This window comes from Rathayibacter sp. AY1B5 (genome assembly GCF_002932795.1).
In the GTDB taxonomy this organism is placed as follows: Bacteria; Actinomycetota; Actinomycetes; order Actinomycetales; family Microbacteriaceae; genus Rathayibacter.
In genome coordinates, this window is the sequence record NZ_PSWM01000009.1 from 54398 (window position 1) to 109823 (window position 55426).

Sequence of the window (55426 nt, forward strand, 5' to 3'; positions counted from 1 at the left end):
GCGAGGTCCCGGTTCGTGATCCGTGCATCCGACTGCAGGATGTGCAGGATCCGGACGTCGAGTTCGTCGAGTGCCGCTCCTGGGCCGTTCTGCTGGTCGTTCATACGGAGATCCTGCCGCAGGCGATCTCGACTGCCTACTGTTCGTGACGTCACTTCGCACGAACCGAGGAGCAGCATGACCGTCCCCGTCCCCGTCCCCGACGCCGTCGGCTTCCACCCCGACGAGATCGACACCGCCGCGCCCACCCGCTCGGCCCGCCTCAAGTGGGTGGTCGTCGTCGACGAGTCCCTCCCGGCCGGCCGCGCCGTGAACGCCGCGATCTGCGTGGGCGCCGCGACGGCCGCGCACGTCGCGGGACTGCTCGGACCGAGCCCCGCCGACGCCTCCGGATCGCTGCATCCCGGTCTGCCGTGGGCCGGCTGCACGGTCCTCGCCGCCGACGCGGCCGCTCTGCTCGCGATCCGGGCGAAGGCCGAGGCGCACGAGGGGACGTTCGTCGCCGACATGCCCGCCTCGGCGCAGGCCACCCGCGTGTACGACGAGTACAGGGAGGCGGTGGCGGCGAGCGGCTCCGACGAGCTGCAGTACCTCGCGGTCAGCCTGGTGGGGCCGAGGAACCGGATCGACAAGATGGTCGGTCGGCTGCCGCTGCTGGGCTGACCGGACGCTGCTGGGCTGACCGGACGCCGCTGGGCTGACGGACGCCGCTGCAGCGCTGGAGGAGGAGCCGCTCGCCTCGGACGGAGGACCGGTCGCGGGCGAGGGGGAGGAGAGCGAGTGACGGGAATCGAACCCGCGCCATCTGCTTGGGAAGCAGAAGTTCTACCATTGAACTACACTCGCGCGGCGCCGCTCGGGCGCACCAGGACATCGTAGCAAGGCCCGCGACCGGCCCACGCCCCGGGGTCGCGCCACGCTCTAGGATCGCAGCGTGCTCCTCTCCGACCGCGACATCTCGCTCGAACTCGCCTCCGGCCGCGTGGGGCTCGCCCCGCACGATCCGTCGATGCTGCAGCCGTCGTCCGTCGATGTGCGCCTCGACCGCTTCTTCCGGCTGTTCGACAACCACCGCTACCCGTACATCGATCCGGCCGAGGACCAGCCCGAGCTGACCCGCCTGGTCGAGACGCCGCAGGGCGAGCCGTTCATCCTCCACCCGGGAGAGTTCGTGCTCGGCTCGACCTACGAGGAGGTGTCGCTGCCGGACGACATCGCTGCGCGACTCGAGGGCAAGAGCTCGCTCGGGCGGCTCGGGCTGCTGACCCACTCGACCGCCGGGTTCATCGATCCGGGCTTCACCGGCCACGTCACCCTCGAGCTCAGCAACGTCGCGACGCTCCCCATCACGCTCTGGCCGGGGATGAAGATCGGCCAGATGTGCTTCTTCCGCCTCAGCTCGCCCGCCGAGAAGCCCTACGGCTCGGCGGAGTACAGCTCGCGGTACCAGGGCCAGCGCGGCCCGACCGCGTCGCGCTCGGCGCTCAACTTCCACCGCACGGACGTCTACTCGGACTGACGCCCTCCGCGAGATGCCACTTCGGTACGCGACACGCCGGTGAACGCGTACCGAAGTGGCATCTCGCGGGGAGGGATCCGGGCGCGGGGGTCAGCCGAGCAGGCGGGGGAGCTGCAGCACGAGCCAGGGGGAGAACGCCCACGGCGTCGAGCGGACGGCGGCGAGCGTCGCCTCGGCGTCGACCCACTCGTAGTCCATGACCTCGTCGAGGCGCGGATCGAGGGCGTCGCGGCTCGACAGCGTCGCCGTGTAGACGGGGCAGATCTCGTTCTCGACGACGCCGGACGCGTCGACCGCGCGGTAGCGGAAGTCCGGCAGGGCGACCTCCAGCGTGGCCAGTCGGGCGCCGAGCTCGCGCTCGGCCCGGCGGACGACGGCGTCCTCGATCCGCTCGCCCGGGGCGGGATGCCCGCAGAAGGAGTTGGTCCAGACGCCCGGCCAGGTGCGCTTCTCCAGCGCGCGGCGGGTCACGAGCAGCGCGCCGTCCGGGGAGAAGACGTGGCAGGAGAACGCGAGGTGCAGGGGAGTGGCCGTGTCGTGCACGGTCGCCTTGTCGGCGACTCCCACGGCGTTCCCGGCCTCGTCGAGGAGGACCACCTGCTCGATCCGGTCCGTCTGCACAGTGGCGGCTGGCGAAGTCATACCCGCAAGTCAAGCACGCCGCAACACATCAGCCGGCTTATCGTTCGGGTTCTCCCCTTTGTTAGCCTTCCCACGTGGATACGCGCGACCCCGTGGTTCTGTCCCGGTTGAGGCAGGAGCACGTCGATGCCGTCCTGGACAGGTTCTTCTCGTTGGCGAGGTCCCGGGCGGTGCGTCTCGGACCCCGCTACCTGACCCTCTGGCAGACGCTGGAGGCCAACACCCGCGGCGGCAAGCGCTTCCGCCCGCTGATGGTGATCTCGGCGTACGAGGCCCACGGCGGCCAGGATCCGGAGGCCGCCGCCCATCTCGGCGCGGCGTTCGAGCTGCTGCACACCGCGCTGATCGTGCACGACGACGTGATCGACCGCGACTTCGTGCGCCGCGGCGGCCCGAACGTCTCGGGCAGCTACCGCGACGAGGCGACGACCGCAGGCCTCTCCATCCCGATCGCCGAGCACCGCGGCACCTCGGTGGCCGTGATCGCCGGAGACCTCGCGCTCACCGGCGCCCACCGCCTCGTCGAGGGCGTCGGCGCTTCGGACGGCGTGCGCGCCCGCCTGCTCACCCTGCTCGACGAAGCCGTCTTCGCCTCGGCCGCGGGTGAGCTGGCCGATGTGGACTTCTCCCTCATGCCGGGCATGCCCTCGGTCGACGAGGTGCTCGAGATGGAGCGCCTCAAGACGGCCGTCTACTCCTTCGAGGCGCCGCTCCAGGCCGGAGCGATCCTCGCCGGGGCCTCGGACGCCGCGGTGGACGCGCTCGGCGAGTTCGGCCGCTGGATCGGCATCGCCTACCAGATCGTCGACGACCTGCTCGGCGTCTTCGGCTCGGAGGGTCAGACCGGCAAGACCACGCTGGGCGACCTCCGCGAGGGCAAGCGCACCGTCCTCATCGCCCACGCGGCCGGCACGGACTGCTGGCCCGACATCGAGGCGCTGATCGGCGACGAGCACCTCGCGCCGGAGACCGCGGAGAAGGTGCGCGGCATCCTCGAGGAGTGCGGCGCCCGCAGCTACGCCGAGGGGCTCGCGAACCAGTTCGCCGACCGCGCCTGGGCGGCCCTGGAGACCCCCGCGGTGTCGGAGGCGTTCCGCAACGAGGTCCGTCCGCTGGTGGCCAGCGTGGTCGGGCGCACCCGATGAGCGCTGCCCGCCACGCGCGGATGCGCGCGACGATGCGCTCCGCCCGGCCGAGCCCCCGTACGGTGGCACGATGAGCCGCCAGAGCGAACTGTACGACCGCGTCGCGCACGAGTCGTCCGCGCAGGTGATCCGCCGCTACTCCACCTCCTTCGGGCTGGCCACGCGCCTGCTCGCCCCGGGCGTCCGCGAGCGGGTGGAGGACGTCTACGCCCTCGTGCGTGTCGCCGACGAGATCGTCGACGGCGTCGCCGAGGAGGCCCGTCTCGACCGGGCCGCGGTGGAGGAGTCCCTCGACGCCTTCGAGGCCGAGACCGAGCGCGCGCTCGCCTCCGGCTACAGCTCCAACCTCGTGATCCACGCCTTCGCGCGGACCGCGCGGGCGACCGGATTCGGCACCGAGCTCACCCGGCCGTTCTTCGCGTCGATGCGCGCCGACCTCCGCGAGACCGAGCACACCCCCGAGTCCTTCGAGGCCTACGTCTACGGCTCCGCCGAGGTCGTCGGGCTGATGTGCCTGCACGTGTTCCTCGCGGCGCCGGACGCGGGCCTCGTCTCCGAGGCCGCCCGCGCGCGGCTCGTGGCCGGAGCGCGCCGCCTGGGCGCCGCGTTCCAGAAGGTCAACTTCCTCCGCGATCTCGCCGCCGACGTCGACGGCCTCGGCCGCAGCTACTTCCCCGGAATCGACCCGCGCGCGTTCTCCGAGCGCGACAAGGCCTCGCTGCTCGCCGACCTCGACGACGACCTCGCCGAGGCCGCCGCCATCGTGCCCGAGCTCCCGCGCTCGAGCCGGCGCGCGGTCCTGCTCGCCCACTCCCTCTTCGCCGCCCTGGCCGACCGGATCCGCGCGACGCCCGCCGAGGAGCTCCTCCGCGCCCGCGTCAGCGTGCCCACGGCCGCCAAGGCGGCGCTCGCGGCGAAGGCGGCCGTGTCGACGCTGGGCCCGCGCCTGGGCCCCGGCCCCGTCCGCGCGACCCGCTCGAGGACCGGCCCGCACCGCGCCGTCGTCATCGGCGGCGGGATCGGCGGGCTCGCCTCCGCCGCGCTGCTCGCGCGCGACGGCTACGACGTGACCCTCCTGGAGGCGCGCGAGGCCGTCGGCGGCCGCGCCGGCTCGTGGGAGCACGAGGGCTTCCGCTTCGACACCGGTCCCTCCTGGTACCTGATGCCCGAGGTGTTCGACCACTTCTTCCGCCTGATGGGCACCAGCGCCGAGGAGCGCCTCGACCTCGTCACGCTCGACCCCGGCTACCGCGTCTACAGCGAGGGCGTCGACGAGCCGATCGACGTGCTCGCCGACCTCGAGTCCAACCTCGCGCTCTTCGAGAGCATCGAGCCCGGAGCGGGCGAGCGGATGCGCGCGTACCTCGACTCCGCGCGCGACACCTACGAGATGGCCAAGCGCCGCTTCCTCTACACGAGCTTCTCCTCCTTCCTCCCGCTGCTGCGCCGCGACGTGCTCAGCCGGACCGGGAGGCTCGGCCGCCTGCTGCTCACGCCGCTCGACACGTTCGCGGCGACGGCGGTCACCGACAACCGGCTGCGCCAGATCCTCGGCTACCCGGCCGTCTTCCTCGGCTCCTCGCCGTTCGCCGCGCCGAGCATGTACCACCTGATGAGCCACCTCGACCTCGCCGACGGCGTGCTCTACCCGATGGGCGGATTCACGAAGCTGATCGAGGCGGTCGCCGACGTCGCCGAGGAGGCGGGCGTCACCGTCCGCACCTCCTCGCCCGCGACGCGGATCCTCACCGCGCGCTCGCCCCGCGGCGGGCGCCGAGGCGCCGAGGTCGTCGGTGTCGAGTTCACGGGCCCCGACGGCACGGAGCGGATCCCCGCCGACCTGGTCGTCAACGCCTCCGACCTCTTCACCACCGAGCAGTCGCTCCTCCCCGAGGAGCTGCGGACCTACCCGCCGTCCTACTGGGAGAAGCGCGAGCCCGGCCCGAGCGCCGTCCTCGTCCTCCTGGGCGTGCGCGGGGAGCTGCCCGAGCTCGAGCACCACACCCTGCTCTTCACGAAGGACTGGCGCGACAACTTCGACAAGATCTTCGGCGAGCACCCGACCGTCCCCGATCCCGCGTCGATCTACGTCTGCCGCCCGAGCGCGACCGACGCGAGCACGGCTCCGGAGGGGCACGAGAACCTGTTCGTGCTCGTGCCGATCCCGGCCGACACCTCGATCGGCCACGGCGGAGTCGACGGCGCGGGCGACGCGCGCGTCGAGGCCATCGCCGACCAGGCCATCGCGCAGATCGCGTCCTGGACCGGCGCGACCGACCTGGCCGAGCGGATCGTCGTCCGCCGCACCATCGGCCCGGCCGACTTCGAGAGCGACCTCGGCGCCTGGCGCGGCTCGATGCTCGGGCCGGCCCACGTCCTCTCGCAGAGCGCCTTCTTCCGCGCCGGGAACGTCAGCAGGCACGTCGACGGGCTGCTCTTCGCCGGCAGCTCCACGATCCCCGGCATCGGCCTGCCGATGTGCATCATCAGCGCCGAGGTCATGCTCAAGCGCGTGCGCGGCGACGTGTCGACCGAGCCGCTGCCCGTGCGGGAGGCGCCGTCGGCTCCGGTCGCGCCCGTCGCCGTGGGGGAGTAGGCGTGGGGATCCTCTACCTGCTCGCGCTCCTCGTCTCGATCACCGGGATGATCGTGCTCGACCGCCGCTTCCGGCTGTTCTTCTGGGCGGACGCCCGCCGCGCGGCGATCGTGCTGCCCGTGGGAGTCGCGTTCTTCCTGGTCTGGGACCTCGTGGGGATCGGCCTGGGCGTGTTCTTCCGCGGCGAGACCTCCTACATGACCGGTCTGCAGCTCGCTCCGGAGCTCCCGGTCGAGGAGGTCCTCTTCCTCACCCTGCTCTGCTACCTGACGATGGACGTGCACGGCTTCCTCTCGCAGCGGGTCGCCCGGCGGGCGGAGGCGCGCGCGTGACCTACCTCTTCCTCAACGCCGTGTTCCTCGCGGTGGTGCTGGTGCTGCTGCTGCTCGCGCTGCGCCGTCGCGTCCTGCGCCTGCCCGCCGTCCTCGGCACGCTCGCCGTGCTGCTGGTGACGACCGCCGTGTTCGACAACATCATGATCGGAGTGGGCCTGCTGGTCGCCTACGACGACGACCTGATCTCGGGGATCCGGATCGGCGTCGCTCCGATCGAGGACTTCGCCTACGCGATCGCCGCGGCCCTCGCCCTCCCGGCGCTCTGGGTCCTCCTGCCCTCGCGACGTCGGAGCGAGCCGTGAACCGGCTGCGCGCGCTGTTCGTCTCGAGCCGCCCGCTGAGCTGGGTCAACACCGCCTACCCGTTCGCGGCGGCGTATCTGCTGACCACCCGCGAGATCGACCTCGCCTTCGTGCTCGGCACGATCTACTTCCTCATCCCCTACAACCTCGCGATGTACGGGATCAACGACGTCTTCGACTACGAGTCCGACCTGCGGAACCCCCGCAAGGGCGGCGTCGAGGGAGCCGTGCTCGACCGGAGCGAGCACCGCGCGACGCTGATCGCGGCGGTGGCCACGAACGTGCCGTTCCTGGTGGCGCTGGTGCTGCTCGGGTCCCCGGTCTCCTGGCTGGTCCTCGCGATCAGCGTCTTCGCCGTGATCGCCTACAGCGCGCCGGGGCTCCGCTTCAAGGAGCGGCCCTTCGTCGACTCGCTGACCTCGGCCACCCACTTCGTCAGCCCCGCCGTCTACGGGATCGCCCTCGCGGGCACCGTGGTCACCGGACCGCTGGTGGCGCTGCTCGTGGCGTTCTTCCTCTGGGGGATCGCGAGCCACGCCTTCGGAGCGGTGCAGGACATCCTGGCCGACCGGGCGGGCGGCATCGGCTCGATCGCGACCGTGATCGGGGCGAAGGCGACCACGCGCTTCGCCATCGGCGCCTACGTCGCGAGCGGACTGCTCCTGCTCCTGCTGCCCTGGCCGGGGACCCTCGCGGCGATCCTCGCGGTGCCGTACGCGGTGAGCATCTGGCCGTACCGGTCCCTCGAGGACGCCGAGGCGGAGCAGGCGAACGCGGGCTGGAAGCGCTTCCTCGCGCTGAACTTCCTGACCGGCTTCCTCGTCACGCTCCTGCTGATCGTGTTCTGGATCGCCACGGTCTGACCGCGTCCGGCGGCGCGCGCGGAGAGACGTCGACCGCCTCTCCGCGTGCCGGCCTCGTCAGTCCCGGCGAGCGGGCGGAGCGAGCTGCGGCTCCGGCACGACGGGGGCGGTCGCCGGCGGGCGGCGCACCGGCAGGAGCAGCACCAGTCCGACGGCGAGGACGAGGACGAGCCCGAGGATGCCCCAGTACTGCACGTTCGCCTCGCCGCTGCCCGAGACCGCCGCGGCGATCGAGACGGCGGCCGCGAAGGCGGCGGGAGCGAGGAACGAGGCCGCGCGCCCGGTGGTCGCGTAGAGGCCGAAGATCTCGCCCTCGCGTCCCTCCGGGATGAGGCGGGCGAGGTAGCTGCGGCTCGCCGACTGCGCCGGGCCGACGAACAGGCACAGCAGCAGGCCGAAGATCCAGAACACCGTGCTCCCCCCGTCGTGCAGGACGAAGACGGCCGTGCCGCAGACGACCAGGCCGATGAGCGACGCGACGATCACGGCCTTGGGGCCGATGCGGTCGTCGAGCGCGCCGACCGAGATGGTCGCCACTCCGGCGACGACGTTCGCGGCGATCGCGAACAGGATCACCTCGCCGGCGTCGAAGCCGAAGGTGCCCTGCGCCAGCACGCCGCCGAAGGTGAAGACCCCGGTGAGCCCGTCGCGGAACACCGCGCTGGCGATGAGGAAGGCCACCGTGCTCCTGCTCTCGCGCCAGAGGGCGGCGACCTGCGCGAAGAGCGCGCGGTAGGAGGCGATCACGCCGACGCGCTCCGCCCGGCTCGCCCGCGCCGGCGTCTCCGGCACCGCGACCAGCACCGGGAGGGCGAAGACCGCGAACCACACGCCGGCGACCAGGATCGAGACGCGCACGTCGAGGCCGTCGTCCCCCGTCACCCCGAAGAGCCCGACCTCGGGCGAGATGAAGCCGACGTACACGATGAGCAGCAGGACGATGCCGCCGACGTACCCCATGCCCCAGCCGAAGCCGGAGACGCGGCCGATGGTCGCCCGGGTCGAGACCTGGAGGAGCATCGCGTTGTAGTTGACGCTCGCGAACTCGAAGAAGACCGTGCCGACCGCGAGCAGTCCGAGTCCCAGCCAGAGGAGAGCCGGGTCGGGGCGCACGAGGAACATCAGCAGGATGCAGAGGACGACGACGGAGGAGTGGACCCCCAGCCAGAACCGGCGGCGCCCGCCGAGGTCGGCCCGGCGGCCGGTGATCGGCGCGATGACGGCGACGACCACGCCGGCGGCGGCGAGCGACCAGCCGAGCGCGGCCGAGACTCCGCTCGATGTGCCGAAGAGCCCGTCGGTGGTCAGGTAGACGGTGAAGACGAAGGTGGTCACCACCGCGTTGAAGGCCGAGCCGCCCCAGTCCCACAGGCCCCAGGCGAGGACGGGCCAGCGGCCGGTGCGCGTCGTCATGGGCCCACCGTAGGGGGAGGAGGTGAACGGCCGGAAGCCGCGGGACCCGCGAGTCTGAGAGTTGAGCCGATGCGACTCAACTTCTCGCCTCCGGACTTGACGCGAGACGACGGATGCGTAAACTTGAGCGTGCGGGGCTCAACTCCCGCAGAGGATTCCGCACCACCCGTCAACTGACCGGCCGCCGCCCGCGCGACGCCGATCGCGAAGGAGAACAACGCATATGTCCCGTGCCGTAGGCATCGACCTGGGAACCACCAACTCTGTCGTGGCCGTCCTCGAGGGAGGCGAGCCCACCGTCATCGCCAACGCCGAGGGCTTCCGCACCACGCCGTCCGTCGTGGCGTTCACCAAGGACGGGGAGGTGCTCGTCGGCGAGACCGCGAAGCGCCAGGCCGTCACCAACGTCGACCGCACCATCGCGTCGGTCAAGCGCCACATGGGCACCGACTGGACCTTCGGCGTGGAGGACAAGAAGTACACCCCGCAGGAGATCTCGGCCCGCATCCTGGGCAAGCTCAAGCGCGACGCGGAGCAGTACCTCGGCGACAAGGTGACCGACGCGGTCATCACCGTCCCGGCCTACTTCAACGACGCCGAGCGCCAGGCGACCAAGGACGCCGGCGAGATCGCCGGCCTCAACGTCCTGCGCATCATCAACGAGCCCACCGCGGCCGCTCTCGCCTACGGCCTCGACAAGGGCAAGGAGGACGAGCTCATCCTCGTCTTCGACCTCGGCGGCGGAACGTTCGACGTCTCCCTCCTCGAGGTGGGCAAGGACGACGACTTCTCGACCATCCAGGTCCGCGCGACCTCGGGCGACAACCGCCTCGGCGGCGACGACTGGGACCAGCGCGTCGTCGACCACCTGGTCAAGCGCTTCAAGGACTCGACCGGCGTCGACGTCTCGAAGGACAAGATCGCGCGCCAGCGCCTCAAGGAGGCCGCGGAGCAGGCGAAGAAGGAGCTGTCCTCGAGCACCTCGACCAGCATCCAGCTGCCCTACCTCTCGCTCACCGAGAACGGCCCGGCGAACCTCGACGAGACCCTCACCCGCGCCAAGTTCGAGGAGCTCACCAGCGACCTGATCGAGCGCACCCGCAAGCCCTTCACCGACGTCATCGCCGAGGCGGGCGTCAAGGTCGAGGACATCGCGCACGTGGTCCTCGTCGGCGGCTCGACCCGCATGCCGGCCGTGGCCGAGCTCGTCAAGAAGCTCACCGGCGGCAAGGAGCCCAACAAGGGCGTCAACCCGGACGAGGTCGTCGCCGTCGGCGCCGCGCTGCAGGCCGGTGTCCTCAAGGGCGAGCGCAAGGACGTCCTCCTGATCGACGTGACCCCGCTCTCGCTGGGCATCGAGACCAAGGGCGGGATCATGACCAAGCTCATCGAGCGCAACACCGCGATCCCGACCAAGAGGTCCGAGACCTTCACCACGGCCGACGACAACCAGCCGTCCGTCGCGATCCAGGTCTTCCAGGGCGAGCGCGAGTTCACGCGCGACAACAAGAACCTGGGCACGTTCGAGCTGACCGGCATCGCGCCGGCCCCGCGCGGCATCCCGCAGGTCGAGGTCACCTTCGACATCGACGCCAACGGCATCGTCCACGTGTCCGCGAAGGACAAGGGCACCGGCAAGGAGCAGTCGATGACGATCACGGGCGGCTCGTCGCTTCCCAAGGACGACATCGACCGCATGGTCCGCGAGGCCGAGGAGCACGCCGCCGAGGACAAGGCCCGCCGCGAGGCCGCCGAGATCCGCAACAACGCCGAGACCCTGGCGTATTCGATCGACAAGCTGATCAAGGACAACGAGGACAAGCTGCCCGAGGACGTCAAGTCCGAGGTGCAGGGCGACGTCGACGCGCTGAAGACCGCGCTCGCCGGCGACGACGACGCGGCCGTCAAGACCGCGTTCGACGCCCTCAACGCCTCGCAGACCAAGATCGGCCAGGCGATCTACTCCCAGGACCAGGCCGCGCAGAGCGCCCCCGCGGACGCTCCGGCCGACGGTGACAAGAAGGACGACGAGGACATCGTCGACGCCGAGGTCATCGACGAGGACGAGCCGAAGGACACGAAGTAGCCATGGCAGCCGAGAACGAGCCCCAGGACCTCCCCGAGGAGCAGCCGGTCACCGGCGGCGAGGCGGGAGCCGAGGCGGCGAAGGACGCCCAGGACCAGGAGGGCCTCATCGAGGCCGAGGGACCCGACGTCGAGACCAGCCTCTCGGACGCCGACCTCTCGTTCCTCTCGGGCCAGTCCAGCGCCGAGACGCTCGCGGCCGAGCACCTCGCCGACCTCCAGCGGGTGACCGCGGAGTACGCGAACTACCGCAAGCGCACCGAGGCGAACCGCCAGGTCGACAAGGAGCGGGCGATCGGCGACGCGGTGAAGGTCATCCTCCCCGTGCTCGACGACCTCGACCGCGCCGAGAAGCACGGCGACCTCGCCGAGGGCGGGCCCTTCACGGCCATCGCGCAGAAGCTGCGCGGCGGAGTGGAGAAGCTCGGCCTGGTGAAGACCGGCGCCGTGGGCGACCTGTTCGACCCGAACATCCACGAGGCGATCTTCCAGCAGCCCACCCCCGGCGCCGAGACCTCCACGGTCGCGGACGTCGTCGAGGCGGGCTACTACCTCGGAGGCTCGCTGCTGCGGGCCGCCAAGGTGGTCGTGGCAGTCCCCGCCGACTGACCCCGCCACCGGCACCACCACCGCGGAGGACCCCGCCCCGCTCGGCAGCACGCTGCCGGACCGGGGCGGGGTCCCTCGCCGCATTCGACACAGGAAGAGGCACATGGCCAGCCAGGATTGGTTCGACAAGGACTTCTACAAGGTCCTCGGCGTGTCCAAGGACGTCTCCGCCGCGGACCTGAAGAAGACCTACCGCAAGCTCGCCCGCCAGTTCCACCCCGACTCCAACCCGGGGGACGCGAAGGCCGAGGCGCGCTTCAAGGAGATCAGCGAGGCGTACACCGTGCTCTCGGACGCCGAGCAGCGCAAGGAGTACGACCAGATCCGCGCCATGGGCGGCGGAGCGCGCTTCACCGCGGGCGGCCAGCCAGGAGGGTTCGACGACGTCTTCGGCGGCATGTTCGGCCAGGGCGGGCGCACCTCCTACAGCACCCAGCAGGGCCCGCCGCCCGGCTTCGAGGACATCCTCGGCGGCATGTTCGGCGGCGGAGGCAACCGCTTCGGCCAGCCCAGCGGCGGCTACCGCGGCTTCGGCGGCCCGCAGAAGGGCGCCGACGTCACCGCCAGCACCACCATCGACTTCCGCACCGCGACCCGGGGCGACACCGTCCAGCTGCAGACCGGCGACGGGCGCACCCTCTCGGTGCGCATCCCGGCCGGCGTCGCCGACGACCAGAAGATCCGCGTCCGCGGCAAGGGCCGCCCCAGTCCGGACGGCGGCGAGCCCGGCGATCTGGTGCTCACCGTCTCGGTCCGCAAGCACCCCGTGTTCGAGCGCGACGGGCTGAACCTGCGGGTGACGGTCCCCGTCACCTTCGTCGAGGCCGTCTTCGGCGCGACGATCGAGGTGCCGACCCTCGGCGGCGAGCCTGTCAAGCTGCGGGTCGCCGCCGGAACCCCGAGCGGCCGTGTCCTGCGCGTCAAGGGCCGCGGCGTCACGACCCCCAAGGGCACGGGCGATCTGCTCGCCGTCCTGCAGGTCGCCGTCCCGAGCCACCTGTCCGGTGCCGCCCGGGAGGCCCTCGAGGCCTACGCCGCCGCCGAGCCGGACGAGGACCCGCGCGAGGACATCCTGGAGAAGGCCCGCTACTAGCACCGGATCGGCGCGACCGGTCGGAGGAGGAGACATGGACGAGAACACGCCCGTCTTCGCGATCGCCGTCGCCGCCGAGCTGGCGGGGATGCACCCGCAGACCCTGCGGCAGTACGACCGGCTCGGGCTCGTGAGCCCGACCCGCACCGCGGGCAAGTCGCGTCGCTACTCGATGCGCGACGTGGTGCAGCTGCGCGAGGTCGCCCGGCTGTCCTCCGAGGGCGTCTCGCTCGAGGGCATCGCGCGCATCCTGCAGCTCGAGAACCAGGTGCAGTCGCTCTCGCAGCGGGTGCGCGAGCTGGAGTCGGCCCTCGCCGACGAGCTCCTGAACCGGCCGGGCCGCCGTGTGTTCGCCGCCGGCCTCGAGGGCGACGTGGTCACTCTGCGCCACGGGACGCGCGCGCAGCGCCGGACCGAACTGGTCGTCTGGCGCCCCGCGCCACGATCAGGCGCCAGCGACGACGCCACGCCCTGAACGAGGGGTAGCCTGACCAGGCGCCGCCCCATCACCGCGGTGCCCGCTCCTCCGCTCGGGGCGGAGAGCAGGAGGACCGCCGTGGACGACGACAGCAGCACCCCGCGCGACGAGCGCGACGCCCCCCTGGAGCAGACGCCTCCGGAGGCCGCTCAGGAGCAGGCCGCACAGGAGCAGGCGCCGGTCGCCTCGCGCCAGGAGCAGGCCGAGGACGCCGCCCGCGCGTCCCGCAGGACGCCCGTCGTCCCCGACAACGGGTTCACCCGCGAGTCCTACGCGATCCACGCCACCCGCAGCGAGCTCCCCCTCTTCTCGGATGCGCTGAACACCGGTCGCGACGACTCCGGCTGGCTGTCGTCCCTCTCGAGCACCCTCGCCGGCCCCTCCGGGCCGGTCGGCTCCCCGCGCTCGGCCGCCGAGACGGCGCAGGCCGCGCTCGACCGCCGCACCCGTCGCCGGAGCGACGAGTCCGACTCCTGAGACGCGGCCCCGGCTAGTCGCGCAGGCGCGTCGCGGCCATCCGGGCGTCGACCAGGCGGCCGCCGCTGAGGCGGGCGAGGATCACGGAGCCGAACGGAAGAGCGCGCACGAGGGGCAGCCCCTCGACCCGCTCCTCGTCGGTGTAGCCGAGGAGGACGTACATCCCGACCACGGCGATCGCGGCGATCGTCGCGACCCGAGCCGGGATCTGGTCCATCGTGCCGCCTCCGCCGTCGATGGGCTCGGCGAGCGTGACGCACAGGAGGAAGATCGACGCGTAGACCGCCAGGTGCACGTGGGAGCGGCTCCACGGGCGCGCGAGCGCGGCGATCGGCAGGATCCAGAGGGCGTACCAGGGGTGGATGGCGGTCGACGCCGTCACGAACGCGAGCAGCGCGCCGGAGAGGCGGGCGAGCGGATCGATCGAGCGCCGCGACAGCATGAGGCGCGCGGCGATCAGGCCGGCGAGCCCGAGCGCGAGGATCTTGACCACCGCGATCGCCGCGGCGGGGTCGTGACCGGTGAACTCGACGGCGCGGGAGACCGAGACCGTGACGAACGACATCGGCGCGTACCAGTGCAGGATCGAGCCGGGCACGACCATCGCCGCGACCCAGCCGACTCCGACCCCGGCGAGCAGCCCGACGGCGACCACGAGGCCGAGCGCTCCGGCGCCCGTCCAGAGCCAGCCGCGGGCGCGCTCGCGCCACGTCGCGTCGTGGCGCAGCCACAGCAGCGCGAGCACGGGGAGCGCGATCACGGCGATCGGCTTGATCGCGATCGCTCCGGCCATCAGCACGACGGCGGCGATGCGGCGGTCGGTCTGGGCGTAGTAGAGCGACGCGAGGATGAGCGCCAGCATCACGGAGTCGTTGTGGCCGGCGACGACGAAGAGCACGAGGGTCAGCGGGTTGGCGACGATCGTCCAGGCGGTGAGCGGGACAGAGAGGCCGCGCAGGCGCGCCAGGCGGAGCGCGTAGACGGACATCACGGCCACTCCGGCGACCGACACGGCGCGGAGCATCGCGATGGAGAGCTCGGGTGCGCCGTAGCCCGCGAACTGCACGGCGGTGCGCTCGATCAGGAGGTAGAGGGGCCCGTAGGGCGTGGGCGTGTCGGCCCAGAGCGGGTCGACGCCGAGGTCGAACCAGCCGGGGAGCGTCGCGACGCCGTGCGTGTAGGGGTCGATGCCCTGGGTCATCAGGCGCCCCTGCGCCACGTAGGAGAACATGTCGTGGCTGAACAGCGGCACCGTCACCAGCAGCGGAGCGGTCCAGGCGAGGGCCGCCACCACGACGGTGCGGACGGAGCCGGGGCCCGCCGCGAGGGCGACCGTGCGCAGGCGGAGCCACGCGATCAGCAGCAGCATCCCGCCGCCGACGACGAGGGCGCCGCTGGACTCGGTGAGCCAGCCCGTGGCGCGGATCGAGGCGATGAAGGGCCAGTCGCGGATGGGCGAGTCGGCGGGCAGGTAGCCCACGCCGAGCGAGCCGAGGAGGATCGCGATCGAGCCCAGCAGGCCTGTCGCCAGCGGCGCGGCATCCATGAAGCGGAGCCGCGGGCGGCGCGGCCGTCCCGTCGCCCGGGCCGTGTCCGGCCGCTCGATCGTCCCCCGTGAAGCCATCGAACCCACGCTAAAGGATGGGACTCCGAAGTGCATGGACGGGCGGTGAACGGTTGATCAGTCGGCGCTCAGGTTGTACAAGCACCCGGATGCGCGTCGATCAGGGCCGGCGCGGCACCGGAGCCGGCTCCGCGAAGCGCAGCTGGTTGCCGAACGGATCGATCACATCGAGCGCGAAGCCGAACGGCGTGCGGGTGATCCGCGGGTTGAGGTAGGGGTACGCCTTCGCGTCGAGCTCGGCGTGCAGCTCGCGGACTCCGCGGAGGGCGACGTGCACCGCGGCGCCGGGACTGCCGTCGCGGTGGTGCTCGCTGAGGTGCAGGCGCAGCCCCGAGCGCGACACCTGCAGGTAGAGAGGGGCGTCGAGCGCGGCGCGGTGCTCCCAGTCCACCTCGAAGCCGAGGTAGTCGACGTAGAACTCGCCCGCCTTGGCGACCGAGAAGATCCGCAGGATCGGCACGGCCGCCTCCAGCCGCACCGGCTCGAGGCGGTCCGGCTCCTCCGCGCTCGACCGGTCCCGTGCACGCCGTCTCGTCTCCACGCCACGAGGCTAGCCGCCCCGCGGTCGGCCCGGCGCCGGAGGGTCAGTCGACGAGATCGAGACCTCGCAGCAGCCGGAGGGTCTCGACCCCGGCGGGCGGGCAGCGGCCCGCATCGGAGCCGTCGACCCAGTGCAGCGAGTCGATCTCGCCGCTCGGGCGCGCCTCCCGGTCGAGCTCGGCGGCGAAGACGCTCATGTGCACCTCGCGCCCCTCCGGCTCGCCGTGCGCCTGGGTGCGGACGGTGAACAGGGGCTCGAGGCCGAGCGCGACCGCGCCGAGCTCCTCGCGTGCCTCGCGGGCCGCCGCCTCGATCCCGCTCTCGCCCTCGTCGACCTTGCCGCCGGGGAGGTAGAGGACCTCCCGGCCCCGCGCCGTGACCATCAGGACGCGCCGGTCGCGGAGGACCGCGACGGCGGACACGACGATCGGCGGGAGGGTGCTCATCCGCTCATCATGCCCGCCGCGGGCCGACCGGTGCGGCGCCCCCGCGGCTACCATGGGGGCACACCAGAAGGACGCGCGCAGCCGGCGCGCGCCGGGGCCCCGTGCGCCCGAACAGCTGAGGAGCAACCCGTGGCAGAACCCACCACCCTCGACAAAGTCATCACCCTCGCGCAGCACAGGGGATTCGTCTTCCCCTCGGGTGAGATCTACGGGGGCACCCGCTCCGCGTGGGACTACGGGCCGCTCGGCGTGGAGTTCAAGGAGAACATCAAGCGCCAGTGGTGGAAGACCTTCGTGCAGGGCCGGGGCGACGTCGTCGGCCTGGACTCCGCGGTCATCCTGCCCACGGCGATCTGGCACGCCTCGGGACACGTCGGCGTCTTCTCGGACCCGCTGACCGAGTCGCTGATCACCCACAAGCGCTACCGCGCCGACCACCTCTTCGAGAAGTACGAGGAGGTCAACGGCCACCCGCCCGTGAACGGCCTCGCCGACATCCCGGACCCGGAGCACCCCGACAAGGTCGGCCAGTGGACCGAGATCAAGCAGTTCTCGGGCCTGATGAAGACCTACCTCGGCGTCGTCGACGACGAGTCGGGGCTGCACTACCTGCGTCCCGAGACCGCCCAGGGCATCTTCACCAACTTCGCGAACGTGCTGCAGAGCGCCCGCCGCAAGCCGCCCTTCGGCATCGGCCAGATCGGCAAGGCGTTCCGCAACGAGATCACCCCCGGCAACTTCATCTTCCGCACCCGCGAGTTCGAGCAGATGGAGCTCGAGTTCTTCGTCGAGCCCGGCACGGACGAGGAGTGGCAGGAGACCTGGATGCAGCTCGCCTGGGACTGGTTCGTCGGGCTCGGGATGAACCCCGAGAACATCCGGCAGTACGAGCACCCGAAGGACAAGCTCTCCCACTACTCCAAGCGCACCGTCGACATCGAGTACCGCTTCAGCTTCGCCTCGGGCGAGTGGGGCGAGCTGATGGGAGTCGCGAACCGCACCGACTACGACCTCAAGACCCACATCGAGCACTCGGGCAAGGACCTCTCGTTCTTCGACCAGAACAAGAACGAGCGCTACGTGCCGTTCGTGATCGAGCCGTCGTTCGGCCTCACCCGCGCACTCATGGCGTTCCTCGTCGACGCCTACGAGGAGCAGGAGCTGCCGCCGAACGCCAAGGGCAAGGTCGAGACGCGCACCGTGCTGCACCTCGACCCGCGCCTGGCGCCCGTCAAGGTGGCCGTGCTGCCGCTCTCGCGCAACGAGGCCCTCTCTCCGCTCGCGCGCCGCGTCGCCGACCAGCTGCGCCAGCTCTGGAACGTCGACTTCGACGACTCCGGAGCGATCGGCCGCCGCTACCGCCGCCAGGACGAGATCGGCACCCCGTACTGCGTGACCGTCGACTTCGACTCCCTCGAGGACGACGCCGTGACCGTCCGCGACCGCGACACGATGAAGCAGGAGCGCATCCCGCTCGAGCAGCTCGAGTCCTACCTCTTCACCGGGCTCCGCGGGGCCTGACGCTCCTCCCGGGACGCCGCCGACCCGACAGGCCGGCGGCGTCCCGGCGAGCGCGGACGAGCGGGCGCTGCGGTCAGCGCTCGCGGGAGAGCAGGGCGAAGACGAGGGTCGAGGTCCACTCGCCCTTGCAGAACTCGTCCTCCCGGTGGTGCGCCTCGAGGCGCATCCCGAGGCGCTCGCAGAGGCGGGCGGAGGCGGTGTTCCGGGCGTCGAGCCGCGCGATCACGCGGTGCGCGCCGAGGGTGTCGAACGCGAGGTCGAGCAGCGCCCGGGCGGACTCGGTCGCGTAGCCGCGCCCCTGCGCCTCCGGGTGCAGCACCCAGCCGATCTCGACCGCCTCCTGCTCGACGGACGACGCGATGAGCGTGAGGTCGCCGATCATCCGCCCGGCGAGGACGCCCTCGCGGGGGACGATCGCCAGCACGGCCACGTCGCCGTCGGCGGCGAGCCGTGTCGAGGGGAGGCGGCGCTGCAGGTGCGCCCGCGACTCCTCGGGGGTGCGCACCGGCCAGCGGAGGAACCTCACGGCGTCGGCGTCGCCCTGGTAGCGCGCGTGGTCCTCGGCGTCCTCCGGCCCGAGGGGGCGCAGGAGCAGGCGCTCGGTGAGCAGCGGCGCGGAGCGCAGCGGCTCCGCGTCGAAGGGGAGCCGGAGGCTCACGCGGTGGCGGCGTCCGCGTCGGGGCGCGCGACGGCGGGCTCGGCCGGGACCTCGATGCCGAAGAGCGCCTCGAGCCCGGTGAGGTACGCCTCCTGGGCTCCGGCGCGCGCGTAGTCGCGGGCGCGGACGCTCGGGGTGTGCAGCAGGACGCCGGCGAGGTGGCGGAGCGCCTGCTCGGTGCGGCCGTCCTCGTCGCCGCGGGACCGGGCCCGCTCGATCTCGGCGTCGAGCGCGTCGAACACGTGGGCGCGCAGGGCGACGACGGCCGGAGTGAGGCTCTTCTCGTCGGCGACGTCCGAGAACTTCCGGGCCGCCTTGTCGACGAGTGCGCGCGCCTGCTGCGACGCGTCGAGCACGTCGAGAGGCGCGTGCAGGCTGATCGTCTCGAGGTCGAGGAGCTCGACCCCGGCGACCGAGGTGACGTCGGAGGCGACGTTGCGCGGCAGGCCCAGGTCGATCACGAGCTGGCGCTCGCGGGAGAAGCCCTGGAGGCGCCCGGCGGCGAGCAGGGCGGCGTCGAGCACCGGCTCCTGGGTCGTGGTGCAGGTGATGACGATGTCGGCCGAGACCGCCTCGAGCGCGAGATCGGCGGCGGCGATGGGCCGGAGCGAGCGGCGGGCGGCGAAGCCCTCGGCGCGGCCGGAGGGGGAGTGCACCGCGATGTCCACCACTCCGCGGTCGCGCAGGGCCGCGACGGTCGCCCGCGCGTAGCTGCCGGTGCCGACGAGGAGGACGCGGGCCGCCCGCCAGTCGGTGACGCGGCTCGCGGCCAGGTCGAGCGCGAGGCGCACGATCGAGCGGCCGGCGCTGCCGAGGCCGGTGCGGTTCTTGATGCCGCGCGAGGTCTGCGAGGCGCGCTGGAACAGGCGCTCGAGCTCGGAGGAGGTGGTGCCGAGCCGGCGCGCCTCCTCGAGGGAGCGGCGGACCTGGCCCGCGATCTCACCCTCGCCGACCACGACGGACTCGAGCCCGCTGGAGACGGCGAAGAGGTGCTCGGCCACCCGGTCGCCCGAGACGACGTCGACGCTCCCGCGCAGCTCGTCCTGCTCGACGCCGGTCGCGGCGCTGACGGCGGCGGTGGCGGCCTCGACGGCGACGGCCTGCGCGGCGGTCAGCGGCTCCTCGATGTCGAGGTAGGCCTCGAAGCGGTTGCAGGTCGCGACGACGACTGCTCCGGAGACGAAGTCGATCCCCTCGGAGAGGGCCGCGGTCACGGCGGAGGAGTCGACGGAGAGCTTCTCGAGGAGATCGAAGCTGGCGTTCTTGTGCGACGCCGTCAGACACAGAAGCACCACGTCAGTCTACGCGCGCTCTGCGGGGCGGGGTCCCCGGACTGGGGAGGAATGCACGGATGCGCCTGGAATAATGCCGCGGTGACCTCCCCCACCGACGGCCTGCTCGATCCGCTGCACCCCCTCTCCGCCGGCCGCACGGCCGACTCGCTGCTCCTGCGCGCCTACCGCTCCGAGCGGGGCGAGAGGACGCCCGTCTGGTTCATGCGCCAGGCCGGCCGCAGCCTCCCGGAGTACCGGGCCCTGCGAACCGACACGAAGATGCTCGACGCGTGCCTCGACCCGGCGCTGGCGAGCGAGATCACCCTGCAGCCGGTGCGGCGCCACGGAGTGGACGCGGCCATCTTCTTCAGCGACATCGTGATCCCGCTGCGGCTCGCGGGCGTCGGCGTCGACATCGTGCCCGGGCGCGGTCCGGTGCTCGAGAAGCCGGTGCGCACGGCCGCCGACGTCGCCGAGCTCGCGTCGATCGACCCGTCCGTGCTCGACGAGACGCTCGAGCCCATCCGCGAGGGCGTGCGCCGCACCGTCGCGGGCCTCGGCGACACACCGCTCATCGGCTTCGCCGGCGCTCCCTTCACCCTGGCCGCCTATCTGGTGGAGGGCGGCCCGTCCAAGGACCACCTGCGCGCGCGGACGATGATGCACGCCGATCCCGCCGCCTGGGCGCAGCTGATGGAGTGGACCGCCGAGGTCACCGGCCGCTTCCTCCGTGCGCAGGTGCTCGCCGGGGCCAGCGCCGCGCAGCTCTTCGACTCCTGGGCCGGGGCGCTCTCGCTCTCGGACTACACGACCCACGTCGCTCCCGCCTCCGCGCGCGCCCTCGTCCACGTGCGCGACCTCGCGTTCGACCACGGGGAGACGCGCCGCAACGTCCCGATCGTGCACTTCGGCGTCGGCACCGGCGAGCTGCTCGGTGCGATGCACGGCATCGGCGCCGACGTGGTGGGCGTCGACTACCGGATCCCGCTCGACGAGGCCAACCACCGCCTCGGCGGGTTCGTGCCGGTGCAGGGCAACGTCGACCCGGCGCTGCTGACCGCGCCGTGGGAGGTCCTCGAGGCCCACGTCGACGACGTGCTCCGCCGCGGCCTGAGCGCGCCCGCGCACGTGCTCAACCTCGGCCACGGCGTGCCGCCCGAGACCGACCCCGACGTGCTCACGCGCCTCGTCGCGTTCGTGCACGCCTGGCGGCCGTGAGCGAGGAGCGCCCCCGCGACGCCGCGTCGTACGACGTCGCGGTCGTCGGCGGCGGAGTGGCGGGGCTCGCCGCCGCCGCGGAGTGCCTGCGCATCGGCCTGCGCGTCGTGGTGCTCGAGGCGGGGGAGCGGGTCGGCGGCTCCGTCTCCCCGCTCGCGCTGGCCGGAGCCGCGCTCGACGCGGGCGCCGAGAGCTTCGCCACCCGCGGCGGCCACGTCGAGCGGGCGCTCGCCGCGCTGACCCTCGACGGCGTCCCGCTCGCCGAGTCGATCGTCGAGCCGCGGACGCACGGCTCGTGGCTGCACCTCTCGGGCGGCCGCTCCGTGCCGTCGCCCCGGGCCGGCATCCTCGGCATCCCCGGCACGCCGCTCGCCCCCGACGTGGTGCGCGCGATCGGCCGCCGCGGCGCCTGGCGCGCCTGGCTCGACACCCTGATGCCGGTGCTGCGCATCGGCCGCGCCCACTCCCTCGCCGAGCTCGTGCGCACCCGGATGGGCGAGCGCGTGCTCGAGGACCTGGTCGCGCCGGTCGTGTCGGGCGTCTACTCGAGCCGGCCGGACGACATCGACGTCGACCTCGCCGCACCCGGACTGAACGGCGCGCTCACCCGCGCGGGCTCCCTCGCGCGGGCCGTGGCCGCCCTCCGCGCGAACCTCCCGGCCGGAGTCGCGGTCCGCGGGCTCGAGGGCGGGATGCACCGCCTGGTCGCCGCGCTGGTCCAGCGGATCGACTACCTCTCCGGCGAGATCCGCACCGGCGCCTCCGTGCAACGGCTCGACGGCTCCGACGGGGACTTCGTCCTGACCCTCGCCGACGGCTCGCTGAGCGCCCGAGCGGTGATCGTCTCGACGCCGGAGCGCGACGCCCGGGCGCTGCTCGCCGGCCTCGCGCCCGCCGTCGCGGAGCGCGCCGAGGAGGCGCCGCACGACTCCGTCGAGCTGGTGACCCTCGTCCTCGACGACGCCCGCCTGGATGCCGCCCCCCGCGGCTCCGGCGTGCTCGTGGCGCCCACCGCCACCGACGTCACGGCCAAGGCGATCACGCACGCGACGGCGAAGTGGGACTGGCTGGCCGCCTCCCTCCCGCCCGGGCGCCACGTGCTGCGCCTCTCCTACGGGCGCCCGGGCGAGCGCCCGCCGCTCGAGGGGCGCACCGACGCCGAGGCGGCGGCGATCGCCCTGCTCGACGCGTCGACGCTGCTGGGCCTCGCCCTCGATCCGGCGTCGCTCGTCGACTCCGCCCGGGTGCGCTGGGCCAACGTCCGGCCTGCCGCGGCGCTGGGCCGCCGCGCGCACCTGGAGGCGTTCCGCGAGGCGCTCGCTCCGATCGAGGGAGTCGCCGTGACCGGCACCTGGATCGCGGGCACGGGCCTCGCCTCGGTGCTCCCGCACGCCGCCGAGACGGCCGCCCTTATCCGGCGCCGACTGGTGCGTCAAGGAGTCGGGCTGCCGAGCGACGCCCGCGACGCCGACGGCTACTCTTAGGCCCAGGCATCCGTGCGAGCGCGCGGCGTGCCCCGGCACGAGTGGTCACCGACCGCGTGGACGATCGCGAGAGCGACCCAGGACGAGGAGTAGGCGTGAAGGGCAAGATTCTTTTCGTGGCAGGAGCCGCAGCCGGGTACGTGCTGGGAGCACGCGCCGGCCGCAAGCGGTACGAGCAGATCGCCTCGGCGGCCGACCGCTTCTGGCGGACCCAGCCGGTGCAGGACGTCGCGGGCGCCGTCGGCGGCGCCGCGAAGACCCAGCTGAGCAGCGTCTCGGACAAGGCGTACGAGGTCGTGCGCTCGGTGGTCGTCAAGGCCGTCTCGGGTGGCAGGAAGGCCCAGGGAGCGAGCGAGGCGGAGGCATCGGCCGCCGCCCGCAAGGCTGCCTCGAAGGTCGACGAGGCCGCGGCGTCGGCCGGCTCCGGCGGGTCGACGACGTCCACCTCCACCAGCAGGGCCTAGTGCTCATCCCTCCGGCCGTGCCAGGCGCGCGCCGGCCGGCACGTCCCACCCTCGAGGAGCTCCCGTGGTGAACGAACGCAATCCCAAGAACGCCCGATCACTGGGGGAGCTGGTCAGCGACCTGCCCGGCCTCGTGATCGAGCTCGTCAAGGCCGAGGTCGCCTCGCTGAAGAACGAGCTGGCGGGCAAGGCGAAGAGCGCGGGTCTGGCCGTCGGCCTGTTCGCGGTCGCGGCCTTCCTCCTCCTGACCGCGTGGGCGACGCTGGTCGCGTTCGCGATCATCGGCATCGCCTCCTGGCTGCCGGCCTGGCTGTCGGCGCTGATCGTCACCGTCTTCTTCCTCCTGGTGGCCGTGATCCTCGCCCTCGTCGGCGTGCGCACCATCAAGAAGGCCGTGCCGCCGGTGCCCCAGGACTCGATCGACAGCATCAAGAAGGACGTCCAGGCGTTCAAGGGAGTGGGCAGCTATGACAACTGAGCGATCCGTCAGCAGCGCCACGCCCCGCTTCGTCGACCCGGCGCAGCTCGAGCCCGGCCAGCTGAGGGCCGACATCGAGCGCGCCCGCTCCGAGCTCGCCGCGACCCTCGACGCCATCGAGTACAAGGTCAACGTGCCGCGCAAGGTGCGGACGGCCCAGCGGACGATCGAGCGCAAGCTCCAGGTCGTGCGCCGCCGGAACCCCTCCGCGCTGATCGCCGGAGCGGTCGGCGCCGCCGCCGCCGTGGGCCTCGTCGTCTGGGGCGTCGCGAAGCAGATCATCGAGGACTGAGCGCCGGAGGGCCCGGGGCGCTAGCGTCCCGCGCCCTCCGGCGCCAGAGCCCCCGCCGCTTTTGTGCATCGGCACGAGCGGAGGGATGATGGATCAATGACCGATCAGACCGCCGGCACGGCGGGTCCCGTTCAGTCCGCCCCCGACACGAGCGCCGCCGCTCCGGCGCCGCAGCCCCCCGCCGATCAGGATCACTCCGATCAGGCCCTGGGATACACGCTCTGGGCGGTTCTCCGCAGGGATCCCGCACGTCCGTTCACCCTCTCCAGCGACGCCGTGGATCCCGCGGTGAAGCAGTACGAGCACCTCGTCGCCCAGCTCGAGGGCGAGGGCGTGACCGTCCGCGGCACCTACGACGTCTCGGCCCTGCGCGCCGACGCCGACATCATGCTGTGGCTCACCGGCCCGGCGCCCGAGGAGCTGCAGCGGGCCTACCGCGAGTTGCGCCGCACGGAGCTGCTGGTCGGCCTCCTGCCGACGTGGAACGCGATGGGCGTGCACCGCGACGCCGAGTTCAGCTCGAACCACCTCCCCGCCTACATGCGCGGGAAGGCGCCGGCCCGCTGGCTCACGGTCTACCCCTTCGTCCGCTCCTACGAGTGGTACATCCTCCCCGAGGAGGAGCGCCGCGCGATGCTCGCCCAGCACGGGCGCCAGGGCTCGCGGTTCCGCTCCGTCCTGACCAACACGGTCGCCTCGTTCTCGCTCGGCGACTACGAGTGGATCCTCGCCCTCGAGGACGAGGAGCTCGTCAACCTCGTCGACCTCATGCGCGACCTGCGCGCCACCGAGGCCCGCCGCCACGTGCGCGAGGAAGTCCCCTTCTACACAGGACGGCGCATCGACGCCGACCAGATCGCCGAGGTGCTCCGATGAGCGACACGACCAGCGAGCCGATCCTCGTCCGCGGGGCCACCCCCGCGGCGGCGTCCGGACCCGAGCACGTCGAGGTCCCCGTGGCCTACGACGCGATCCTCCTCGCCGGCTTCGGCGGGCCCGAGGGTCAGGACGACGTCATCCCGTTCCTGCGCAACGTCACGCGAGGCCGCGGCATCCCGGAGGAGCGCCTCGAGGAGGTCGCCCACCACTACCGCCACTTCGGCGGCGTCAGCCCGATCAACGCGCAGAACCGCGCGCTGAAGAAGGCGCTCGAGGTCGAGCTCGCGAACCGCGGCATCGACCTCCCCGTGCTCTGGGGCAACCGCAACTGGGCGCCCTACATGAGCGAGGCCGTCGCCGAGGCGAAGGAGCGCGGCTTCACCGACCTGCTCGCCATCGCGACCAGCGCGTACTCCTCGTTCTCGTCCTGCAGGCAGTACCGCGAGGACTACGCGGCGGCGCTCGACGCGACCGGCCTCGAGGGCGAGCTGCGGATCGACAAGGTGCGCCAGTTCTTCGACCACCCCGGCTTCGTCATGCCGTTCGTCAAGGCCGTCCACGACGGGCTCGACGAGCTGCGCGAGCGGATGCCCGACCTCGACGTCACGTCCGAGGTGGAGGTGCTGTTCTCGACGCACTCGATCCCCATGGCCGACGCCGAGCGCAGCGGACCCCACGAGCGCCACGACGACGGCACCGTCGTCGACGTGCACGAGTTCGGCCCCGGCGGCGCCTACGAGGCGCAGCACCTCGCCGTCGCCGAGGTCGTCATGGCCGCGGCCACGGACGAGGACGTGCCCTGGCAGCTCGTCTACCAGTCGCGCTCCGGCCCGCCCACCCAGCCCTGGCTCGAGCCGGACATCAACGACGCCATCGCGGAGCTGCCGGCCCGCGGCCGCCGCGCGCTGCTGATCGTCCCGCTCGGCTTCGTGTCCGACCACATGGAGGTCATGTGGGACCTCGACAACGAGGCCCTGGAGACCTCGGAGGAGCACGGACTCGTCGCGCTCCGCGTCGCGACTCCCGGTACCGACCCGCTCTACGTCTCCGGCCTGGTCGACCTCGTCCTCGAGCGCGTCAACGGCGTGCCGACGGAGGACCGTCCCTCGATGACGGCGCTCGGCCCCTGGTACGACGTCTGCCGCCCCGGCTGCTGCGAGAACGTGCGAGCGGGGTTCAAGCCCGCTCTGGCGGGAGTCGCACCGTGATGAGGAGTCGTCTGTCGTGAGCATCAGAGTCGGCACCCGCGCGAGCGCGCTCGCGGTGGCGCAGACGCGGATGACGGCCGATCTGATGTCGGCCGCCGCCGGGGTGCCCGTGGAGCTGGTGCGCATCGAGTCGGACGGCGACCGCATGCGCGGCTCGCTCGCCTCCCTCGGCGGCACCGGCGTGTTCGTCAGCGCCCTGCGCGACGCGCTGCTCGCCGGGCGCTGCGATGCGATCGTGCACTCGCTGAAGGACCTGCCCACCGCTCCGGTGGAGGGCCTGCTGCTCGGAGCGGTGCCCGAGCGGGAGGACCCGCGCGACGCGCTGTGCGCCCGCGACGGGCTCACCCTCGCGACCCTGCCGGTCGGCGCCCGCGTGGGCACGGGCTCGCCCCGTCGGCGCGCGGCGCTGCTGGCCGCCCGTCCGGACCTCGAGATCGTCGACATCCGCGGCAACATCGATACCCGGCTCCGGCGGGTGCTGCCCGGCAGCGATTCGCCGCTGGACGCGATCGTGCTCGCCCTGTCCGGCCTGCGCCGCCTCGGCCGGGTCGACGCGATCACCGAGGTGCTCGGCTTCGACGTCTCGCCGCACGCCCCCGGTCAGGGAGCGCTGGCCATCGAGGTGCGCGACGAGGAGCCGTCGGAGGAGCTGCGGGCCGCTCTCGCCGCCGTCGAGCACGTCCCCACCCGCGCGGCGATCACGGCCGAGCGCTCGCTCCTCGCCTCCCTCGAGGCCGGGTGCGCCGCTCCGATCGGAGCCTCCGCGGTCGTCGAGGCGGACCGAGTGGTCCTGCACGGCGTGGTCTTCGCCGTCGACGGCGCGGCGTCCCTCTCACGGGAGGTCGCGGAGCCGGTCGATAACGGTTCGGTCGGCGGTGGTCGACACCGGGCGGATCCGCAGTATGGTGGTCGCGAACTGCCCGTCGTCGAAGCCGCGTTCCGTTGCGGCTCTCTGCTCGCTGACGCGCTTCTCGGTGCGGGTGCCGCCGAACTCGCACCCCTGGGAGCCCCTTCGTGATCGTCCCCGCCGCCTACTCCCAGTGGGAGAAGCCGTTGCAGGGGTGGCGCATCCTCGTCCCCCGCGGAGGCCCGTGGGGGGACGGTGTCGCCGCCGCTCTCCGAGCCAAGGGAGCCTCGCCCGTCGTCGCTCCGATGATCAACTTCGCGCCGACCGACGACTTCCCCGCGCTCGAGCAGGCCCTCGCCGACCTCGAGGCCGGCGCGTTCGACTGGATGACCGTCACGAGCGCCACCACCGTCGACGTCCTCTCCCTCCTGCGCACCACCGTGCCCGCGGGCACCAAGGTGGCGGCGGTCGGCGAGACCACGGCGGCCGCGCTCGTCGCCGCCGGCTACTCCGTCGACCTCGTCCCCTCCGAGGACAACTCCGCCCGCGGCCTCCTGGCCGAGTGGGAGGAGGCGACCGGCGGCCGGCACCCCCTGCGCGTGCTGACGCTCCGATCCGAGATCGCCAAGCCGCTGCTCACCGAGGGCCTCACCCGGATCGGGCACGACGTGCGCTCCGTGGTCGCCTACCGCACGGTCGGCGTCCCCGTGGAGGAGCGCGTCGTGGCCGACGTCGCCGGCGGAGCCGTGCACGCGATCCTCGTCACCTCCGGCAGCGTCGCGGAGCAGGTCCAGAAGCAGCTCGGCCCGGTGCCCGAGTCGATCCTCGTCGCCGCGATCGGCCCGCAGACCGCGAAGGACGCCCGCGCCTTCGGCCTGCGCGTCGACGTGGTCGCCGACGAGCGCTCGGCCTCCTCCCTCATCGACGCGGTCGCCGCCGTCGCCACGGAGCGCGCTCCCCGCTGAGCCGCCTCCCCGGCGCACGACGTCGGCCAGGAGTGGTGGGCCTCGCTCCACAGGGCAGGGACCCGCCTCTCGGCTGAGGTCGTGCGCGGTACCGGGGGAGCGACTCACTCGATCCCGTGCCGCCGACGCTGTGCCGCGGTCCACAGGTGCTCCTTCCTGCGGACGAGGGTGAAGAGGGCCTCCTCGGTGCGCGGCCAGTCCTCCATGATCTGGTGGCTGTCGAGCCGGATGCAGAGGTACTCCTGCCGGGCGAGCTCGAGGTCCCGACGCCGGTCCTCGTGGAACTGCTCGATGCCGGAGTGGAAGCGGTGGCCGTCACTCTCGAGCACCAGGCGGTCTCCGATGATCTGATCGACACGGCCGACCCCGGAGACGGGGACCTGAGTCCGGACCCGGACGTTGTGCCGACGAGTGCTCAGACGCGTCCTCGTCTCGAGGCCGGACTGGCTCCGCCCGTCGACGCGGGTGAACAGATCGCGCTTGCCGATCGGAGCGAGGGCTCGCAGGTCGAGGAGGGCGTCCGAGGTGAGCAGGCCCGTGTTCAGGGCCGAATCGATCGTCACGATCGCGTCGTCCTCGGCGACGCAGGTCACGAGATGCAGAACGGCGGCTCCGACGCCGTCCTGCGAGAACGAGCGCCTCCCCTGCCCGGGCCAGCGGCGCCAGTGACCGACCCAGCCGGGCCGGAGGTCGTGGACGGAGGAGTCGCCGAGCGCGACGTGCAGTGCGGGTCGCTCGACGGTCCAGAGCCCGAGGTGGTGCAGAAGCGAGAGGCAGGTCACCACCCCGCCCGCCCGCACGGCGGCGAGCTCGACGGGCGGCGCGGACGGCAGTGCGTACCACCCGCGGCGCACCCGGACGACGTCTCGTGAGGCCAGTGCCCGCTCGACGGCCGCCCGCGGGACCCCGGCGGCTCGAAGTGCTCGTGCCGGTGCGAAGCCGCCGCTCGAGCGGAGAAGGGTGAGGAGCTCGTGCATGTGCGGATTCTGCCTGGGCGGGCCGGCGTCCCCGCCCGCTGGAGGGCGTACCTGGGGAGGGCGCGGACGGAAGGCGAGTGGGGGAGGACTGCACGACGTCGGCCAAGAGAGGTGGGCTTCGCTCCACAGGGCAGTGACCCGCCTCTCGGCTGACGTCCTGCGTCCGGAGCACCTCCACGGGGCGGGGCGTCCGCGCTCCCGGGAGGCGCTCGGCGGGCGGGATTACGCTGGAGGACATGACTGCCATCCGCCCGCGCCGCCTCCGCACGACCCCCGCACTCCGCCGTCTCGTCCAAGAGACGCGCATCCATCCGGCGCAGCTGATCCTGCCCCTCTTCGTGGCCGAGGGGACCACCGAGGCCCGGCCGATCGGGTCGATGCCGGGAGTGCTGCACCACTCGCTGGACAGCGTCCGCGGAGCGGTGACGGAAGCGGCCGAGGCGGGCATCGGCGGCGTGATGCTGTTCGGCGTGCCCACCACCCGCGACGCCGTCGGCTCGGGTGCGACCGACCCCGACGGCGTCCTCAACGCCGCGACGCGGGTCGTCGTGGAGGAGGTCGGCGATGCGCTGGTCGTGCAGACCGACCTGTGCCTGGACGAGTTCACCGATCACGGCCACTGCGGCGTGCTCGACGAGCGCGGGCGCGTCGACAACGACGCCACGCTCCTCCGCTACGAGGAGATGGCGCTCGCGCAGGCCGAGGCCGGCTCCCACCTGCTCGGGCTCTCGGGGATGATGGACGGCCAGGTCGGGGCGATCCGCGCCGCTCTCGACGGCGCCGGGCACCTGGACACCGCGATCCTCGCGTACTCGGCGAAGTACGCCTCCAGCTTCTACGGTCCGTTCCGCGAGGCCGTGCAGTCCACACTCGAGGGCGATCGCCGCACCTACCAGCAGGACCCGGCGAACCGCCGCGAGGGCCTGCGCGAGGCGACCCTCGACCTCGCCGAGGGCGCCGACGTGGTGATGGTGAAGCCGGCCATGAGCTACCTCGACGTGCTCTCGGACGTCGCCTCCGTCTCGGACGTGCCGGTCTGGGCGTACCAGGTGTCGGGGGAGTACGCGATGATCGAGGCCGCCGCTGCGAACGGCTGGATCTCGCGCGAGCCGGCGATCCTCGAGTCGGTCACGGGGATCCTCCGCGCGGGTGCCGACGCCGTGCTCACCTACTGGGCCGTCGAGATCGCCCGCGACCTGCTGAAGTAGCCGCTCCTGGGCCCGGAAGCGAGCCTCGGCATCTCGTCCGAAAGCGCTCCTCCGGCGCCGGGGCGCCGAGCGGCGCGCGTACCCTGGAGGGGTGACCACCTCGGCGAACGACACCCTGTACGAGCGTGCCCGGCACGCGATCCCCGGAGGCGTCAACTCGCCCGTCAGAGCGTTCCGCTCGGTCGGCGGGACCCCGCGCTTCATGGTGTCCGCCGCCGGCCCCTACATCACGGACGCGGACGGGCGCGAGTACGTCGACCTCGTCTGCTCCTGGGGCCCCGCCGTCCTCGGTCACGCGCACCCCGAGGTCGTCGCGGCGGTGCAGGAGGCGGCCGCCCGCGGCCTCTCGTTCGGCGCGTCCACTCCGGCCGAGACGGACCTCGCCGAGCTGGTCGAGGCGCGGATCACGGCCGGGGGAGTCTCGCCGATCGAGAAGCTCCGCCTGGTCTCGACCGGCACCGAGGCGACGATGACGGCGATCCGCCTCGCCCGCGGCGTCACCGGCCGCGACCTGCTGATCAAGTTCTCCGGCCACTACCACGGCCACTCCGACGGGCTGCTGGCCGACGCCGGCTCCGGTCTCGCGACCCTCTCGCTGCCCGCCTCCGCCGGCGTCACGGCCGCGACCGCGGCGCAGACGATCGTCCTGCCGTACAACGACCTCGAGGCGGTGCGCGCGGTCCTGGCGGAGCGCGGCGCCGACATCGCCGCGGTCATCACCGAGGCCGCGGCGGCCAACATGGGCGTCGTCGCTCCGGACCCGGGCTTCAACGCGGCCCTCGCCGAGCTCGTGCACGCGAACGGATCGCTGCTGATCATGGACGAGGTGCTGACCGGGTTCCGCGTGAGCGCCGGCGGCTGGTGGGGGCTCGAGAACCGCGGCGCCGAGGCTCCGTACCGGGCCGACCTCTACACCTTCGGCAAGGTCATCGGCGGAGGGATGCCGGTCGCGGCTCTCGGCGGCCGTGCGGACGTCATGGACCACCTGGCGCCACTAGGGCCGGTGTACCAGGCGGGCACCCTCTCCGGGAACCCGGTCGCGGTGGCCGCGGGCATCCGGACGCTGCAGCTGGCCGACGACGCGGTCTACGCCTCGCTCGACGCCACGGCGCGGACGCTGCAGCGCGAGGTGTCGGCGGCGCTGACCGCCGAGGGCGTCGCGCACACCGTGCAGACGGCCGGGAGCCTCTTCAGCTTCATGTTCACGGACCTGGGCCGACCGGTGCGCGACTACGCCGAGGTCCAGGCGCAGGAGTCGTTCCGCTACCCGGCGTTCTTCCACGCGATGCTCGACGCGGGCGTCTCGCTGCCGCCGTCGGTCTACGAGGCGTGGTTCGTCTCGGCGGCGCACGACGACGCGGCCGTCGGGCGCATCGTGGACGCGCTGCCGGCGGCGGCGAAGGCCGCGGCGGCCGCCCGGGCGTAGGCTCCCGGTTCGCCCGGGATCGGGCGGGACGTCCTCGCCGTACCGGGCGACGGACCGTCCCGTGCGCCCGGCCGCCGGCGTGCGGCGACCGGGCAGGGGCGGGAGTCCTCAGCCCCGGCGCGAGACCGACTTCGGCAGCACGAACACCAGCGCGAAGGCGGCGACCGCCATCAGGGTGCTGAGGAGCATCGCGGGAGCCGCGGCGTCGAGGAAGCCCGAGGCGACCGTGTCCGGACCCGTGATGACGAGGCTCCCGAACAGCACGCTGCCGATGACCGCGATGCCGACGGCCGAGCCGATGCGCTGGATCGCCGAGATCACGCCACTGGCCGCGCCCGCGTCCTGCGGGTCGACGGTCGAGACGATGAACTGCACGTTCGGGGCGATGAAGAAGCCGTTGCCCAGGCCCGCGATCAGCAGCGGCGGCAGGAGCTGCCAGTTGCTGATCGAGTCCGGCGTCGCGGTCAGCAGCACCAGCCAGACCCATCCGAGCCCGATGGCGAGCAGGCCGCTGCCCATCACCAGCACGTTGCGGCCCAGGCGCGCGGTCATCCGGTTGCTCTGCGAGGAGCTGATGATGCTGCCGATCGCGAAGGGGATCGACACCAGTCCCGACTCGAGAGCGGTGTGGCCGAGGCCCGACTGCCAGAGCAGCGAGATGGTGAAGAAGATGCTCGTGAAGGCGGCGAAGTAGACCAGCGCGAGGATCACGCCCCCCGTGAAGGCCGGGTGGCGGAACAGCGACGGCGGCACCAGCGGAGCGCGGCCGCGGCGGACGTGGAGGACCTCCCAGGCGCCGAACGCGGCGAGGAGCAGCACTCCGCCGGCGATCGAGAGGAAGGTCCACAGCGGCCAGCCCTCGTCCTCGCCCTGGATGAGCGGGACGAGCAGAGCGACCAGGCCGCCGGAGACGAGCACGAGGCCGAGCCAGTCGACGCCTCCGCTCGGGGCGCGATCGCCTGCCTCGAGGTCGCGGCGGGCGGGGAGGAGGACGGCGGCGGCGATCAGGGTCGCGACGCCGATGGGCAGGTTCACCCAGAAGACCAGGCGCCAGCCGTTCTCGTCGCCGAAGGCCTGGATGATCAGGCCGCCGATGATCGGGCCGAGCGCCGACGAGACGCCGAGGACCGCGCCCATCACCGCGAAGGCCTTGCCCCGCGAGGGACCGCGGAAGAGGAGCTGGATGTAGGCGTTGACCGCCGGGACGAAGACGCCGCCCGCCAGGCCCTGCACGATGCGGGCGATGACGAGCTGGGTGTCGTCCGCGGCCAGTCCGCACGCGAAGCTGGCGACAGTGAACAGGGCGATGCCGCTGACGAAGACCCACTTGTGCCCGAAGCGGTCGCCGAGGCGGCCGGCGGGGATCAGGGCGAGGCCGAACGCGAGGGCGTAGCCGGAGATGATCCAGGAGAGCGTCGACTCGGAGGCGTCGAGCGTGGTGCGGATGGTGGGCAGCGCCACGTTCACGATGGTCGTGTCGAGCAGGGCGATGAACATGCCCGCGAGCAGGACGATCAGCGAGCGCCAGGCGCGCTTGTCGGGGGCGGGAGGGGCGCCGGTCGATCGGGCGGTCGACGTCTCGGTCATCGCAGGAGTGCCTTTCGAGCAGGGGGGGGGAGGGGTGGTCCGTCAGACCTGTTCGAGGGACGCGACCGGATGTGAATGCTCGCAGGAGAAACCGGGTTTCCGCACGCCGGGATCTGTGGGGGCCTTCAGGCGGAGGGCCCGGAGGCGGGGTCTCCCCCCGCCGTCAGCGGAGGCGCGACTCCGCCCGCCGGGCGCAGTCGATGCAGAGCTCGGCCGTGGGCCGGGCTGCGAGGCGTGCGGCTCCGATCGGGCGGCCGCAGGAGGCGCACTCTCCGTAGCCGCCGGTGCCGAGGCGGGCGCGAGCGGCGTCGAGGTCGCGCGCCGTGCGGGCGAGAGCGTCGCGGACTCCGGCCATCCGCGACCACTCGGCCGAGAGCGGCGTGCCCTCCGGGTCGTGCTCGTCGTCGGCGGTGCCGTCGGCGCGGTCGCGCAGGAGCTCGGCCAGCGAGGCCTCGAGCCGGGCCGCCTCGTCGCGCGTCTCGGCCTGCCGCTCGGCCAGCAGCGCGTCGAGGAGGCGCGCCTCGTCCGGATCCATCGGCATCCGACCATGCTGCCACCCACGCGAGCGCCGGGGCATCGTTGTGCGATCCGGCGCTGACCCGGCGGCGGGCGGCGGGGCAGACTAGGGGCATGCCCGTCGTGACCGTGCTCCCCGACCGCCTCGAACTCCGCCTCACCGCGGCCGAGCGACTGCTCGCGTTCCACCGCAGCGACGTCGTCGTCGACCGGTCGAGCATCCGCTCGGCGACGGTCACCGAGGACCCCTGGATCTGGGTGCGGGGCATCCGCGCGCCCGGTACCGCGGTCCCGCTCACGCTCGCGGCCGGGACGTGGAAGTTCCACGGCGGCAAGGACTTCCTGCTGATCAAGCGCACCGCCTCGGCCGTCGTGATCGACCTGGTCGACGAGGACTACTCCCGCCTGATCGTGAGCACCAAGCACGCGCCCGAGCTGATCGCGGCCCTCCAGCTGGGGACGACGACCGCGGCGATCCCCGTGATCGAGACCGACGACCTCGTGATCGTCCCCGAGGTCGCGGAGCAGGCGGAGCGGGCCCAGGCGGCGGCGGCGGAGAAGCGCGCGAAGAAGAAGGCGAAGGCGGCGGAGGCCGCGGCCGTGGCCGCGGAGGCGGCGGGTCCGGCGACGGTGGTCGAGGGCCGGGAGGCGGCGAGCGGCGGGAGCGCGGCGAGTGCGCCGGTCGCGGCTCCGGAGGCGGCCGCCGCCGTGGAGGACGTCGCGGCGCCGACGGAGTCAGCAGCGGGGGCCGCTCCGAAGAACTCGCGGGCTACGCCGAAGGCCGCCCCGAAGACGAGTGCTCGGACGGTGGCGACGACGACGGCCGAGTCCCGGGGATCCGCGCCCGCGGAGGCCGCAGCCTCCGTGCCGACCGGCTCCGCGGTCCCGGCGGAGTCCGCCGGATCGACGACCGCGGAATCGGAGCCCGCCGGGTCGACGCCGACCGGGTCGAAGCCCGTCGAGCCGACCCCCGCGAAGCCTGCTGCGGCCGCGAAGCCAGCGCCGAGGCCCAGGACGTCGGCGAAGCCGCGCGCCGCGCGCCCCGACTCCTCCGTCGGACACGCGTCGGCCGAGCCGAGCGGCGCCACCGAGGCCGCGGAGTAGCGCACCGCCCCACGGGCCGCCGCCGCACAGCCCTCTGCCGCTCAGCCCGCTGCCGCACAGCCCGCTGCTGCGCTGCAGCGCCGCGGAGGCGTCTCCGCCTCCGCGCTCGTGTCGGGGAGGCGCTCGCCTCCGAGGCCGAGCCGTCAGGCGCGGACGTCCACCAGAGTCCGACCGTGCGAGCGGCCGGCGAGCACGTCCTCGGCCGCGTCGATCGCCCCGCCGAGCGGCACCGTCGTCGTCAGCTCGTCGAGCAGCTCCAGGTCGAGGTCGTGGGCGAGGCGGCGCCAGGCCTCCTCGCGGAGCTTGCGCGGCGCCTCCACCGAGTTGATCCCGGCCAGCGTCACTCCGCGCAGGATGAACGGCATCACGCTCACCGGCAGGTCCGGCCCCTGCGCGAGACCGCACGCCGCCACGGTGCCGCCCCACCGCGTCTGCGCGAGAGCGTTCGCGAGCGTGTGCGAGCCCGCGGAGTCCACCGCTCCCGCCCAGCGCTCGGACTGCAGCGGCTTCCCGCCCTCCTTCAGCTCGGCGCGGTCGATGACGTCGGAGGCGCCGAGGCGCTGGAGCAGAGCGCCGTGCTCGCCGAGCCGGCCGGTCGAGGCGACGACCTCGTGGCCCAGGCGCGCCAGGAGCGCGACGGCCAGCGACCCCACGCCTCCCGAGGCTCCCGTCACCAGGACCGGACCGCTGCCCGGCCGCACGCCGTGCCGTTCGAGGGCCAGCACCGCCAGCATCGCCGTGAAGCCCGCGGTGCCGATCGCTCCCGCGCGCGCCGACGAGATCGCCCCGGGCAGCCGCAGCAGCGACGCGGAGTCGACCCGGGCGCGCTCGGCGAGCCCTCCGTCGTGGCGCTCGCCGAGGCCGGCGCCGTTCAGCACGACGCGGTCGCCGGAGTCGAAGCGCTCGCCCGCCTCGCCGTCCGCGTACTCCACGGTGCCGACCAGGTCGATGCCGGCGACGAGCGGGGTGCGGCGCACGATGCCGGGTCTCCCCGCCAGCGCCAGGGCGTCCTTGTAGTTGACGCTCGAGTACTCGACGGCGATCGACACGTCGCCGTGCGAGCGGTCGGGGTCGTCGCGCTCGAGGAGGCGGGCTCGGTCGGGGGTGTCGGTGTCGGAGTCGGAGTGCCGCTCGACGACGATGGCTCGGTACATGGGCCCACGCTACGCCCGCGGGCCCGCGGCCGGGCGGTCAGTTCAGGGGCCGGGTGCCCTCGGGGAGGGATCCGCCGGAGTAGAGGGCGGAGGCCGCGTCCTGGAGCGCCGTCAGGGCGACGCGCTGCGTCCACGGGCCGTAGGAGACGCGGGCCAGCCCGAGCTCCTCGAAGCGGGCGGGGGACTGCGATCCGGGGACGCCGATGACGCTGACGCGCTGCCGCCCGAGGGCGGCGACGAGGGACTCCAGCTCGGCGTCCTGCAGCAGCCCGGGGACGAAGAAGCAGGCGGCGCCGGCGTCGAGGTAGGCGCGGCCGCGCTCGATCGCGTCGGCCAGGACCTCGCGGCGGTCGCGGTCGCCGGCGCGGAGGAACACGTCCGTGCGGGCGTTGAGCGCGAAGGGCACCGCCTCCTCCTCGGCCGCGGCGACGGCCTTCTCGACCGCCCGCAGCGCCTCCGGGAGCGGCTTCGCCTGGTCCTCGAGGTTCGCGCCCACGACGCCGACCTCGATCGCGCGCCGGACGGTCTCGCCCGCGTCTCCGTAGCCCGCCTCGAGGTCCGCCGAGACCGGGACCTCGACGGCGGCGACGATGCGCTCGATCATGCCCAGGTGCAGCTCCAGCGGGATCCGCTCGCCGTCCTCGTAGCCGAACGCCGCCGCGATGGAGTGGCTGGCGGTCGCGAGCGCCCGGGTCTCCGGGAGCGCGGCGATCGTGGTCGCGCTGATCACGTCCCAGACGTTCACCACCTGCAGCAGCTCGGGGGCGGTGTGGAGGTCGACGAGGGTGCGCCCGCGCGCTTCGATGCTCATGGCACGAGCGTAGGGCCCGCGTGCGCGGCGCAGGCCGCCGCATCGCAGTCCGTGCACACCACGAGCTGGGCTCGGCAGGAGAGGTCGGTGCAGTTGCGCATCCGGCTGGTCGGAGCGGCGCACGAGGTGCAGCGGCCGAGCACCTCGGCGTCGGGGGAGAAGGACACGGAGCCGCGGCCGTCGAAGACGTACAGCGCGCCCTTCCACAGCCCGCGGTCGCGCCGCGCCTCGGCGTAGCGGACGACGCCTCCGTCGAGCTGGTACACCTCGCCGAAGCCGCGCGCCGTCATCAGGCTCGACAGCACCTCGCAGCGGATGCCGCCGGTGCAGTAGGTGACGACGGGCCGGCCCTTGAGGTGGTCGTAGACGCCGGCGTCGAGCTGCTCGACGAATTCGCGGGTGCTGCTGACTCCGGGCACGATCGCCCCGTCGAACCGGCCGATCTCGGCCTCGAAAGCGTTGCGGCCGTCGAACAGCACCACGTCGTCGCGCTCGGCCACCAGAGCGTCCAGCTGGTCCGGGTCGAGGCGCGGCGCCGTCCCGACGACCCCGTCGGCGTCCACCCGCAGCTCGTCGGGCGCACCGAACGAGACGATCTCGTCGCGCACCTTCACCGAGAGCCCGGGGAAGTCGAGGCTGCGGCCGTCGTCGTCGAGGCCGGAGCCGTCGCTCCACTTCACCTCGAGGCCTCGGAAGGCGGAGTGCTCGCGGGTGCGGCGGACGTAGCGCTTCAGGGCGTCCATCCCGCCGCCCAGAGTGCCGTTCACCCCGTGCTCCGAGATCAGCAGGCGCCCTCGCAGGCCCAGCGACCCGCACAGCTCGCGCTGCCACAGCCGCACGGATTCGGGGTCGGCCAGCGGCACGAAGCGGTAGAACAGCAGGATCTTCGGCAGCACCGGCACATCCTACGAGGACGTCCGGATCCGGGCGCGGCGTGTGGCAGCATCGTCGGGTGCCCGACGCCTCCGCCCCCGTGCCGCACTCCCGCCTCGAGGACGTCTTCGGCCTCGTCACCGGCGCGTTCGTCGTGTCGCTCGGCCTCTACCTGCTGCGCGCGAGCCAGGCGGTCACGGGCGGCACCGCGGGTCTCGCGCTGCTGCTGGGGTATCCGCTCGACATCCCGTTCGGCGTGATCCTCGTCACGGTCAACGTGCCGTTCCTCGCCCTCTCGCTGTGGAAGAAGGGCTGGCGGTTCACGCTGCGGACCATGTTCTCGATCGTGCTGGTCTCGGTCCTGGCGGGGCTGCACCCGCTGGCGTTCGGCGAGCTGCGGATCGAGCCCGTCTACGGGGTCCTCACGGGCGACGTGCTCGCGGGGATCGGCCTCCTCATCCTCTTCCGGCACGGGTCGAGCCTGGGCGGATTCAGCATCGTCGCCCTGATCGCGCAGGAGCGGCTCGGCTGGCGGGCGGGCTACGTGATGATGGCGCTCGACGCGTGCGTGGTCGCGGCCGCGCTGCTGGTGGTGCCTCCGCTGAACGTGCTGATCTCGGCGGCGGGAGTGGTGGTGCTCAACCTGGTCCTGGCGTTCAACCACCGGCCCGGGCGCTATCTCGGGTCCTGACCCCGTCCGCAAGCCCTTCGGCGTGCGGCGCCGGGTTCCTAGGCTGAGGGCGCGGGCCACCGCCCGCCCTTCCCGAACGGAGAACCGGATGTCCGACTGGACCTACGACCCCTACGCCCGCCTCGGCGAGGTGCCGACCTTCGCGCTCGAGAGCGACGACATCGCCGACGGTGCGCCCCTGTCCGCCCGCCACTACGGCGAGGGCTCCGGCGGCGAGGACGTCTCGCCGCACCTGCGCTGGTCGGGAGCCCCCGCCGAGACGAAGAGCTTCGCCGTGACGGTGTTCGACCCCGACGCGCCCACCGGCTCCGGCTTCTGGCACTGGGCCGTCTACAACCTCCCGGCCGACACCACCGAGCTGCCCACGGGAGCCGGAGCCGCCGGCTTCGAGCTGCTCCCGGCGGGCGCGCAGACGCTGCCCAACGAGATGCGGCTGCGCCAGTTCGTCGGAGCGGCGCCGCCGGACCGCGAGCACCGCTACTTCTTCGTGGTGCACGCCCTCGATGTCGACTCGCTCGACCTCGACCCGGAGTCGACGTCGGCGATCCTCGGCTTCAACGCCCACTTCCACACTCTCGCGCGGGCGCAGATCGTCGCCACAGCGACCCCGGACGGCGCGAAGGGCTGACGGCCGCGCGCCGGAACGCGGGCTGCGGGTCCGGCGCGCTGGTCGGTGCGGTGTGCAGGCTCCGGTTCGATCTGCAGGCTCCGGTGCGATGTGCAGGAGCAATCTGCAGGTCTGGGTGCGGTGTGCAGGTGCGATCTGCAGGCCCGGGTGCGGTGTGCAGGTGCGATCTGCAGGCCCGGGTGCGGTGTGCAGGCCTGGGTGCGGTGTGCAGGTGCGGTCTGCAGGCCTGGGTGCGGTGTGCAGGCCTGGGTGCGGTGTGCAGGCCTGGGTGCGGTGTGCAGGTGCGATCTGCAGGAGATCCTGCATCCGACCGACGAGTCACGCGGAGGAGAACGCTCTCACCGGCCGGAGTCCTGCAGATCGCGCAGGTGCCTGCAGATCGCGCAGGTGCCTGCAGATCGCGCAGGTGCCTGCAGATCGCGCAGGTGCCTGCAGATCGCGCAGGTGCCTGCAGATCGGACAGACCACGGACAGCCCCCGCCCGGGCGGCTACCCGAAGAGGGTGCGCGCCTCCTCGTAGCGGGCGTCGGGCACCGTCTTGAGGGTGCCGAGCGCCTCGGCGAAGCCCACGTGGTAGATGTCGGTGCCGCGCAGGGCGACCATGCGGCCCCAGTGCTCGGCGACGACGGAGTCGATGGCGGCCATGCCCAGGCGGGTCGCGAGGACGCGGTCGAACGCGGTGGGCGTTCCTCCGCGCTGGATGTGGCCGAGCGTCGTGGCGCGGGTCTCGATCCCGGTGCGCTCCTCGATGAGCGGGGCCAGCAGCTCGCCGATGCCGCCGAGGCGGGGCCGGCCGAAGGCGTCGAGGCCGCGCTCGGAGTGGGCGTCGTCCATCGTGTCGAGCGAGAAGCCCTCGGCGACCACGACGAGCGGTGCGCGCCCGCGGTCCTGCGCGCTCTGCACCCACTCGACGATCTGGTCGAGGGAGGTGCGCTTCTCCGGGATGAGGATCACGTGGGCGCCCGCGGCCATGCCGGAGTGCAGGGCGATCCAGCCGACGTGGCGGCCCATGACCTCGGCGACCATGCAGCGGCCGTGCGAGTCGCCGGTGGTGCGGAGGCGGTCCATCGCGTCGGTCGCGATGCCGACGGCGGTGTCGAAGCCGAAGGTGTAGTCGGTGGCGCCGAGGTCGTTGTCGATGGTCTTCGGGACGCCGACGATCTTGAGGCCCGCGTCCGTGAGGCGCTTGGCCGCTGCCAGGGTGCCCTCGCCGCCGATCGCGATGATCGAGTCGATGCCGTTGCGGTCCATCATCTCGGCGATCTTCTCGGGTCCGCCGTTCTCGCCCTCGAAGGGGTTCGTCCGGCTGGTGCCGATGATCGTGCCGCCCTGCTTGGCGATGCCCTGGATCTCGGGGCGGCCCAGCGGCAGGAGGTCGCCGTCGACCACTCCCCGCCAGCCGTTCCGGAAGCCCACGAACTCCTGGTCGTAGACCTTGATGCCCTTGTAGACGGCACCGCGGATGACGGCGTTGAGGCCGGGGCAGTCGCCGCCGGAGGTCAGGATCCCGATCTTCACCCGCTCAGGTTAGAGGACCCGGTGAGCGGATGTGCACGCAGACGTCGACGGGCCCCTCCTCGCCGCCTCGAGGAAGGGCCCGTCGTCGTGCTCGGTGCTGGTGGGACTAGGTCGTGACGAGCTCGCCGTTGACGCCGCGGGGGAAGAATCCGCCGGTGCGCGTTCCGGCCGCGGGGTTCAGGTACACGATGTTGAGGACCTGGCCCGGGGTGCGGCTGAACGCGATCGAGCTGCCGTCGGTCGGGACGATGTTCGCCTGGCCGTTGACCTTGACGCCCTGGTCGAGGTCGGTCTTGCCGTCGAGGCTGTCGCGAGCGTCGGAGAGCTTGTTCGCCGAGTCGGACAGGTCGGCGGCGTAGATCGCCGAGCGGATCGCGCCCGCGTGGTACGCCTCCACCGCGAGGATGCCGGCGGCCGCGTCGAGGTAGGTCTTCGACTGGATGAGGGGGGCGGCGCCCTTGTAGGCGGTCACTCCCACGTCCTCGAAGACGAAGGCGCCGAGCAGGAAGTTCGACTCGCTCGCGAACGGGTCGAACGACTGACCGGCCTTGATCAGCCCCGCCGCGACAGCGGCGGAGTTGAAGCTGTCCTTGAGGTTGATCGCCGGGCGGGCCACCTTCGCGGTGCCCAGCGCGGCCCGCAGGAACTGCACGTGGGCCTTCTCGTCGTTCGCGACCTCGGTGGCGAAGCTCTTGAGCCACGGGGTCTTGAAGTCGACGGGGCGGCCGCCGATGACGCCGCCGGGCGTGCCCTTGCCGGTCACGTCCGAGCCGCCGAGGCCGGTGCCGTAGACGGCGCGGAGGTAGAACTCGGCCTCGAGGTACTCGAGGTTGAGGGCGAAGTTGAGGATCGAGGCGTCGCTGGGGCCGCTGGCAGCGACCTCCTCGGCGGAGGCGGTGGGCGCGGCGAGGGCCGCGGCTCCGATGCCGAGGCCGGCGACGCCGGTGGCCTCGAAGAAGCGGCGACGGTCGAGAGCGGTCTCAGAGCTCTTGACGATCGCGTTGCGGATGAAGGTCGTGTCGAACATGTGCGCATCTCCAGTGATTGGCGGGTGCCGGGCGGCTGGAGCGCCGCCGCGACAGCGCGAAGCTACGCCCGGGAGCGACCTGCTGACCAGTGGAAACGGAGGATCGGATCCGCGCATGTGTTCACGCGGTCTGGACCAATCCGCCGGGCGTGTCGCTCCGAACACGTCGTGGATGGGGGTTCTGCGGGGAAGGGTCCGCTCCGGTGTCGGAGCCGCCGGTTAGCATCGCTGCGTGTCGATCCCCGCCCCCGCTCCCGAGCCCTCCTGGGCGACGGTCTACGCGCCGTCGGAGCCGGTGAGCCTCGCGCTCACCCTCCGCACGCTGCTGCGCGGCTCGGGCGACCCGACCATGCTCCTCGACGCGTCCGGCTTCTGGCGGGCGTTCCGCACCCCGCTCGGCCCGGGCACCCTGCACCTGCGGCAGGCGGCGGACGGCGCGGTGCACGCGCGCGCCTGGGGCGGGGGAGCGGAGTGGCTGATCGACGCGGTCCCCGAGCTCCTCGGCCACGGCGACGACTGGAGCGGGCTCGACCTGACTGCCCACGCTCCGCTCGCCGAGGTGCTCCGCCGCTCGTCGGGCCTGCGCCTCACGCGCGCGAACCTGGTGTTCGAGATGCTCGCGCCGTCGGTCCTCGAGCAGAAGGTCACCAGCACGGAGGCGTGGCGCGCCTACCGGGTGCTGGTGCGCCTCCACGGGGAGCCCGCCCCGGGGCCGGCCGCCCTGCACGTGGCACCGAGCGCGGAGCAGTGGCGGCGCGTGCCGTCGTGGGACTGGCACCGCGCGGGAGTGGATCCGCGGCGCTCGCGGACCGTCCTCACCGCCGCGCTCGTCGCCTCCGGCCTCGAGCGGACCCTCGCGCTCGGGCGGGGCGGCGCCGAGGTCGCCCGCCGGCTGCAGTCGGTGCCGGGGATCGGGCCGTGGACGGCCTCCGAGGTGATGATGCGCGCCCACGGCGATCCGGACGCGGTCAGCGTGGGCGACTACCACCTCGCCGCGGCCGTCGGCTTCGCTCTCACGGGCCGGCTCGGGGTCGACGACGACGGGATGCTCGAGCTCCTCGAGCCGTGGCGCGGGCACCGGCAGCGGGTCATCCGGCTGATCGGCTGCAGCGGAGCGAAGAAGCCGCGGCACGGCCCGCGGATGACCATCCAGGACCATCGCCGGCACTGATCCCCTCCTCCACAGGGGCGGCTCGCCGGCGAGTCGGCGCGACCACCGCGTCACGCCGCGTCCGGGCGGCGGGTCGGGCTTAGCCTCGGAGGATGCAGCAGTCGACGACCCCAGGTGTGCCCGGCAGCGACCCGGAGCGAGAGCCCGACGACGCGGCCGTGCGGAGCGGGGTCGACGCGACCGTCGAGGGTCGGACGCCGGGAGACGCGGCGGAGGGCGGCGCGGAGCCGGACGACGAGGTCGAGGCCGATGGCTCCGGGAGCGGGGCCGAGGTCGAGCCGGCGCCGGAGTCCGCGTCCGTGGACGTGGACGAGGACGAGGACGTGTCTCAGGCCGCGCAGGAGCCCGACGCTGAGGACGAGCCCGACGCTGAGGACGAGGCCGACGCTGAGGACGAGGCCGTGCGCGAGCCCGACGCCGCGTCGGAGCCGGAGCTCGCGGCATCCGCCGCCGCCGAGCCCGAGGTCGACGACCGCCCGATGATCGAGCGCGTCGAGTCCCTGGTCCGCCGCTGGATCGCGCGCAGCGGCGAGTTCCCGGTCGAGCCCGCCGCCCAGCGGCTCGCGGGCGTGCTCCAGGATCCGAACGGCCTCGATTTCACCGTCGGGTTCGTCGACGGCGTCGCCCGGCCCGAGGACCTCTCGGTCGCGGCCGAGAACCTCGCGGCGCTCACCGCGAAGACGCCCGCCTTCCTCCCCTCCTACCTGCGCGCCGCGATCAGCACCGGCGGCGCCGTCGGCCCCGTGCTGCCCTGGGTGGTCGTGCCCGCGGCCCGCCGGGTCCTCCGCCGCCTCGTCGGGCACCTCGTGGTCGACGCCTCGGAGGCCCGTCTCGGCGCGGCCGTCGCCGCGCTGCGCGAGGGCGGCGACCGGCTCAACCTCAATCTCCTCGGCGAGGCCGTGCTCGGCGAGCGCGAGGCCCGGCGGCGCCTCGAGGGGACCCTCCGCCTCCTCGAGCGGCCGGACGTCGACTACGTCAGCGTCAAGGTCTCGAGCGTCGTCAGCCAGCTGTCGATGTGGGCCTTCGACGAGGAGGTCGACCGCGTCGTGGAGCGTCTCACCCCGCTCTACCAGGCGGCCGCGTCCGGCGCCGACCCCACCTTCATCAACCTCGACATGGAGGAGTACCGCGACCTGGACCTGACGGTCGCCGTGTTCCGGCGCCTCCTCGAGCAGCCGGGCATGCTCGACCTCGAGGCGGGCATCGTCCTGCAGGCGTACCTGCCCGACTCCGTCCGCGTGCTCGACGAGCTGACCGAGTGGGCGCAGGAGCGCCGGGCTCGCGGCGGAGCGCCGATCAAGGTGCGCGTCGTGAAGGGCGCCAACCTCGCGATGGAGCGGGTCGACGCGGCCCTGCACGACTGGCCGCTGGCGACCGTCGGCAGCAAGGCGGAGGCCGACACGAACTACAAGCGCCTGCTCGACCGGGCGCTGCGGCCGGAGCGCGTCGACGCGGTGCGCGTGGGCGTCGCCGGGCACAACCTCTTCGACCTCGCCTGGGCGTGGCTCACGGCGACCGAGCGCGGGGTGACCGGCGCGGTCGAGATCGAGATGCTGCTCGGGATGGCGACCGGGCAGGCGCGCGCCGTCCGCGAGGACGTCGGACGCCTCCTCCTCTACACGCCCGTCGTGCACCCGCACGAGTTCGACGTGGCGATCTCGTACCTCATCCGTCGGCTCGAGGAGAACAGGAGCCCCGAGAACTTCCTCTCGGCCGCGTTCCGCCTCGACGACGAGGAGGTGCTGCAGCGCGAGCTGGGACGCTTCCGCGCCTCGCTCGAGCCCCTCGACGACTCCGTCCCGCCGCCGAACCGCACGCAGGACCGCCTGCGGGAGTGGTCCTCCGGCTCCGGCCGCCGCCTCGTGCAGGAGCACGCCCGCGCCGGCGAGCGGGCGCAGGACCCGGCCGCCGCGGGCCTGACGCAGGCCGTCCTCGGCCTCAGCCGCGGCTCCGGCGCCGCCGCCGCGACCGCGGGCTTCCACAACGAGCCCGACACCGATCCCGCCCTCCCCGGCAACCGCCGCTGGGCGCGCCTGATCACCGAGCGCATCGCCGGCTCGACCATCGGAGCGGGCACGGCCGACGCCGCGCGCGTGAGCACCGAGGCGGAGCTCCAGGAGGTGCTGCGCGCGGTGTCCCGCCGCGCCGAGCGCTGGGGCGAGCGCCTGGGCTACGACCGCGCCGCCGTGCTCGACCGCGCCGGCCTCGTGCTCGCCGCGAACCGCGACCGCCTGATCGAGGTGATGGCCTCCGAAACCGGCAAGACGATCGCCGAGGCCGACCCCGAGGTCTCCGAGGCCATCGACTTCGCCCACTACTACGCCACCCGCGCCCGCGAGCTCGACGCCGTCACCGGGGCCACCTTCGTCCCCGCGCGGGTCACCGTCGTCGCTCCGCCGTGGAACTTCCCGGTCGCCATCCCGGCCGGATCGATCCTCGCGGCGCTCGCCGCCGGCTCCGGAGTCGTGGTGAAGCCGGCTCCCCAGGCGCGCCGCTCGGCGGCCGTGCTCGTCGAGGCGCTCTGGGACGCGGGCGTCCCGCAGGAGCTCCTCGCCCTGGTCGACCTCGACGAGGAGGAGCTGGGACGGGCGCTGATCACCGACCCCCTCGTGGACCGCGTGCTGCTCACCGGCTCCTACGAGACCGCCCGCCTCTTCCGCTCCTGGCGGCCCGGCCTCGCACTGCAGGCCGAGACCAGCGGCAAGAACGCGATCATCGTCACCCCCCACGCCGATTACGACCTCGCCGTCGCCGACATCGTCCGCAGCGCCTTCGGGCACGCCGGCCAGAAGTGCTCCGCCGCCTCCCTGGTGATCCTGGTCGGCTCGGTCGCCCGCTCCAAGCGCTTCCGCGCCCAGCTGGTCGACGCCGTCACGTCACTCCGCGTCGGCCGGCCCGACGACCCGTCGGCGGTGATGGGGCCGCTCATCGAGGAGCCCACCGGCAAGCTCCTGCACGCGCTCACCACGCTGGGAGGGGGCGAGTCGTGGCTCGTCGAGCCCCAGCGCCTCGACGAGAGCGGCACGCTGTGGTCGCCCGGGATCCGCGAGGGCGTCACCGAGGACAGCTACGTCCACCTCACCGAGTTCTTCGGCCCCGTGCTCGGGATCATGCACGCGGCGACCCTCGAAGACGCTGTCCGGATGCAGAACGGCACCGAGTACGGGCTCACGGCCGGGCTCCACTCCCTGCACGCCGACGAGCTCGCCCTCTGGATCGACTCGGTCGAGGCGGGCAACCTCTACGTCAACCGGGGCATCACCGGAGCCATCGTCCGGCGCCAGCCCTTCGGCGGCTGGAAGCGCTCGTCCGTCGGCGGCGGCGCGAAGGCCGGCGGACCGAACCACCTCATCGGCCTCGGCTCCTGGAAGCCCTCGCCCGCGCGCTCCTCCTCGACGCTGCACCTGCGCGGCCTCGACGACCGCGCGCGCCAGTTCATCGAGGCGGCCCAGTCCTCGCTCCGGTTCGAGCAGTTCGACCTGCTCCGCCGCTCCGCCCTCTCCGACCAGCTCGCCTGGGCGACGGAGTTCGGGGTGGTGACCGACATCTCGAAGGTCGGCGTCGAGCGCAACCTGTTCCGCTACCTCCGCGTGCCGATCGCGCTGCGTCTGGCCGACGGCGGCGACCTCGGAGAGCTCCTCCGCGTCATCGCCGCGGGCCTGCTGACCCGCTCCCGGATGGACATCTCCACGTCCGTCCCGCTCCCCCCGCGGGTCCAGGAGATGCTCGGCGGCGACGAGCTCGCCGAGATGGCGGGGCTCGTCCCGCGCATCGTCGTCGAGACCGACGCCCAATGGCTCGAGCGCGCCGCGGCCGGCCGCATCACGGCCCCGCGCATCCGCATCATCGGCGACATCGTCTCCGACCGCGTCGACGGCTACGCGGGCCCGCAGGCCCCCGGCAGCCCGTCGCACGGACAGCAGGCCGTCGTCCGCCGATCGTCCGACTCGACCGGCTCCTTCACCGACGTCGTCGCCGGCATGACCCGCGGCAGCACGGGCACGCCGGTCCCGCTCACCCGCGCTGACGGATCCCGCGTCCCCCTCGCGACCGCTCTCGCCGACGCCCTCGGAGGCGCCCTCGACACCGCCGTCTACGCAGACCCGGTCACCCCCGCCGGCCGCGTCGAACTGCTGCCCTTCCTCCGCGAGCAGGCGATCTCGATCACGAACCACCGCTTCGGCAACCCGATCGATCTGAGCGACGACGTGCTGTAGTCCGTTCCACGCCGGTCCTTGCCCGGCGTGGCGCGGTCGGCTTCGCGACGGGGTGCGTTCTGCGGAGCGGGGTGCGTTCGGCTACGGCGATCCGCTGGGACGCGGATCGGCGGTTCGCCTCGCGGGTGGTGCTCGCGGGGGCGGTGTGGACGGGCGTGGCGCGGTCGGCTTCGCGACGGGGTGCGTTCTGCAGAGCGGGGTGCGGACGGCTACGGCGATCCGCTGGGACGCGGATCGGCGGTTCGCCTTGAGGGTGGTGCTCGCGGGGGCGGTGTGGACGGGCGTGGCGCGGTCGGCTTCGCGACGGGGTGCGTTCTGCGGAGCGGGGTGCGTTCGGCTACGGCGATCCGCTGGGACGCGGATCGGCGGTTCGCCTCGGAGATGGCTGCTGCTGCGGCGGCGGCGGCGCTGATCGGATGCACGTCGCCGCCGGGTGGCGCGGGGGAGAGGGACTTACTTGTCGCGGCAAGTAGTGGGTAGTGTGGGGGGATGAGTGCGCCCGAGACACGCTGGCTGACGCCCGATCAGCTCGACGCCTGGCTGCGTTTCATCGCGGTCGTGGAACTGCTGCCGGGCGCCCTCGACACGCAGCTGCAGCGCGACGCCGGGCTCACGCACTTCGAGTACCTGACGCTGGCGATGCTGTCCGAGGCACCCGACCGCGCCCTCCGGATGACCACGCTCGCCGCCCGCACCAACGCGACGCTGCCCCGGCTCTCGCACGTGGTGACCCGCCTCGTCGCCCGCGGCTACCTCGAGCGCCGCCCCTGCGCCTCCGACGGCCGCGCGACGAACGCGGTGCTCACCGACGCCGGCCTCCAGAAGATCGTCGACACGGCGCCCGGCCACGTCGCGACCGTGCTGGCCGACGTCATCGACCCGCTCGACGCCGAGCAGATCCCGCAGCTGGCCGACATCATGTCGCGCATGCTCGCCCGGCTCGACCCCGAGGGCAGGATGACGGTCGACGCCGTGCGCTCCTCGCTCGGAGACCCCGACACCCGCTCCTGCTGAGCGCGCCGAACCCTCACTCCTGGGGCGGACCGGCCTCGGCCGCAGCAGGATCCATGTACAGGAACTCCCAGACGTGCCCGTCCGGGTCCTCGAGGTCGCGCGCGTACATGAAGCCGAGGTCCTGCACCGGGACCGGCTCGGCGCCACCGGAGGCCAGCCCGTTCTCGAGCACCTCGTCGACCTCCTCCCGGCTGCCGACGCTCACCGCGAAGAGGCCCTGCACCTGGGAGCGCGCGTCGATGATCTCCTTCGCCGTGAAGGTCGAGAAGAAGGGGTGCAGGAGGAGCATCGCGTAGACGTGCTCGGAGGCGACGAAGCAGGCGGCGTCGTCGTTGCTGAACAGAGGATTCAGGGTCCAGCCGAGCGCCGTGTAGAACGCCTTCGAGCGCTCCAGATCCGTGACGGGGAGGTTCACGAAGATCGAGTCGACGGCCATGGGCGTCAGTATGGCGATCAGCCGCGCGACACGCGAGAGTCCGTGCCATCATCGCCTCGTGCAGTTCACCACGACGCTCTTCCAGACCGGCAACAACACCGGCATCGAGGTGCCGCCCGAGGTCCTCGAGGCCCTCGGTGGCGGCAAGCGGCCGGCCGTCGCGGTGACGGTGAACGGCTACCGCTTCACCAGCACGGTCGGAGCGATGGGAGGCCGCGCGCTCGTCCCGTTCTCGGCGGAGAAGCGCCGCGAGACCCGGCTCGCCGGCGGCGACGCGATCGACGTCGTGATCGAGCTCGACACCGCGCCGCGCGAGGTCGTCGTGCCGGAGGACCTGGCGGCCGCGCTGGCCGAGGCGGGCGCTGCTGAGCGCTTCGCAGCGCTCTCGCCCAGCGCGCGGAAGGCCCACGTCACGTCGGTCGAGGGCGCGAAGGCCGCCGAGACGAGGGTGCGCCGCGTCGCCTCGATCGTCTCGGCGCTCGCCGGCTGACGGGCGCGCCACGGTCCGGGACGCGACCTCGTCGCCGGATAGGCTGCCTCCGGCGCCCCACGGCGGAGCGCCCTGGAAGCGGAGTCGGGGGACGTGATGGGTGCGGTTCGGAGTTGGGTGTTCCCGATCGTGTGGATGGTCATCATCGGAGCAGCGAGCATCGCCCTCGTGAAGATCGCGTTCTTCCCGGACGGTGCGGCCGAGGCCGATCCGACGCAGCCGACCGGTGAGATCACCGAGCCGACCGTCGCGGTCGCCCGCGGCACGGTCACCAACGACCTCACCCTCCAGGGCACCGTCGCCGCCGACCCCGCCGTGCCGCTGAAGGCGACGGCGGCCGGAACCGTCGACGACGTCTACGTGCAGCAGGGCGCGGCCGTCGCGTCGGGCGATCTGATCTACGACATCCGCGTCGAGACTCCGCGCGACCCGGTCGAGACGACCGGCCCGGACGGCGCCGTCACCCTCACCCATCAGGAGCCCTCCGTGCGCTTCGAGCGGGTCTACGCCGCAACCGGCGGCACCCTCAGCGCGCTCGGCGTCATCCACGACCAGGCCGTCACGGTCGGCGAGGTGACCGGCCAGGTCGCGCCGCCGAGCTACGCCGTCACCGGCACGATCGACGCGCAGCAGCTCTACCGCATCCAGAACCGGCCGACGGAGGCGCAGGTCGCGATCACCGGCGGGCCCGCGGGCTTCACCTGCACCGACCTCACCATCAGCACCCCTCTCGCCGGAGCCGGCGAGGGCGGCACGACCGGCGGAGCGACGGACGGCGGCGGCGGGACCTCGACCGGCGGCTCCGGCACGAGCTTCACCTGTCAGGTGCCGACGGAGGTCACCGTGTTCCCCGGGCTCGCCGCCTCGGTGACGCTCGCGGGAGGCAGGGCCGAGGACGTCCTCGTCGTGCCGACCACCGCGGTCGAGGGCACGGCGGAGTCCGGCGTCGTCTTCCGCCGAGCGGACGACGGCAGCACCGAGGAGGTCCCGGTGACGCTGGGACTCACCGACGGCAGCTCCGTCGAGATCACCGGCGGAGTGGAGGAGGGCGCCGAGCTCCTGCAGTTCGTGCCGGGCGCGGAGGAGGCGGCTCCCGACGTCCAGCTGGGCGGCGACTGCATCGCGCAGCCCGACGGCTCGGTCTTCTGCTCGTGACGATCCTCCGGCTCGAGGGGATCCGCAAGGTCGTGCCCCTGCCCGACGCGCCGCCGCTGACGATCCTGGACGGCGTCGATCTCGAGGTGGGCGAGGGCGACCACGTCTCGGTCGTGGGGCGCAGCGGGTCCGGCAAGTCGACGCTGCTCAACATCCTCGGGCTCATCGACGAGCCCACCGAGGGGCGGATGCTGCTCGAGGGCGCTCCCACCGAGACCCTGTCCTCGCGGGCCCGCGCGCGCATCCGCGGCGGCAGCATCGGCTTCATCTTCCAGCAGTTCAACCTGCTCGAGGGGCGGACCGCTCGCGAGAACGTGATGACGCCGCTGCTCTACGCGACCGGGTCGGAGTTCTGGCGACGCCGCGACCTCGCGGCCGAGATGCTGGAGCGGGTCGGCCTCGGGCACCGCGTGGACTCGATGCCCGGGCGCATGTCCGGCGGCGAGCAGCAGCGGATCGCGATCGCCCGCGCTCTGGTGCGCCGACCGCGACTGATCCTCGCCGACGAGCCGACGGGTGCCCTCGACACCGACACCGGCGAGAGCGTGATGGGCCTGCTCGACGAGATCGCGCGCGAGTCCGGCTCGGCGCTGGTCACCATCACCCACGACCCGGCCATCGCGGCGCGGGCCGAGCGCCACTACCGGCTCGACCACGGCCGCCTGGGCGCGACCGCGGATGCGGGCACCGTCGCCGAGGCGGTGGTCCTCTGATGCGCGCGCTCGTCGGGATCGCCGGGGCGATCGTGGAGGCGTGGACCGAGCTGCGGATCCACCGCGGCCGCGTGCTGCTCTCGCTGATCGGCGTCGCGGTGGCCGTCGCCGCCCTGACCGCGGTCGTGGCCGCCGGCGGCATCGCCCGCCAGGCCAGCATCGAGCAGGCCGAGCGATCCAGCGGGCGGCCGGCGAGCCTCTTCCTCTCCGCCTACGCCTCCGGCACCGGCAGCGCCGAGCTCGACGCCGACGCCCTCCAGGCCGCCTGGACCGGCGCGCTCGAGCGCTACTCCATCACCTACGCGAGCCGCTCGACCTACGGCAGCGCGCGCGTCCAGTTCGCCGACGGCGCCGTCGACGTCGCGGTGCAGGCGGTCGACCAGCCCTTCGCCGAGATGCACCGGCTGAAGATCGTGGACGGCACCTGGTTCACGGCCCGCGACTCCCAGCGCCTCGCTCCCGCCCTCGTCGTCAACGAGCGCTTCTGGGAGCGGATCGGGAGCCCGGATCTGCGCACCCACCCGGTGGTCACCCTGCTCGGCTCCGAGCGCGACGTCACGGGCGTGGTGGTCGGCGTGACCCCCTCCTCGCAGTTCGAGACGGATCCGTCGATGATGATGCTCGCGGACGCCTACCCGGCGGTCGCCCGCGACGTCGATCCGCAGTACGGCGGGCAGGGCGTGCCGAACTACGAGATGTGGGTGCCGCTCGAGGTGGCCGAGCCCCTCGCCGCGGCGGTGGAGCGCGACGTGGCCGGTGCCCTGGGACCCGACGTCGAGGTGTCGGTCGACCGGCAGGACTACCTGGTCTACGACTCCGACCCGTTCGGCGTGCTGACCTGGGTGATCGGCGGCGTGGCGGGCCTGGTGCTGGCGCTCGGCGCGCTCGGACTGCTCAACATCGCCCTGGTCACCGTCCGGCAGCGGATCCGCGAGATCGGCATCCGGCGCAGCTTCGGCGCCTCCTCCGGCCGCATCTTCTTCTCGATCATGATGGAGAGCGTCGTGGCGACCGTGGTCGCCGGAGTCGTCGGCGTGACGATCGCGGTCATCCTCGTCACGAACCCGTGGACCGTGGCCTTCGTGCAGGACAACGGGATCACCGACATCCCGCCGTTCCCGGCCGAGGCGGCGCTGCTCGGGCTCGGGGCGGCCACCCTCGTCGGCGCGCTCGCCGGCCTCGTGCCGGCGATCGTCGCCGTGCGGGTGAAGGTGATCGACGCGATCCGCTACTGAGGCCCGCCGAGGGTGACGACGAGCTCGTCGCCCTCGAGCGCGGCGTGCGCGTCGGAGTAGTGCGCGATCCGGGGCAGCCCCCGGGTGCTCGCGCTCTCGTGGCTCCCGACGACGATCACGCGCATGCCGGCGTCCAGACCCGCCCGGATGCCGGCCTCGGCGTCCTCGAACACCAGCGCGTCCTCGGGGGAGACGCCGAGCAGGGCCGCGGCGGCGAGGTAGCAGTCGGGAGCGGGCTTGCCGTTCGCGACGTCGTGCGCGGTGACGACGGTGTCGGGGGAGGGGACGCCCGCCGCGGCCAGACGGGCGGCGGCCAGTGCCGGGCTCGCGGACGTGACCAGGGCGACGCGCTCGCGGGGGAGCGAGGCGAGGAACGCCGTCGCACCGGGGATCTCGACGGTGCCCTCGGTGTGCTCGAGCTCGTACGCGTCGAGCTCCGCGACGATCGCGTCGACGTCGCTGCCGGCCGGAGCGAAGCGGCGGACGCTGTCGGCGGCGCGGACTCCGTGCACGGCGCCGAGCACCGCGTCGTGGTCGAGAGCGAAGCGCTCGGCGAAGGCACCCCAGATGGTCTCGACGACGGCCGTCGAGTCGACGAGCGTCCCGTCCATGTCGAAGAGGGCGGCACGGGCTCGGAGGAGGTGGGGCATGCGACCATCCTGGCGGTCGCAGCGCCCCGGCGCCTGCCGGTGCGGACAGCGCTCGGACAGCGCGCGATCAGCCCGCCCTCAGGCCACGCATCGCATCGCGGCGCTACGGTGGTCCGAGATCGCGGGCAGACGCCCGGAGGGGAGTGGAGGACGCCATGACGGACGACAACGGAACCGGCACGGACCAGGGCGCGAGCACGGGCGGGGAGGCCTCCGGACCCCGCGCCGGGTGGTACCCGGACCCGGCGGGCTCGTCCCGTCAGCGCTGGTGGGACGGATCCGGCTGGACGGAGTCGCTCCGCGACGCGCCCGCGGCCACTCCGACCGCCCCGGCCGAGAGCGGGTCGGCGCTGGCCGCCGCGACTCCCGTTCCGCCGACCGCGCCGACTCCGCCCGCCGCCCCCGCGGAGCGTCCCGCCTACGGGGAGACGTCGAGCGGAGCCGCGACGAGCTACGGGCAGTCGGCCTCGGGTCAGTACCCGCAGCAGCCGTCGTCCGCCGACCCGCAGCAGGGCTACGGCCGGCAGCCCGAGGGGCAGCAGCAGCCGCAGCAGGGCTACGGCCAGCAGGCTCCCCAGCAGTACGGCCAGCAGGGCTACGGCCAGCAGGCTCCTCAGCAGTACGGCCAGCAGGGCTACGGCCAGCAGGCTCCCCAGCAGTACGGCCAGCAGGCGCAGCAGCCCTCCGGCCAGCAGCAGCCGCAGTACCCTGCCTACGCCGCGGCTCCCGGAGCACCCGTGCAGCAGCGCGACACGAGCATCGTCACCGCCACGCCGTGGATCTGGGTCGTCGTCCTCCTGCCGCTGCTCTCGGCGCTCTCGATCTTCCTGCTCCCGCCGAGCGCCATCGTCGAGTCCTCGATGGCCTCGACCTACGGTCCGAGCTCGTCGATGGGCATGTCGCCCGCGTACTTCCTCGGTCTCGGCGTGCTCCAGGTCGTCGGCTTCCTGCTCTACGCCGCGGAGGTCGTCTTCGCCTTCCTCGACTGGCGCCAGCTGAAGCGGGCCGGCGTGCAGCGTCCCTTCCACTGGGCGTGGGCCTTCCTCGTCCCGCCCTACGTGTACGTGATCGGCCGCAGCGTGGTCGTGAAGCGCGTGACCGGCGGCGGACTCCTCCCGCTCTGGATCTTCCTCGGTGTCGTGGTCGTGTCCTTCCTGATCGCGATCGGCTGGACGGTGTCGCTGTTCTCGCAGTTGACTGCGGCCTTCTCTCCCGGGGGCTTCTGACCCCGTGCGCGCCGCTGATCTCGTCCTGACCGGCGGCGCCGTCTTCACTGCCGACGCCGTGCGCTCCCGAGCGCACGGCGTCGCTGTCGTCGGAGGACGGATCGTCGCGGTGGGCGCCGACGTCTCCGAGTGGATCGGGCCGCGCAGCGAGGTCGTCGACCTCGACGGGCGGATGCTCGTCCCCGGCTTCCAGGACGCCCACGTGCATCCGGTCTGGGGCGGCGCCGCGCGGCTGCGCTGCTGGCTCGGAGAGGGCGGATCGCCCGCCGAGCACCTCGCGACGATCGCGGCCTACGCGGCACGGGAGAGCGGAGCGGAGTGGATCCTCGGCGGCGGCTGGAAGCTGCCCGACTTCCCCGCAGGCACCCCGACCGCGCGCGAGCTCGACACGGTCGTCCCGGACCGGCCCGCCTTCCTCACCAACGCCGACGGGCACGGAGCCTGGGTCAACTCCGCCGCGCTGCGCCTCGCGGGGATCGACCGCACGACGCCGGACCCCGCCGACGGACGGATCGAGCGGCTGGCCGACGGCAGCCCGTCCGGCACTCTGCACGAGGGTGCCATGGACGCGGTCCGCCGCCACCTCCCGCCCGCGAGCGCCGATGAGCTCCACCGCGCCCTGCTCCTCGGACAGCAGACCCTGCACTCGTTCGGGGTGACGGCGTGGCAGGACGCGATCATCGGCTCCTACGGCGACGTGGGCGACCCCGGACCGGCGTACCGCCGCGCGGCGCTCAGCGGCGAGCTGACCGGGCGGGTCCGCGGCGCGCTGTGGTGGGACCGCGGCCGCGGCATCGAGCAGATCCCGGAGCTGATCGCGCGGCGCGCGGCGCTCGCCACCGACCGCTTCGCCCCGACGACCGTCAAGATCATGCAGGACGGGATCGCCGAGAACTTCACGGCGGCGATGCTCGAGCCCTACCTGGACGGGCACGGTGGACACGGTCACGGCGACGGACTCTCGATGGTCGACCCGCGCCTCCTGAGCGAGGCCGTGCCGCTCCTGGACGCGGCCGGGTTCCAGGTGCACTTCCACGCGATCGGTGACCGCGCCGTGCGCGAGTGCCTGGACGCGGTCGAGCGGGCGATCGAGGCGAACGGGCGCCGCGGCAACCGTCATCACCTCGCTCATCTGCAGGTCGTGCATCCGGACGACCTGCCGCGCTTCCGGGCGCTCGACGTCGCGGCGACTCTGCAGATGCTGTGGGCCTCGCTGGAGCCGCAGATGGTGGAGCTGACGCTGCCGTTCCTCGGTGAGCGGCGCGGCTCGTGGCAGTACCCCTTCGGCGATCTGCTCCGCTCGGGCGCGGTGCTCGCCGCGGGGAGCGACTGGCCGGTGTCCACGCCCGACCCGCTCGCCGCGATCCACGTCGCGGTGAACCGTCTCTCGGCGCCGTCCGAGCGCGAGCCGGGGTGGAGCGAGGAGGTGTTCCTCCCGGAGCAGCGCCTCGATCTCGGCGCCGCACTCTCCGCCTCCACGGCGGGCTCGGCGTGGGTGAACGGCCTGGAGGCCGAGTCGGGCTCGATCGCCGTGGGACTCGCGGCGGACTTCGCCCTGCTCGACCGGGACCCCTTCGACGGCGACCCCCGCGCGATCGGGGACACCCGGGTGCTGGGCACCTGGATCGGCGGCGAGCGCGTCCACACCGCAGCGGACGCGCCCGCCTGATCCGGGTCGTTCAGCAGGCGGCGCTCAGCAGGTGATCGCCCCGCCGATGATCCCCGCGAGCAGCCCGCCGGTCGCGGAGGCGATCGCGCCGGGACCGGAGATCGCGCCGATCACCTCGCCGGTCGCGGCACCGCTGACGCCGCTCCCGGCGACGCAGTGATCCCACTCGGGCGAGCTCCAGTCGCTGTTCAGGTGCAGGCCTCCTGCCGCTGAGCGCGACGCCGAGTCCGCGGCGAAGTGGAAGGTGAGCGTGTCGGAGTCGTCGATCGACCAGTGGCCCGACACGGTGCGGCCGCGCCCGACGTCGATCCTCTCCGGGAGCGCGTCCGACGTCTGGGCGCCGTCCGTGAAGCCGACCCCGCCGCCCGCCGACTCGACGATCCGCGTGCCGTCGGTGACGTCGAAGGTCACCGTCGACGCCGATCCGCCCCGTGCCTCGAGGTGCACCCGGCCGCTCGTCTCCTGCCTCGCCGGC

General features: G+C 73.1%; 55 protein-coding genes and 1 tRNA gene (2 of these 56 cut by a window edge). 36 read left to right on the top strand and 20 right to left on the bottom strand.

What is annotated here, in order from left to right:
* Positions 1 to 104 carry the 5' portion of an Lrp/AsnC family transcriptional regulator gene (locus tag C5D44_RS07935; RefSeq protein WP_104276246.1) on the bottom strand. The gene continues 406 nt to the left of window position 1, outside the view, so 104 of the gene's 510 nt are visible here — the first part of the coding sequence; the start codon lies at positions 102 to 104; its stop codon lies beyond the left edge, outside the window.
* Between the two features lie 73 nt (positions 105 to 177).
* Here C5D44_RS07935 and C5D44_RS07940 point away from each other — a divergent pair, with 73 nt between their 5' ends.
* Positions 178 to 663, top strand: a complete 486-nt coding sequence (locus C5D44_RS07940) for a DUF2000 domain-containing protein (RefSeq protein WP_104281343.1) — start codon at positions 178 to 180, stop codon at positions 661 to 663.
* A 112-nt stretch (positions 664 to 775) separates the two neighbouring features.
* On the opposite strand, the gene C5D44_RS07945 is transcribed toward C5D44_RS07940, so the two are convergent.
* A tRNA-Gly gene (locus tag C5D44_RS07945) sits at positions 776 to 846 on the bottom strand.
* A gap of 88 nt (positions 847 to 934) precedes the next feature.
* Between C5D44_RS07945 and dcd the strand changes: the two genes are divergently transcribed.
* Positions 935 to 1519, top strand: a complete 585-nt coding sequence (dcd, locus tag C5D44_RS07950; protein WP_104276244.1) for a dCTP deaminase — start codon at positions 935 to 937, stop codon at positions 1517 to 1519.
* Between the two features lie 90 nt (positions 1520 to 1609).
* Here dcd and idi read toward each other — a convergent pair whose 3' ends face one another.
* Complete coding sequence (gene idi, locus C5D44_RS07955) at positions 1610 to 2161, bottom strand: isopentenyl-diphosphate Delta-isomerase (RefSeq protein ID WP_104222897.1); 552 nt, start codon at positions 2159 to 2161, stop codon at positions 1610 to 1612.
* A 170-nt stretch (positions 2162 to 2331) separates the two neighbouring features.
* Here idi and C5D44_RS07960 point away from each other — a divergent pair, with 170 nt between their 5' ends.
* The 5 genes from C5D44_RS07960 to C5D44_RS07980 all read left to right on the top strand — a co-directional run bounded on the left by C5D44_RS07960 (position 2332) and on the right by C5D44_RS07980 (position 7402).
* A complete protein-coding gene (locus C5D44_RS07960; RefSeq protein ID WP_244229492.1) occupies positions 2332 to 3306 on the top strand; it encodes a polyprenyl synthetase family protein in 975 nt (324 codons plus the stop codon).
* Between the two features lie 70 nt (positions 3307 to 3376).
* Positions 3377 to 5902, top strand: a complete 2526-nt coding sequence (gene crtI, locus C5D44_RS07965; RefSeq protein WP_104281344.1) for a phytoene desaturase family protein — start codon at positions 3377 to 3379, stop codon at positions 5900 to 5902.
* 2 nt (positions 5903 to 5904) lie between these two features.
* Positions 5905 to 6234: a lycopene cyclase domain-containing protein gene (locus tag C5D44_RS07970; RefSeq protein WP_104276241.1), complete on the top strand. Its 330-nt coding sequence runs from the start codon at positions 5905 to 5907 to the stop codon at positions 6232 to 6234.
* Entirely contained in the window at positions 6231 to 6539 is a 309-nt protein-coding gene (locus tag C5D44_RS07975; RefSeq protein ID WP_104281345.1) for a lycopene cyclase domain-containing protein, read from the top strand. The genes C5D44_RS07970 and C5D44_RS07975 overlap by 4 nt, the downstream gene beginning before the upstream one ends.
* Complete coding sequence (locus C5D44_RS07980) at positions 6536 to 7402, top strand: prenyltransferase (protein ID WP_104276239.1); 867 nt, start codon at positions 6536 to 6538, stop codon at positions 7400 to 7402. The genes C5D44_RS07975 and C5D44_RS07980 overlap by 4 nt, the downstream gene beginning before the upstream one ends.
* Positions 7403 to 7459: 57 nt before the next feature.
* On the opposite strand, the gene C5D44_RS07985 is transcribed toward C5D44_RS07980, so the two are convergent.
* Positions 7460 to 8815 carry an MFS transporter gene (locus C5D44_RS07985; RefSeq protein WP_104276238.1) on the bottom strand — a complete coding sequence of 452 codons (1356 nt, stop codon included), beginning with the start codon at positions 8813 to 8815 and terminating at the stop codon, positions 7460 to 7462.
* Positions 8816 to 9038: 223 nt separating this feature from the next.
* On the opposite strand from C5D44_RS07985, the gene dnaK reads away from it, so the two are divergent.
* From dnaK to C5D44_RS08010, 5 genes are all read left to right on the top strand, one after another.
* Positions 9039 to 10901: a molecular chaperone DnaK gene (dnaK, locus tag C5D44_RS07990; protein WP_104222890.1), complete on the top strand. Its 1863-nt coding sequence runs from the start codon at positions 9039 to 9041 to the stop codon at positions 10899 to 10901.
* 2 nt (positions 10902 to 10903) lie between these two features.
* Positions 10904 to 11509, top strand: a complete 606-nt coding sequence (locus C5D44_RS07995) for a nucleotide exchange factor GrpE (RefSeq protein ID WP_104276237.1) — start codon at positions 10904 to 10906, stop codon at positions 11507 to 11509.
* A gap of 103 nt (positions 11510 to 11612) precedes the next feature.
* Positions 11613 to 12602 carry a DnaJ C-terminal domain-containing protein gene (locus tag C5D44_RS08000; RefSeq protein WP_104281346.1) on the top strand — a complete coding sequence of 330 codons (990 nt, stop codon included), beginning with the start codon at positions 11613 to 11615 and terminating at the stop codon, positions 12600 to 12602.
* A 34-nt stretch (positions 12603 to 12636) separates the two neighbouring features.
* Positions 12637 to 13077 (top strand): heat shock protein transcriptional repressor HspR, encoded by a 441-nt coding sequence (locus tag C5D44_RS08005; protein WP_104276235.1) that lies wholly within the window; start codon positions 12637 to 12639, stop codon positions 13075 to 13077.
* Positions 13078 to 13158: 81 nt separating this feature from the next.
* Positions 13159 to 13557: a hypothetical protein gene (locus tag C5D44_RS08010; protein WP_104281347.1), complete on the top strand. Its 399-nt coding sequence runs from the start codon at positions 13159 to 13161 to the stop codon at positions 13555 to 13557.
* Between the two features lie 13 nt (positions 13558 to 13570).
* Here the strand turns inward: C5D44_RS08010 and mptB are convergent, their stop codons facing one another.
* From mptB to C5D44_RS08025, 3 genes are all read right to left on the bottom strand, one after another.
* Entirely contained in the window at positions 13571 to 15181 is a 1611-nt protein-coding gene (gene mptB / locus C5D44_RS08015; protein WP_146088004.1) for a polyprenol phosphomannose-dependent alpha 1,6 mannosyltransferase MptB, read from the bottom strand.
* Between the two features lie 100 nt (positions 15182 to 15281).
* Complete coding sequence (locus C5D44_RS08020) at positions 15282 to 15722, bottom strand: glyoxalase superfamily protein (protein ID WP_219815332.1); 441 nt, start codon at positions 15720 to 15722, stop codon at positions 15282 to 15284.
* Positions 15723 to 15765: 43 nt separating this feature from the next.
* Positions 15766 to 16167, bottom strand: coding sequence for an NUDIX domain-containing protein (locus C5D44_RS08025; protein ID WP_104281350.1), 402 nt, complete (start codon positions 16165 to 16167; stop codon positions 15766 to 15768).
* A gap of 129 nt (positions 16168 to 16296) precedes the next feature.
* Between C5D44_RS08025 and C5D44_RS08030 the strand changes: the two genes are divergently transcribed.
* The gene (locus tag C5D44_RS08030; protein ID WP_104226140.1) at positions 16297 to 17688 is read left to right on the top strand and encodes a glycine--tRNA ligase; all 1392 of its coding nucleotides are present in this window, start codon (positions 16297 to 16299) and stop codon (positions 17686 to 17688) included.
* A 73-nt stretch (positions 17689 to 17761) separates the two neighbouring features.
* Here C5D44_RS08030 and C5D44_RS08035 read toward each other — a convergent pair whose 3' ends face one another.
* Positions 17762 to 18346: a GNAT family N-acetyltransferase gene (locus C5D44_RS08035; RefSeq protein WP_219812844.1), complete on the bottom strand. Its 585-nt coding sequence runs from the start codon at positions 18344 to 18346 to the stop codon at positions 17762 to 17764.
* Positions 18343 to 19638, bottom strand: a complete 1296-nt coding sequence (locus C5D44_RS08040) for a glutamyl-tRNA reductase (RefSeq protein WP_104276314.1) — start codon at positions 19636 to 19638, stop codon at positions 18343 to 18345. Before C5D44_RS08040 ends, C5D44_RS08035 begins: the two co-directional genes overlap by 4 nt.
* A 51-nt stretch (positions 19639 to 19689) precedes the next feature.
* Between C5D44_RS08040 and hemE the strand changes: the two genes are divergently transcribed.
* From hemE to C5D44_RS08085, 9 genes are all read left to right on the top strand, one after another.
* The gene (gene hemE / locus C5D44_RS08045; protein ID WP_104255341.1) at positions 19690 to 20838 is read left to right on the top strand and encodes a uroporphyrinogen decarboxylase; all 1149 of its coding nucleotides are present in this window, start codon (positions 19690 to 19692) and stop codon (positions 20836 to 20838) included.
* On the top strand, positions 20835 to 22322 hold the full coding sequence (locus tag C5D44_RS08050) for an NAD(P)/FAD-dependent oxidoreductase (protein WP_258065077.1): 1488 nt from the start codon (positions 20835 to 20837) through the stop codon (positions 22320 to 22322). The genes hemE and C5D44_RS08050 overlap by 4 nt, the downstream gene beginning before the upstream one ends.
* A gap of 95 nt (positions 22323 to 22417) precedes the next feature.
* Positions 22418 to 22786, top strand: a complete 369-nt coding sequence (locus tag C5D44_RS18465) for a hypothetical protein (RefSeq protein WP_146088005.1) — start codon at positions 22418 to 22420, stop codon at positions 22784 to 22786.
* 67 nt (positions 22787 to 22853) lie between these two features.
* Positions 22854 to 23264 (top strand): phage holin family protein, encoded by a 411-nt coding sequence (locus C5D44_RS08060; protein WP_244229489.1) that lies wholly within the window; start codon positions 22854 to 22856, stop codon positions 23262 to 23264.
* On the top strand, positions 23254 to 23556 hold the full coding sequence (locus C5D44_RS08065) for a DUF3618 domain-containing protein (protein WP_104281352.1): 303 nt from the start codon (positions 23254 to 23256) through the stop codon (positions 23554 to 23556). The genes C5D44_RS08060 and C5D44_RS08065 overlap by 11 nt, the downstream gene beginning before the upstream one ends.
* Positions 23557 to 23652: 96 nt before the next feature.
* A complete protein-coding gene (hemQ, locus tag C5D44_RS08070; RefSeq protein WP_104233087.1) occupies positions 23653 to 24432 on the top strand; it encodes a hydrogen peroxide-dependent heme synthase in 780 nt (259 codons plus the stop codon).
* Positions 24429 to 25643 (top strand): ferrochelatase, encoded by a 1215-nt coding sequence (locus C5D44_RS08075; protein WP_104276228.1) that lies wholly within the window; start codon positions 24429 to 24431, stop codon positions 25641 to 25643. The genes hemQ and C5D44_RS08075 overlap by 4 nt, the downstream gene beginning before the upstream one ends.
* 16 nt (positions 25644 to 25659) lie before the next feature.
* Entirely contained in the window at positions 25660 to 26661 is a 1002-nt protein-coding gene (gene hemC, locus C5D44_RS08080) for a hydroxymethylbilane synthase (protein ID WP_104276227.1), read from the top strand.
* Positions 26661 to 27455, top strand: coding sequence for a uroporphyrinogen-III synthase (locus C5D44_RS08085; RefSeq protein ID WP_104276312.1), 795 nt, complete (start codon positions 26661 to 26663; stop codon positions 27453 to 27455). The genes hemC and C5D44_RS08085 overlap by 1 nt, the downstream gene beginning before the upstream one ends.
* Positions 27456 to 27559: 104 nt before the next feature.
* Here the strand turns inward: C5D44_RS08085 and C5D44_RS08090 are convergent, their stop codons facing one another.
* Complete coding sequence (locus C5D44_RS08090; RefSeq protein ID WP_146088006.1) at positions 27560 to 28432, bottom strand: type IV toxin-antitoxin system AbiEi family antitoxin domain-containing protein; 873 nt, start codon at positions 28430 to 28432, stop codon at positions 27560 to 27562.
* 236 nt (positions 28433 to 28668) lie between these two features.
* Between C5D44_RS08090 and hemB the strand changes: the two genes are divergently transcribed.
* Positions 28669 to 29640, top strand: a complete 972-nt coding sequence (gene hemB, locus C5D44_RS08095) for a porphobilinogen synthase (RefSeq protein ID WP_104281354.1) — start codon at positions 28669 to 28671, stop codon at positions 29638 to 29640.
* A gap of 91 nt (positions 29641 to 29731) precedes the next feature.
* Positions 29732 to 31066, top strand: a complete 1335-nt coding sequence (gene hemL / locus C5D44_RS08100; RefSeq protein ID WP_104276224.1) for a glutamate-1-semialdehyde 2,1-aminomutase — start codon at positions 29732 to 29734, stop codon at positions 31064 to 31066.
* A 108-nt stretch (positions 31067 to 31174) separates the two neighbouring features.
* Here hemL and C5D44_RS08105 read toward each other — a convergent pair whose 3' ends face one another.
* Positions 31175 to 32653 carry an MFS transporter gene (locus C5D44_RS08105; protein ID WP_104233092.1) on the bottom strand — a complete coding sequence of 493 codons (1479 nt, stop codon included), beginning with the start codon at positions 32651 to 32653 and terminating at the stop codon, positions 31175 to 31177.
* Positions 32654 to 32816: 163 nt separating this feature from the next.
* Positions 32817 to 33194: a TraR/DksA family transcriptional regulator gene (locus tag C5D44_RS08110; RefSeq protein ID WP_258065263.1), complete on the bottom strand. Its 378-nt coding sequence runs from the start codon at positions 33192 to 33194 to the stop codon at positions 32817 to 32819.
* Between the two features lie 89 nt (positions 33195 to 33283).
* On the opposite strand from C5D44_RS08110, the gene C5D44_RS18470 reads away from it, so the two are divergent.
* On the top strand, positions 33284 to 34273 hold the full coding sequence (locus tag C5D44_RS18470; RefSeq protein WP_258067914.1) for a hypothetical protein: 990 nt from the start codon (positions 33284 to 33286) through the stop codon (positions 34271 to 34273).
* Positions 34274 to 34416: 143 nt separating this feature from the next.
* Here the strand turns inward: C5D44_RS18470 and C5D44_RS08120 are convergent, their stop codons facing one another.
* The 3 genes from C5D44_RS08120 to C5D44_RS08130 are packed head-to-tail and all read right to left on the bottom strand — an operon-like array spanning position 34417 to position 37134.
* Positions 34417 to 35427, bottom strand: a complete 1011-nt coding sequence (locus C5D44_RS08120; protein WP_104281355.1) for an MDR family oxidoreductase — start codon at positions 35425 to 35427, stop codon at positions 34417 to 34419.
* A 37-nt stretch (positions 35428 to 35464) separates the two neighbouring features.
* On the bottom strand, positions 35465 to 36238 hold the full coding sequence (locus C5D44_RS08125) for an isocitrate lyase/phosphoenolpyruvate mutase family protein (RefSeq protein WP_104276221.1): 774 nt from the start codon (positions 36236 to 36238) through the stop codon (positions 35465 to 35467).
* Positions 36235 to 37134, bottom strand: coding sequence for a rhodanese-related sulfurtransferase (locus C5D44_RS08130; RefSeq protein WP_104276220.1), 900 nt, complete (start codon positions 37132 to 37134; stop codon positions 36235 to 36237). Before C5D44_RS08130 ends, C5D44_RS08125 begins: the two co-directional genes overlap by 4 nt.
* A 56-nt stretch (positions 37135 to 37190) precedes the next feature.
* On the opposite strand from C5D44_RS08130, the gene C5D44_RS08135 reads away from it, so the two are divergent.
* Together C5D44_RS08135 and C5D44_RS08140 are read left to right on the top strand one after the other, a co-directional pair.
* Complete coding sequence (locus C5D44_RS08135) at positions 37191 to 37802, top strand: YitT family protein (protein WP_244230588.1); 612 nt, start codon at positions 37191 to 37193, stop codon at positions 37800 to 37802.
* 88 nt (positions 37803 to 37890) lie between these two features.
* A complete protein-coding gene (locus C5D44_RS08140; protein WP_104281356.1) occupies positions 37891 to 38430 on the top strand; it encodes a YbhB/YbcL family Raf kinase inhibitor-like protein in 540 nt (179 codons plus the stop codon).
* A gap of 489 nt (positions 38431 to 38919) precedes the next feature.
* Here C5D44_RS08140 and C5D44_RS08145 read toward each other — a convergent pair whose 3' ends face one another.
* Positions 38920 to 39948: a 6-phosphofructokinase gene (locus C5D44_RS08145; protein WP_104276218.1), complete on the bottom strand. Its 1029-nt coding sequence runs from the start codon at positions 39946 to 39948 to the stop codon at positions 38920 to 38922.
* A gap of 106 nt (positions 39949 to 40054) precedes the next feature.
* Positions 40055 to 40975 (bottom strand): ferritin-like domain-containing protein, encoded by a 921-nt coding sequence (locus C5D44_RS08150; protein ID WP_104222865.1) that lies wholly within the window; start codon positions 40973 to 40975, stop codon positions 40055 to 40057.
* A gap of 232 nt (positions 40976 to 41207) precedes the next feature.
* On the opposite strand from C5D44_RS08150, the gene C5D44_RS08155 reads away from it, so the two are divergent.
* From C5D44_RS08155 to C5D44_RS08165, 3 genes are all read left to right on the top strand, one after another.
* The gene (locus C5D44_RS08155) at positions 41208 to 42146 is read left to right on the top strand and encodes a DNA-3-methyladenine glycosylase (RefSeq protein WP_258067915.1); all 939 of its coding nucleotides are present in this window, start codon (positions 41208 to 41210) and stop codon (positions 42144 to 42146) included.
* A 479-nt stretch (positions 42147 to 42625) separates the two neighbouring features.
* A complete protein-coding gene (locus tag C5D44_RS08160; RefSeq protein ID WP_104281372.1) occupies positions 42626 to 46363 on the top strand; it encodes a proline dehydrogenase family protein in 3738 nt (1245 codons plus the stop codon).
* A gap of 489 nt (positions 46364 to 46852) precedes the next feature.
* A complete protein-coding gene (locus tag C5D44_RS08165) occupies positions 46853 to 47377 on the top strand; it encodes a MarR family winged helix-turn-helix transcriptional regulator (protein ID WP_104233099.1) in 525 nt (174 codons plus the stop codon).
* A gap of 13 nt (positions 47378 to 47390) precedes the next feature.
* Here C5D44_RS08165 and C5D44_RS08170 read toward each other — a convergent pair whose 3' ends face one another.
* Complete coding sequence (locus C5D44_RS08170) at positions 47391 to 47813, bottom strand: VOC family protein (RefSeq protein WP_104276217.1); 423 nt, start codon at positions 47811 to 47813, stop codon at positions 47391 to 47393.
* Between the two features lie 58 nt (positions 47814 to 47871).
* On the opposite strand from C5D44_RS08170, the gene C5D44_RS08175 reads away from it, so the two are divergent.
* The 4 genes from C5D44_RS08175 to C5D44_RS08190 all read left to right on the top strand — a co-directional run bounded on the left by C5D44_RS08175 (position 47872) and on the right by C5D44_RS08190 (position 51406).
* The gene (locus C5D44_RS08175; RefSeq protein ID WP_104281357.1) at positions 47872 to 48303 is read left to right on the top strand and encodes a YdeI/OmpD-associated family protein; all 432 of its coding nucleotides are present in this window, start codon (positions 47872 to 47874) and stop codon (positions 48301 to 48303) included.
* 117 nt (positions 48304 to 48420) lie between these two features.
* Positions 48421 to 49458: an efflux RND transporter periplasmic adaptor subunit gene (locus C5D44_RS08180; protein WP_104281358.1), complete on the top strand. Its 1038-nt coding sequence runs from the start codon at positions 48421 to 48423 to the stop codon at positions 49456 to 49458.
* On the top strand, positions 49455 to 50171 hold the full coding sequence (locus C5D44_RS08185) for an ABC transporter ATP-binding protein (protein WP_104276214.1): 717 nt from the start codon (positions 49455 to 49457) through the stop codon (positions 50169 to 50171). The genes C5D44_RS08180 and C5D44_RS08185 overlap by 4 nt, the downstream gene beginning before the upstream one ends.
* The gene (locus C5D44_RS08190; protein WP_104281359.1) at positions 50171 to 51406 is read left to right on the top strand and encodes an ABC transporter permease; all 1236 of its coding nucleotides are present in this window, start codon (positions 50171 to 50173) and stop codon (positions 51404 to 51406) included. Before C5D44_RS08185 ends, C5D44_RS08190 begins: the two co-directional genes overlap by 1 nt.
* Here the strand turns inward: C5D44_RS08190 and C5D44_RS08195 are convergent.
* Positions 51400 to 52056: an HAD-IA family hydrolase gene (locus tag C5D44_RS08195; protein WP_104276212.1), complete on the bottom strand. Its 657-nt coding sequence runs from the start codon at positions 52054 to 52056 to the stop codon at positions 51400 to 51402. The genes C5D44_RS08190 and C5D44_RS08195 overlap by 7 nt on opposite strands.
* Positions 52057 to 52211: 155 nt before the next feature.
* On the opposite strand from C5D44_RS08195, the gene C5D44_RS18475 reads away from it, so the two are divergent.
* Positions 52212 to 53282, top strand: coding sequence for a DUF2510 domain-containing protein (locus C5D44_RS18475; RefSeq protein WP_258067916.1), 1071 nt, complete (start codon positions 52212 to 52214; stop codon positions 53280 to 53282).
* Positions 53283 to 53286: 4 nt separating this feature from the next.
* Complete coding sequence (locus tag C5D44_RS08205; RefSeq protein WP_104281360.1) at positions 53287 to 54951, top strand: amidohydrolase; 1665 nt, start codon at positions 53287 to 53289, stop codon at positions 54949 to 54951.
* A 24-nt stretch (positions 54952 to 54975) separates the two neighbouring features.
* On the opposite strand, the gene C5D44_RS08210 is transcribed toward C5D44_RS08205, so the two are convergent.
* Positions 54976 to 55426 carry the 3' portion of a hypothetical protein gene (locus C5D44_RS08210; protein ID WP_146088007.1) on the bottom strand. 92 nt of this gene lie beyond the right edge of the window, so 451 of the gene's 543 nt are visible here — the last part of the coding sequence; its start codon lies beyond the right edge, outside the window; the stop codon is at positions 54976 to 54978.

What these genes read in the sequence shown, in the direction of transcription:
- C5D44_RS07940 (WP_104281343.1), top strand. Translation starts at nt 178, where the DNA reads ATGACCGTCCCCGTCCCCGTCCCCGACGCCGTCGGCTTCCACCCCGAC.
- idi (WP_104222897.1), bottom strand. Translation starts at nt 2,161, where the DNA reads ATGACTTCGCCAGCCGCCACTGTGCAGACGGACCGGATCGAGCAGGTG.
- crtI (WP_104281344.1), top strand. Translation starts at nt 3,377, where the DNA reads ATGAGCCGCCAGAGCGAACTGTACGACCGCGTCGCGCACGAGTCGTCC.
- C5D44_RS07985 (WP_104276238.1), bottom strand. Translation starts at nt 8,815, where the DNA reads ATGACGACGCGCACCGGCCGCTGGCCCGTCCTCGCCTGGGGCCTGTGG.
- dnaK (WP_104222890.1), top strand. Translation starts at nt 9,039, where the DNA reads ATGTCCCGTGCCGTAGGCATCGACCTGGGAACCACCAACTCTGTCGTG.
- C5D44_RS07995 (WP_104276237.1), top strand. Translation starts at nt 10,904, where the DNA reads ATGGCAGCCGAGAACGAGCCCCAGGACCTCCCCGAGGAGCAGCCGGTC.
- C5D44_RS08000 (WP_104281346.1), top strand. Translation starts at nt 11,613, where the DNA reads ATGGCCAGCCAGGATTGGTTCGACAAGGACTTCTACAAGGTCCTCGGC.
- C5D44_RS08005 (WP_104276235.1), top strand. Translation starts at nt 12,637, where the DNA reads ATGGACGAGAACACGCCCGTCTTCGCGATCGCCGTCGCCGCCGAGCTG.
- mptB (WP_146088004.1), bottom strand. Translation starts at nt 15,181, where the DNA reads ATGGCTTCACGGGGGACGATCGAGCGGCCGGACACGGCCCGGGCGACG.
- C5D44_RS08025 (WP_104281350.1), bottom strand. Translation starts at nt 16,167, where the DNA reads ATGAGCACCCTCCCGCCGATCGTCGTGTCCGCCGTCGCGGTCCTCCGC.
- hemE (WP_104255341.1), top strand. Translation starts at nt 19,690, where the DNA reads ATGCACGGATGCGCCTGGAATAATGCCGCGGTGACCTCCCCCACCGAC.
- C5D44_RS08065 (WP_104281352.1), top strand. Translation starts at nt 23,254, where the DNA reads ATGACAACTGAGCGATCCGTCAGCAGCGCCACGCCCCGCTTCGTCGAC.
- hemQ (WP_104233087.1), top strand. Translation starts at nt 23,653, where the DNA reads ATGACCGATCAGACCGCCGGCACGGCGGGTCCCGTTCAGTCCGCCCCC.
- C5D44_RS08075 (WP_104276228.1), top strand. Translation starts at nt 24,429, where the DNA reads ATGAGCGACACGACCAGCGAGCCGATCCTCGTCCGCGGGGCCACCCCC.
- C5D44_RS08090 (WP_146088006.1), bottom strand. Translation starts at nt 28,432, where the DNA reads ATGCACGAGCTCCTCACCCTTCTCCGCTCGAGCGGCGGCTTCGCACCG.
- hemB (WP_104281354.1), top strand. Translation starts at nt 28,669, where the DNA reads ATGACTGCCATCCGCCCGCGCCGCCTCCGCACGACCCCCGCACTCCGC.
- C5D44_RS08105 (WP_104233092.1), bottom strand. Translation starts at nt 32,653, where the DNA reads ATGACCGAGACGTCGACCGCCCGATCGACCGGCGCCCCTCCCGCCCCC.
- C5D44_RS08110 (WP_258065263.1), bottom strand. Translation starts at nt 33,194, where the DNA reads ATGCCGATGGATCCGGACGAGGCGCGCCTCCTCGACGCGCTGCTGGCC.
- C5D44_RS18470 (WP_258067914.1), top strand. Translation starts at nt 33,284, where the DNA reads ATGCCCGTCGTGACCGTGCTCCCCGACCGCCTCGAACTCCGCCTCACC.
- C5D44_RS08120 (WP_104281355.1), bottom strand. Translation starts at nt 35,427, where the DNA reads ATGTACCGAGCCATCGTCGTCGAGCGGCACTCCGACTCCGACACCGAC.
- C5D44_RS08125 (WP_104276221.1), bottom strand. Translation starts at nt 36,238, where the DNA reads ATGAGCATCGAAGCGCGCGGGCGCACCCTCGTCGACCTCCACACCGCC.
- C5D44_RS08140 (WP_104281356.1), top strand. Translation starts at nt 37,891, where the DNA reads ATGTCCGACTGGACCTACGACCCCTACGCCCGCCTCGGCGAGGTGCCG.
- C5D44_RS08150 (WP_104222865.1), bottom strand. Translation starts at nt 40,975, where the DNA reads ATGTTCGACACGACCTTCATCCGCAACGCGATCGTCAAGAGCTCTGAG.
- C5D44_RS08160 (WP_104281372.1), top strand. Translation starts at nt 42,626, where the DNA reads ATGATCGAGCGCGTCGAGTCCCTGGTCCGCCGCTGGATCGCGCGCAGC.
- C5D44_RS08165 (WP_104233099.1), top strand. Translation starts at nt 46,853, where the DNA reads ATGAGTGCGCCCGAGACACGCTGGCTGACGCCCGATCAGCTCGACGCC.
- C5D44_RS08170 (WP_104276217.1), bottom strand. Translation starts at nt 47,813, where the DNA reads ATGGCCGTCGACTCGATCTTCGTGAACCTCCCCGTCACGGATCTGGAG.
- C5D44_RS08190 (WP_104281359.1), top strand. Translation starts at nt 50,171, where the DNA reads ATGCGCGCGCTCGTCGGGATCGCCGGGGCGATCGTGGAGGCGTGGACC.
- C5D44_RS08195 (WP_104276212.1), bottom strand. Translation starts at nt 52,056, where the DNA reads ATGCCCCACCTCCTCCGAGCCCGTGCCGCCCTCTTCGACATGGACGGG.
- C5D44_RS18475 (WP_258067916.1), top strand. Translation starts at nt 52,212, where the DNA reads ATGACGGACGACAACGGAACCGGCACGGACCAGGGCGCGAGCACGGGC.